Source organism: Cognaticolwellia aestuarii, assembly GCF_002000025.1.
Taxonomy (GTDB): domain Bacteria; phylum Pseudomonadota; class Gammaproteobacteria; order Enterobacterales; family Alteromonadaceae; genus Cognaticolwellia; species Cognaticolwellia aestuarii.
The window spans coordinates 115344-173014 of sequence record NZ_MUZV01000002.1; the positions used below are offsets into that span (position 1 = coordinate 115344).

Here is a 57671-nt window from a genome sequence, read left to right on the forward strand (position 1 = left end):
AACTGCACTTGGCTTATCTGAGTGTGGTTATAGCGTACAGCTAGTTAGCGATTGCGTATCTTCGCGCACCTTGGCTAACAAGCAACTTGGCATAAGTCGATTGATGAATAAAAATATTGATATTACTGGCTTAGAAATGTGCCTGTATGAGTTAGTGGCAGATTGCAGAGCTGCTGAATTTAAAGCAATACTGCGTTTAATTCGCTAGTTCAGGCTTTTAACTCTTCGCCTGAAAATGCTCAATATGTTGGATAATTTCGCTCTGCTTTAGTTCTTTATTTAGCATAGACAAATGAACCTAGTGATGAAAAAAGTCATTATTTCCCTTCAAGTGCGCTGAGTCTTATTTTAGATCATTTTGTTTAAGTGCTGATTATTGGTGATATTGATGTTTTTCTATCAAGCGTTAAGGCATGTGGCATTAGCAGGGTTTGTTTTAATTATTAGCGGTAAGTGAAAGCTTAGAATCTTTAGAACAGTAAAAGGTATTGTTCAAAGCACAAAGATGATCTGCTTGCTAAGTTAGCGCTGTCGGTTATTGTAATTAACAGCGCTTTTTTACTTTAATATTACTTTATAGTGACATAACAAAAGCCACCAGTGATGCACGTTCTGTTTTAGTCAAGGCCATAAAACCTTCTTTGCTGTTTTGTGCTTCACCACCGTGCCATAAAATAGCTTCTTCAATATTATCAGCCCTACCATCGTGTAAGAAACCAGCCGCAGGGTTGACTGTTTTAGTTAACCCTATACCCCATAATGGCCGGGTTTTCCATTCATTACCTGTGGCCATAAAATCACGTCGATTGTCGGCTAGTCCTTCGCCCATATCATGGAGTAACATGTCGGTGAATGGGTAAATTTTTTGTCCTTTTATTGCCTCTGGCGCTGCTCTTCCACCAATAAGAATATCACCTGTTTGGGTGGTAAATTGAGGGGTGTGACAGCCTGTACAATTGACTTGCTGAAATAACAATGCACCTTTGAGCACGTCCTCATTATCAATATTACGTCGTGCAGGTACAGCTAAGGTTTCAGCGTAAAATACCACATCATCTGAAAAGCTTGCCGAAGCTTCTGTTTGGCCCGATTCATCAACCCCAGTATCAATAAAGCCCGTACGTGTTAAGTAGCTTTCATGCATTGCCGTATTGGCGATGCTTTCTTGAGGAAATAATGGATTAGTTATTCCCATGTCGCCACGTAATGCAGCAAGTGACTGAACGCGAACGCTCGGTGTACTGGCTTTCCAACCAAATCGTCCTAAGGAGACTGGCGGTTGTTCGCCGGCTTGAGCTTTAACCGCATCAAAAACCCAGTTGGCTCGGCCAGAAATACCATCTTGATCAGTGTCATTTTCATCTGCTAGCGCTAATATATCGTCTTCTGCGATCATTTCTAGTAAGCCTAAACCAAAAATGGGCATTCCGTTTCTTGGGCTATAACGAACATTACTTTGTAGCAAACTGCTGTTTAAGCTATTTTCTATGCTGACGTCATAAGGTGCTTCAATATCAAATACTGGCTTTTTTAAGGTAACTGTTTCGCCATCCACATAGGTCTCTATTTTATAGTCGTACGATATGAAAACATTAGCTTGGCCGATAAAAGGGTTTATTTGCCAATCATCACGTGCTTTAAGTACACCACGGTGAAATAACTGCGTGCCAAAGCCATCAACAGGCGTATTTTGACAATAATTATTTTCTGCTGAAGGTGTTTCACACTGACCATCTTCAAGACTGATGCGGAGAAATATTCCTGCATTAGCGCCTAAAAGTAGTCTTTCCTCTTGGTCTGGCACTGATAGTGTGGCCGGACGTCCATCACGCTGATGACATGAATTACAGTCTTGATTGTTGAATACCGGCCCTAAACCGTCAAGTTCAGGGTGAGCATCATTAGGAGCGGTGGTAAATGACGTTTCAAAGTGGGTATCGCCAGTAAGATGACGAGTTAGTTCTTCTTCGGTCAAAGTGGGAATTGGTGTTGAAAAACCATGACCAGAATCACTGGCATTTTCAGCGGTAGCATTACCACCTAATAAAAGCGCTCGAGCATAATCAGGGTAAACCGTTTCAGGCGGAGGTGCTGGTGTTTCAGTACTTTTTCTACTGTCGCCGCCACAAGCTGTCAGTGAAATACTTAATAATAGTGCACAATGCCTAAGTAAAAATCTTGGCTGTTTCGTTGTTATTGCTGTTATATGATTAGTCTGTATCATTTTTGTTAACTTTTATTGAGTGCATAAACCAATGAATAAGTACGTCCATGTACTTGAGTTTTACTGAAGTTATAGGGAGGATAAACCTCAGTAAAAATCACAATAAGTTATTGAACTACGTTTACTTAACTTGATTTCCACTTTGATAGTAATGGAAGAACATCAGTTTAGAATGAAGCTTGAACGAGTGTTAATGAGTCAATAGCAGTTTGCACTCTGATACGTGCGTCTACGTCATTAATGGCTTGTCTAAAAGGCAGGCTATTGTCACCAGCAATTGCTTTGATCGCTGTGATAGCATCACTGATTTGACCATCAATTTTACTTGCTAACTCCGGATCTGCCGCGTTTACAAAGTCGATAATACCTTGTTTATCTGCGCCGTTTACAAATTCGCCACGATAAACGTTTTGTACGCCTTGAATATTATCAGAAAAGTCAGCTAACGAATTCCAGCTATATTGTGACTCAACTAGTGAAGTATCTGTTGTGGCTAGGCTTGTACCAAAAGGTTCAGCTATTTTGCCATTACCTACTTCATCAATTATGCCGATCATACCGTTAATTAGCTCTTCAACCACACCTAGCTCAGATGAATAAACATCGTTGTTTGGCGTTAAAAGTAAATCTTTGTAAGCAGGTGAATTACTATCGCTTGGGTCATACGATACGGTCCAAGCATCGGCTAATGATTTAGCGTATTCAGTAAAAACTTCAGCAGTAGCGCCTAGGTATTCACGTTCCAATGCCGTCATTTCGCTAATACTCTTTACATTGTCCGCTACGCCATCACCAAATAATAAAAACTCCATCGTGTGAAAGCCCTGAACATCGTCATTGAATAATTTAACTTGCTCAGCGGTAAAACCTGATTGAGATGCCAATAGTGCTTGTAAATCACTGGTATTTAAAGGCCAAGTATCTAAATGAGGATCGATTGACAGTGCATCAACAGGACCAAAAATATGCGCTTCACCTTGTTCCCAAGGAATTCGAACATCACGCCAGGCTTGTTGTGCCGCGGCTAAATTTTCTTCTGTAGGAGTATTAATTAAGGTTAACGTTGCTAAATGGAAAACGTCAGCCTTGGTACTTAATGATAAGTAACCGTTAACTATCACGTCATTGGTTAGGTTAGTTATCATTTCAGTTGCGGTAAATGAAAACCCTGTATCAACTACTGGTGTTTCTGTAACTGCATCCGGTGATGATGAGCTACCGCCACAGGCTGATAAAATGATTGCCGATAGGGTTACTGCGATGAGAGATTTTTTTAAGTACATGGTTAAATCCTGTCTAAATGTTTAAAATTAATGTGTATTATTTTTGTTTAATGCTAGTGATATGACTGTATTTAAATGCTAAAGAAATATCCTAATGACATTGCCACCGAGCGAGTGTTGTCAAGGTTGTCTTGAGCATATTTCTGTTCCCCAACTTGCACCTTTAACACTAACTCAGGAATAGGGAAGTAGTTGATGCCGAATGAGAGTTCTTGTTTATCAAAACGCGGTGTAGCGATGCCATTAGCTACTTCTTTGATCGGGTTCGCATAGTCAAAAGCACCAAAAATACGCAGTGGTGACGACAAGCCAAATAACCCTTGTGCGTTGTAGCCTAATTCAACGAATGCTGACTCTGATTCACTACCCACTTGTGCGAAGTTACCTGGTTTTAAACCTGGTGTGGTTTTGTTGGCAAGGGTGATTGCTTCACTGTCGTCCAATTGACCAAATAAGTATTGGCCTCTTGCTACCCAGTTGCCTAGACTCCACGCCCCATGAAGACCAAAAATTTGTAAATTGCCATCGCCGGTAATATTGTTTTGGTTATTACGGTTTTCTGTGGTGTTACTGGTGTAATAGCTCACACCTATGCCTTTATCATTTTTTACATCACCGTAATCAAGGCGAAAAGTAAATGCTAAGTCATTTGAGTTCACTTGTTCAAAACGTTTTTGGTGGCCAGTAGCAACCCATTGATAGGTGCGAAAATATTCAGAGTTTAACCCGGTTGTCAGCAATGCTTGTGCGGTAAAGTTCTGCCAATTAGCGATAAGGTTAACACCCGTTTCATTCCAGGTTTGAGGGATCATGCTTGCCTCACTCCAATGACGTTCAGCGGTCATATACTGATGAGGTTGATGTAAGTCGGTCCCTAAGCCGACAGGAACAAAAATTCGTCCCATTTTTACAGCTAAGTGTTTGTTTGCTTGATAACGAACTTGTAGCTTTTCAACGACTACTTCACCACCGGCTTCAATTTCACTTTCGAACTCACCAAACTCTTCGAAGCCATCATATTCGAGTGTGACACCCGTACCACCATGTTCATACTCAAGCTCTAACTCAACTTGCCATTGTGGTGTGAAATCGTAACTCAATTCAAGTACGACTCTTTCAAGATCGGTACTAGCACGACGAGTAGGGTCAACATCTTGTGTATTTCTAAATATTTCCTCGCTTTTATAGCGAACACTACCGTATGACTTTATTTGCCAATTTTTATTTGCTTGTAATGACTGGTTTTTCAGAACTTCTTTGCCCGCTGATTCAGCTTTAGCGGATTTTTGTGCTGCTAGCATTTTTGCAGATTGCGATTTTAAAACCATTAATTGCTGTTCAATTTCAGCAATCTTTTGTTGTTGTAATAAATAATCTTCTGCGCTGGGGGCGACGTTTTCTTTGTTGTCTGCTAGTGCGGTAGCGCTAGCTAAAAATAGCGTCATCATAGTAATATTTTTCATATCATGCCTGAGTTGTAATGAGAATGAATTGCATTTACATTTCGAGTGTAACTATGGTTAAGTGCTTATGCAAATGATAATTATAATTATTTGCATTACATGGCTGTGTAGGGCTTTTATCATATAGCTAATAAGATAGCCAAAGTTTGAGTTGGGCAGTTACTTGTGGCTTTTTATGAACTATTTGAAGTGACTGTCGTCAGTTTTTGTTGCGGTGTTTGTTGTTTGTTTTCGCTTGATGTAACGCTCAAGCGTTTTTTATTGAGCGTTAATGTTGCTCGGCAGAGGAGAGACTCTTGAATTGCAGCAATATTATTGCGCAAACAAGAGTCCATTGTTAACTTCAATCAAGTAGCTTAAATACTGCTTTAGCTAGATTGTTTGATGAGCTTTGTGATTCGATATTTGATTCGATAATGATGAAAGCAAGTCGACTACTTTGAAACTGGCATTTTCCATTAAGGCTAATTTTTTAACTGCCGTTTCACTATCACCCTCTGCATGTGCCAGCAAGGCAGCAAGACCATTAGAGTGAACATCTGCATGTGGAGCTTCCATCTTTTTGAAGGCATCAAATTCTGAATATTTAGTTTGCCCTTCACCTTGATAATACCATTTACCGAGTCTACACATGGTATGATCTGCTAAATCACTAGCAGATTTTTCTGACATTCCAAGCATCACTTGGTAGACATCAAGTTTCCAAACAACATGATCCATTTTTACCGTTTGAATAAAAGCATCAGCCGTAGAGTCAGTGATCACCGAATACATATGCTGAGATAGTTTTACAATTTCAGTGGCAGTCTCTTCAATCGATGAAGTGCTTGTGGTGATTTCATTACTCTTGTCACCAACACCACAAATACCATTAACTACATCAGCCATCTGATTATTTACTTGTTCAATCAATGCCGATATTTCGTTAGATGCCTCAGCTGAACGTTGCGCTAATGTTCTTACTTCATCAGCAACAACAGCAAAGCCTCGCCCTTGTTCACCGGCACGAGCCGCTTCAATTGCCGCATTTAAAGCGAGTAGGTTGGTTTGGTCAGATATACCTTTGATGATATTAACAAAGTCATTTATTCCGGTGATCACGGTTTTTAATTGATCGACTGATGTTGACGCCGTTTGAGTATCGCTAGATATTTCTGCTGTAGATTTCACCGTCAGTGCCAGCATATCCATGATTTGACTAAATAACTCTTGTGAAGATTGGAAGCTGTCTCTATGAGTAAGGAGCTCTGTTGATGAGTTGGCTAAACTTTCTCTTATTTGATTAACTAAAGTAGAAGATTGTAACCATAATTTATTGAGCTCTTCTTGGTTATTATATCTTACGGCGGCTTTTGACATATCGTCTGAAAGCGCTAGGTTAGATTGGCTGAATTGTTTTAACTCTTCTTCAAGTAATAAGTTTTTTTGTTTTAGCTGTTCATTTTCAGCTTGTAATTGCTGCATTGCTTTTTTGTTATTGAAATTAAATACCATATATTTACTCAGTCAATGTGAACTCCATTTGTCATTATCATAAAAGATAGCACTTAAATAAAATTAGTTTAAGGCATTAAGCGTAAAAGTTAGCCTGTTTAGCTGTAAGTTAAGAAGTAAATCAATTAAACAATAAACTTGTATAAAATATTGTGTCATTTCTATCGTCATTAGTGAGGAGTTGGCTTTATGCTTCAGATGTTCATCACTTCGCTGGTCTCTTGGTTCGATTTTAACACGTTATATTTCTAAGCTTTCTGAACTGTCTAGTAGTAAGCTCAGCAGAGAATCGGTAGAATAATTACTTTGATTTTTATGAACTTGGCGTGCACGTAAATTATGCGAATTATTCACACATCTGACTGGCATTTAGGCCAACATTTCTATGGCAAAAGTCGAGCACGTGAACATCAGCACTTTTTGAATTGGTTAATTGAGCAATCTCAAGTACAACAGATTGATGCCATTATTGTTGCTGGCGATATTTTTGATACTGGCACGCCGCCAAGTTATGCCCGCGAAATGTACTTTGATTTTATTGCCAAGCTCCATCAAACGCGCTGTCAATTAGTGGTACTAGCCGGCAATCATGATTCAGTGGCTATGCTGGGCGAGTCACAAAACTTATTACATCAATTATCCACAAGGGTTATTTCTGCGGTTAGCGATAATATTGCTGAGCAAGTGTTTGTACTTAATAGCTTGAAAAATGAGCAGCAAGCGGTGATCTGTGCCATTCCCTTTATTCGCGCCCGTGATATTGTTAAAAGTTATGCAGGGCAATCGGCTGATGAAAAACAACGCTCGTTACAACAAGCAATTACCGGTCATTATCAGCGTTTATTTAGTGAAGCACAGGCCTTAGCCGCAGCTGAAAAAAACGGTGAAGGTCGGTTACCGATAATCGCAACCGGACACTTAACTACGATTGGTGCATCAACGAGCGAGTCAGTTCGTGATATCTATATTGGTACTTTAGAAGCTTTTCCGGCTAGTGAATTTCCTGATGCAGATTATATCGCTTTAGGTCATATTCACCGACCTCAAAAAGTGACTAAAAGTGAGCATATTCGCTATAGCGGTTCGCCTATTGCTTTAAGCTTTGACGAGGCTAATACACAAAAAAGTATTGTTATTGCCGAATTTAAAGAGGCTGAGCTCAGTCATGTCGAATTAACCCCGGTGCCATGCTTTCAACCTTTAACCATGGTAAAAACTCAGCTTGATTCCTTGTCTGAAGATATTGCTAATGTTGTGAACACAATAAGCACTAAAACGGCAACTGCGCAGAGCGTAAATGAGCATAGAAATGTCACAGAAAAAATTTGGCTAGATATCGAGATTGAAAGCGCAGAGTACTTACAAGACTTAAGCGCTCGCATTGAGCATATAGTGGCTGAACTCCCGGTAGAAGTACTGCTTGTTAGGCGCAGTAAAAAATCACGTCAACAAATGCCCAGCCATGAAAAAAAAATCACCTTGAGTGAACTGAGTGTGCAAGATGTTTTTGATGCACGCATGGAGCTAGAAACCTGGCAAAGTGATGAACAACAAGCGCGTAAAGCACGTTTAAATAGTTTGTATCTCGAAATTGCCGAGCAAACAGAGCTTGCTAGTGCCACTGAAAAAGTGGAGTCAAAATAATGAAAATTTTATCGCTGCGTTTTGAAAATATTAATTCGTTAAAAGGTCATTGGAAAATTGATTTTACCCAATCGCCATTTGACACGAGTGCCTTATTCGCGATTGTTGGGCCAACCGGTGCCGGTAAAACAACGATACTCGACGCTATGTGTTTAGCGCTATATCATCAAACACCTCGCTTAACGATATCAGATAAGCAAAATCAATTAATGACCCGCCACACGGCTAATTGTATGGCTGAGGTTGAATTTGAAGTAAAAGGTCAAGCCTATCGCGCTTTTTGGAGTCAACGTCGAGCAAAAAACAGTGTTGAAGGTAACTTACAAAAGCCGACGGCTGAATTAGCAAAAATAATTTTTACAGAGCAAAGTCTGACAGAAAGTGAAGACCTTAAACAGGGCGAAGCAGAAGTTATTGCTAGCAAAGTCTCAGATATTCGCAGTGAAATAGCACGTATCACCGGATTAGACTTTTCTCGTTTTAGAAAGTCGATGATGTTGTCGCAAGGGGAGTTTGCCGCTTTTTTAAATGCTCCAGCTAACGAGCGTGCAGATTTACTTGAAGAATTAACCGGCAGTGAAATTTATGGCGATATATCTAAGGCAGTATTTGAGCAACATAAAGAAGCTAGTCATGAATTAAAGTTATTGCAGGCGAAAAGCGCGGGTATGCAACTATTAACCCCTGAGCAACAGCAGCAAATTAGTGCAGAGCTTACTAACGTTACAGCGCAGCAAGAGCCATTATCACTTCAATTAGCTCATTGGCAACAGGTACGACACTGGTTAACAAACTTACAAAGCGCTGATAAACAAAAGCAACTTGCAGAGCAGGCGAAAAATTCAGCACAACAAGCACATCACGAGCATGCTGAGCAATTACAAGCGTTAGCTTTATCAGAGCCCGCAGAAAATTTACGTGCTCACTACCAACAATTAAATAATATTAATCAGCAAGTTAATGAACTGAAGCAGCAATCAACACAGCTTGAGCTTGAATTAAAAAACAGTGCCGGTTTGGTCAGTAGTGCCGAGCAAACATTAACTGAATTCCTTGTAGAGCATGAAACGTGCATTGCCCAGCAGCAAGCTACCGAACAGTTAATGGTTGAGCAAGTTTTACCCCTTGATAATAAAATAGTGCACCAAATAACGCGCCAAAATCAGCAAATAAATCGACTTAATAATGCCAGTACTGAAGTAAAAGAACTTAGAAAAGCCTTAGATGCATTAGAGGGTAGCAAACAATTACAGCAAGAAAAATTGACCAAAGCACAAGACTTTATTGCTCAGCAAAAGCACTTAGCAGCACTGCCTGAACATTTACCTTTGTGGCGCAATATGTTGGCGCAGCTAGTCTGCGAAACACAACTAAGTTTTGACTTGCAAGCACAAGACGTAAACATGCAGCAGCAGGTCGATAATTTAAGCCTTGAACTGGTAGGGCAAGAGAAAAAACTGCTTGAGCTTGAAGCCGAATTTCAGCAGCAAAAGCTTTTGCTTAGTCATAAAGAGCATGAAATTAGTGAGCTTTTATCTCAGCATCATTGTCAACATGAGCAAGCACTTAATCAGCAACTTCATGGGCTGCAAGCAACAATGGCAGAGCAGGCACAAGTGTTACTTAATGCGCAACGTTTTCAAACGTTAACCGTAGAGCTGCAAGACATTGAAAAAACTCTGCATCATGATAAACAACAAAGTAGCAACCTAGCGGAACAACTAACGGCTTTACGCGCACAATACAAACAACAAAAGCTTGCAATGACCGATGTGCAACTTATTGTTGAACAACAAAAAAACATTATGTCGCTCAGTGAGCATAGAGCAAATTTAGCGCCAGATGAAGCTTGTCCATTATGTGGCTCAGAGCAGCATCCTGCGGTTGCTGACTATCAAGCGCTTTCAAATGCTGGGGCTGTTGAAACTGAACATCAACGGCGCTTGAAACAACTGACTAGTGAGCTTGAACAACTTGAATTACAAGGTAAAGGCTTGTCATCGGAGCAAGAGCGTTTAACCGAACGCCTTAATTTTATTACTGAAAATAAGGTAATAAAACAACAAGAGCAAGATAACTTAAGTTTGCAATGGTTAACTCAACGTGAATTACTGAAGCTTGATTTTGACTTATCAGCGTTTGAGCAAATTAAAGCCAGTATCGAAGCGCGCCAACAACACTTTACTCAACTTAATAATGCTAATAGTCAGTTACAGCAATTAAAACAAGCGCAGCAGCAACAAGTTGATTTGATAGCAAAACAAGAAAAACAATTATTCACTTTGTCGAATCAGAGACAAAACCAAACCACGCAACACAGTCAGTTGCAGCAGCAAATAGAACAAAACAAGCAAAATTTGCTTGATAAACAAGCTTATGTAACACAAGAATGGCAAAAGCTTGCTACTTTAATGCAAGCTAATGAACTGCATATTGCTGATTGTTTTGCTGTTTTTTCACCTAAAGAAAAGGGCCTTAATGCAAGCCCTGATGACTTTAACACTGCCGTGTCATTGCAACAGCGATGGCTGGCAGATATTGAACAACAAAGCCGCGATTACCAAACAGCGCTTGGTGCCTTAACCGCTGACCAGGAGCAGCTTCAGCATGTGCAGCAACAATTTGCGATAATGCAAAGTAAATTTGAGCAACTGCTGATTTCTGAGCAAGCCTTGAAAACTGAATTAGCGGAAATAGAACAACAGCTTAATGAAGATAAAGCTAAGCGACATGATTTATTTGCTGAGCAAGATATTCAGCAAATGCGTCAGCAGCTGAAACAGCAACAACAAGCGCAAGCCCAAATATTGCAAAGCCATCAGCAAGCGCTCAATGATCAGAAAATACAACAACAGAATATTACCGGCAAGTTAAATGGTACTGTTGAAGCACTCAATCGTTTATTACCGCAACAGCAGGCAGCCGCCGAAGCTTGGCAAGCACAGTTAGTGGCAAGTGAGTTTAATGATGAAGAAGACTTTACAGCCGCACTTTTAACTGCAGAGCAGCGCAAGACACTGAAAGAAATACAGTTAACAATTGAGCAACAAACTCAACAAGCAAACGCGCAATATCAACAAGCACAGCAACAGTTGCAGGCGCTAGCTCAAGTAAAAGTGCAACTTCAAAACGAAACCGAGCAATTACTTGCCGCAGATAGCGATAACCTTAGTGCCTCGCAGAATGGTGTTGAAGCAGAAGAGGCGTTATTTAATAACGACTTTGTCATTGAACAGCAGATTGACATTACTGATTTTGATGAAAAAGCCAGTGTTTGCGCCGAAAAGTTAAAGCAACTACAAATTCGCCAAGGTCAGTTGAGTCAGCAAGTTACGCAAGATCAACAGCAGCGAGCAGAGCAGCAAAGTTTATTAGCAGATATTGCTAAACAACAAGCCGAACTGGATGATCTTTCGCATCTCAACGGTTTAATTGGCTCAGCAGATGGGGCTAAATTCAGACGTTTTGCCCAAGGCTTAACGTTGTCGCATTTAGTTTATCTGGCGAATCAGCAACTAAATCGTTTGCATGGGCGTTATCAATTGCAACGTCAGCAAAGTGATAGTTTAGCATTGGAAGTTTTAGATACTTGGCAAGCCGATAGTGTGCGAGACACTAAAACCTTGTCAGGCGGCGAAAGTTTCCTGGTTAGTTTAGCACTCGCGTTAGCACTGTCAGATTTAGTCAGTGCAAAAACCAGTATTGATTCACTTTTTCTTGATGAAGGTTTTGGCACCTTAGACAACGATACTTTAGAAATTGCGTTGTCAGCGCTTGATTCTCTCAATGCTAGCGGCAAAATGATTGGGGTGATCAGCCATGTTGATGCTTTGAAAAAACGCATAGATGTACAAATAGAAGTGAAGAAACACAGCGGTTTAGGGGTCAGTGAATTGGCTGACTGTTATCGTTATCATACAGTTAACTGAAAAGAATTGTATCAAGTTGATTAATTAACCTCTCATTTTTACTCATAAAATAGTAGTTGGTTTACTTAATCAAATTAGTATCAGAGGCTGAAAGTGGATTTTAAACAGTGCTAATTATCGCCGTGACAATGAAGGTTTGGGTATAAATGAGGTGCGAGCAATTTGGTTGATTTCTAGCATATTGCTCTAGTTCGCTCTATGGCCGATGTAAACTAAAGGCTATTATTAAATACCATTTTGAATCAATTAAATGATGCTTCGTTAAAAATCAGTAAAATTACTTTCATTAACGCTATAGAGTCTTTGTATTAACTGTACATTAACATTGGTTTTATTTTGAACAGCTAACTATATGTGTATATAATCTTTAATTGATAAATTAGTATGTTTGTAAGCTAATTCAATTTATAAAGTAAAAGGATTTATTTATGTTTAATAGCTTTTTTCATCGCAGTATCACTATTCTTACAGTATTTATTTTGATTGGTTGTGGAGGCGGTGGCGATACTTCAACATCGACTTCTCCAACCTCTCCACCACAATCAAGCAACTTAATTAAACCATCATACACTGGCGAAAGAAATACTAAATTGATTACATCAAAGAATGCGAATCAACTGGCATTTGATTTAACACTAGGTTTTGATATCTTGCAAGCCATGTCGTTTAGTGATGTTTATGAACAATTTTTTATCTATTCGGATGAAGATCCAGTAAGCAGTGACTCAAGTGATATAAACTGCATGAGTGGCAGTGCTTCAATAAAAAAAGTTTCCTCAAAACATTTATCAGTGAAGTATGACCGATGTGCTCAAGGAGGTGTTGTCGCTAATGGTATACTTGATATATATGTAGTTCGTGCCTACCCAAGTGATTTAATGGACATGGATATTGTTCCAAGTCTTAGCATGGTTGATAAAGCAAGTGGTGAATCAATCAATATAAGTGGTTATATCAAAGTTAGGGAATCAACGGCCTCAAGTTTTCAACATAAGGCAAGCTACCAAATATTATTAACCAATGAAGAAAAGGAACAACTTTATTTTAATGATTTTACTGCCCAAGTTAGTTTATGGCGAGAGCGCTATGGAATTGATTATTCAGGCGAAATATTATCATCAGAGTATGGTAAGTTATCTCTTGAAACCACAAAATTATATGACGCTAAAAGCCTTGGCTTTGATTTAACTGTTTTAGCAGAAAATACAATGCTAATTTCAGTATTATTAAGGCAACAACTAATCGTCAATATAGACTCGAACACAATCCCATTAATAGTAGATTTAAATAATATACCGCAAAGCTTTTTTGATGACATAAATGAAGAGCCACAAGCTGTGTTGAGCGCTTCTGTAACGTCAACTAGCCGTGCGAATGACGTTGTTATTAGCGCAACTAATTCTTCAGATCCTGATTTAGACTTACTCGAATACTATTGGACTGTCATAAATGCCCCAGCAAATGCAGTATGGAATATTGGCGATGGTGCAGCACCAAATTTTTCTGCCAATGTGCCAGGCAATTACACCATTCAGTTAACAGTCGTTGATGCCCAAGGGGCAACAAGCATCGCCACTGTTGTGATAACGCTAGAAAAGTTAGCGCCAGAGTTTACAATAGAAATGGATACACCCACTAGCGCTATTAATACAATAGCGCACGGTCAAGCCGTATTGAGTAGCGATGCGCTTGATGGGCCATTCAAATATCATATAGTGTATGGCCCTTACGGTATGACTATTGATGAAAATGGACAAATTCAGTGGCCTGCTCATATTCTAGATTTTGGTGTTTCAACGGATGTGAATTTCTCTGTCGCTGTTAGTAACGATGATAAAACAACGAGTGTTGCTTCAACAATATCTGTTACAAGCGATCCAAACTTAGTTGAGAGTCGAGTTTATAAAGATATTGATAACATTTTACCGTCTGTTTTGTCTAATTATGAAGGTGTTATTACTCATCAATCCAAAGAACACTTTATTAGTAGCCTTAGCTACCCTGAAACATTTTCAAGCCGAATATTTCTAAATGAAAACAATGATGTTGATATCGAACTAGCAACAAAATCATTACCACATGGATATGGATATTTTACATCGTATGATGTCAATAGTGACGGCGTTTTAGATCACTTTTTGGTCAGTGAAGATTACACTGGTATTGATCCTCTCTGGCATTTGTGGCTTGAAGATGGAGTAACAGGAAATCGAAATAAAGTTATTACAATGAATGGGCATCGGGGTAGTTTTACGGGCTTAGGGCATTTTTATATCAATGATATTGATAACGATGGGGAAGTTGAATTAACTATATCAACAACCTTAGCTCAAAGTTCTTTGCGAAAAATACGCAGTTATAATCTTAGAACTTTTGAATTAGAGAATACCATTGAGGCCATCGATGGTAAATATGTTGGATATTGTGATATAGATCAGGATGGTTTTAGCGATGCCGTTACAAATAAGGAAATATATTCTTTAAGAACGGGTGAGCTAATTGATACGATTAGCGATAATTATCAAAGTATAAAGTTATTGGAAACGGGCGATAGTTGCTTATTGTTATCATATTACAATATGTATAAATTTGAAAATGGTAGCCTAAAAAAATTACGTGATGGACTAAATCCAAGTTATTTTATTGGTAATTTTGACTCGGATATTGATCAAGAAATAATACTATTTAAAGATAATTCAAATGAAGCTGACCAATGGTTTTTGCTAAATATCGATAGTGATGGTAATACTTCTAAAAGTGAATTGTCAGTACCTGATAACATGCATATAGTCCCCGTGCGCAATAGTTTTAGCAAGACGACGGTATTTGCTGCATTTGATATTGATGGTAATGATGTTGATGAACTAGTTGCCTATGTTTTATATGAAGGTGATGAAAATCAAACTGACGAAAAAGGCTTAACTGCCTTATCTGTGCAAGGTAATCGACTAATTGAAAAATACTCTGGTGCTAAAGTTGGTAGTCGTTATAGCGGTTTCTCGCGTATCGCCCAGTATCATGATGATAATACGGTGACTGCTAGCACCAGTGATGGTGCCATAAAATTAGATGATGATCCGCAATGGGTAGATTTTGATAATTCTACAGGTTGGACTGCAGGTAAAATTGTAGCAACAGAAGTTGTTGATAATGAAGTTTTTTATTATGCATCTTTACCAGTACCCTATACAAATGGCATAGCTAAATACGATAACACTGGCGCTATGTTGTGGCGTAACCAAGTAAAAGATCTATCCGTCTATACAGAGGTAGAGTTAACTGACGATAATTTACTCGTTAAAAACACCGGTAGCAGTTACATTGTAAATAAGAATGATGGTGAGTTTATAGATACCACTTTTGGTCATTTAGTTGCTTCCCCTAGGCACCTATCAACTCAAAAATTCTTAGATAAAGATGCTCATTTATTTTACCAGTTAGATAATGGGCAACTATTAACTATATTCGACCATGAAAATTATGATTTTTGGGGCAATGGCTTAAATATTCCAACCAATGCCGAAGTGCAATTTATCCAGTATGATCAAGATGAGCAAGTGGAAGTAGTCTTTGATTATTACATTCGAAATGATGAGGGCACTAGTATTCGCAAGTATGAAATAGTTGATAGTTTATCCTGGACAAAAGAAGTGCTTAAGCCGGGATTAACAGGTCAACAATCAGGATACTATATAGGGCAAGAATTGATGTCATGTATTATTGCCGATCCTCACTGTAGAAATAGAATTGTTTCATTGGACGGCCACATTGAAATTAGAGATAAGCTCACCCGTGAAATAATTTATCAAAGCCCAACTTTTCCGGCTGGAATTCAAGATTTAGCTATAAGGCATAATATAAATGGCCGTATAAGCTATAGTTTGCTGTTGCTTAATGGTGTTACTGTTTACCATTAATTATTGTTTGGGCAGCCTGTTGTAACAGGCTGCCTAGATGAAAGCAAAGCAGTGACTGGTATTCCTTCAAACCCACTAAATATACCAATAAGTAAACTGATAACCGCTAGCCAACAATTAAAGCTGAAGGCCTGCATAATAAATACTTTAACGTTTAAGTTAAAAAGTGTTTACTTATCGAATAATTAACTCTATAGTAGCGACGTTAATTATTCCCATCTAGTTTATTTAGCCGATTATTTATAAAATCGTGTTTGCCTTTCCCTTTCACAGTTAGTCATCACTTAATTTATTAAGCTTAAATTATTGTCTGATTTTTCGAGTATTGCCTCGTTAAACGTTGTTATTTTTCTAACTTGTTTTCAAGAAATATAAAAGTTCCACACCACAATAATATAGCTTTTGTTATTGCGTATTTACGCACATTAAAAGAGTTTATTATGTCATATACATATCAAGGTACGATCTATTCGATCGCATCGCCAGTTCAATCAATTTCTGTTAACAAAAACAATGTTTCAGTAACTGATAGAAACGGCACAAAATTAATTTCATTTACCAGTGTAAATGATTCAAAATCATTTTTAGCTTGGGTTTACCAAAGTTAAAAATTAAAACTTTAACTATTCATTGCTAACGAGATAAGCTTAGCGATTCAATAGTACCCGTTTGAGTTTTGTTTTTACTGAACGCCAATGCGTAACCGGTTTAGTTGGCGCTAGTGTTATCAGCTGTTGCCATTGCTGTTCAGTTAACTCAACTTTGGCGCCATGCGCTAAAAGTATCGACTCTACATTAAGTGCCTTCACTTTTTTTAACGATTCAAGGTAGCGCTTAGGGTAAAAAACGGGGTAGGGCGGAATAAACGCACCGCGCACTTTCACCATCAAATCTGCAACATAAATTTGCTTTGTATTGCTATGATATAAGGATATATCTCTGTCGGTATGGCCTTGCGTAAAATGCGCCTGCCAGTCTTCAAAACCAGGTAAACGCTGTAGATCGCTGAGATAATAATCAGGTGTTAATGTGCTTGCGTAGTAAATAAATTTTTTAGCTTTTTTCTGACGACCTGCCACCCACAGGGTTAACAACAAGTCTGTCAAATGCATAAGTTTACCGTCAATACCGCTATACCACTGTCCTGCGACATTAGCCGCGGCTATTTTACAGCCATATTTTTTACGTAATGTGTTAGCGGCACCGGCGTGATCTGGATGCATATGAGTCACGGTTATTAATTTAATATCCGTCATGGCGCGCTTAAGATCATCAAGAACAAAAGCTTCTAGTACTGAAATATCAGCTCGGCAGCAGCCATCAAGTAATAAAAGTTTGTCGCTATATTCGGCTAAATAAATGTTCTGAATATAACCAGGTAAACAATGTAATTTGAGCATAAAAAATACGTAGATAATTATCTGACCTTTACGCTAGCTTTTTATGGCCTTAAATACAACAGGTTTGACCAGTTATTGTTTTGAAGTTGCTGACAGCACGAAAACATCCATAACCGCTCTCTATGATAAATGATGACAGGTTCAGCTAAATTAAAAATTATATGTAAAAACCTAAAAACCTAAAAACCACTGTTACTTGGCCTAATTAAGGTTTTGTTTGCCATGCTGGGAAACTTATTTATACCTATCCTTTGTATAAATACGTATTAAACAGGGTATCTTTTACTTTATTTACGATTAAATTGATGGGGTAGCACTGACCCCATCAATTTTTTAATTATTGACTTCCTAATGAGTTGCTCTGTCACCCCAAATATCTTGTAGGCGACTATCGCGACCACAACGCCAACGATAAGCGTTATAACGTATAGGGTTATTTTTATAATAATCTTGATGGTAGCTTTCTTTACCTTTAATAGGATAAAAGGTACTGGTATTTAATATCGGTGTTATCACTGTTTGATCAGGGAATTCGTTAATAACAGCTTGTTTTGTTTGCTCTGCTATTTTTCGCTCTTGCTTGTTAGCTACAAATATGGCGCTTAAATAGCTTGGGCCCTTATCACAAAACTGGCCTCTTGCATCAAAGGGATCAATATTAACCCAGTAATGATCTAAGATACCTTTGTAACTTATAACATCAGGGTCATAGGTGATTTCTACGGCTTCATAATGACCTTTATGGTTACCATTATAAGTGGGGTTTTTAAGTTTGCCGCCGGTAAAGCCCGACACGACATCCTTTACGCCTTCGAGCTTTTCAAAATCGCTCTCCATGCACCAAAAACAACCGCCTGCTAATATGGCTTTTTTAGATTCTGCTGCGTGAGTAAATGAGGCATGTAAAAGAGTACTGAATGATAAAACTAAGGCTAGTATTTTTTTCATAAAAATCTCGCATGGAATTGGTTAATACGCTTCTAAAGTAAAAGACCAGAGATGAGACAAAGCTATTTCATTAAATTAGTTAACGTTAGAACCTGTTGATGTTCCATTATTGAAATGTGTTCAATCTAGGGGCAATTTAATAGCAGCGGCAGGTTTGTAACCTAGTGAGCTAAGTAAAAACCAGTAACAAAGAGTAAATCCCCCTAGGATGAACTCTTTGGCTGCCGTATGTATGCTGCAATATCGCCTATTTATCTGGAATACCCACACTACACGGGCTCTGCCTTGTTCAAATTCACATCGATAGAGTGTTCGGTAATAGTAAGCAACAATAACAAGTATAAAGAACGGCTCAATATCTCCCATTGGCGCGCCGGGCTGCTTTTAGTTGCTAACCCCATGTCTGTGATACTTGTGAATGGGGCTAATGTGCAGGAACAGCTGAGGTATTTAAGGAAGACTTGCTAGATAACCACGTTTAAATTAAATCAGTATTTAAAGGGGGAGCTTTGTTTTCTACTTTGGTACTTGGTGCGCCACACCTTAGTGTTGCGCAAGTGTAAGCCCTATACGTTAATTATAGATAAAACTCCCACTAGGTTTTATTCATCTGGTGTTTCTAAGGTAAATACTAAATGTTTACGCATATTTTTTAACACTACGCCTTTTTTAAGCATTGCTCCGCTTAAGCGTTTTTGCCATTTCAATAAATCAGGCTTTGCAGCGTCTAAGTTTTTTTCGTTTTCGAACTGAAAACACAGTAGTAGTGAGCTTGGAAATAAGTGATATTCAACGTCAAACCAGCACTGCAGCATGCCTGGGAGTTCAGCGCGACCTTGCTCTTCTAATTTGTTAGCAATATCAAGTACCAGCGCTTGCTGCTTTATTTGCACAGCGGAGAGTTTTTTCATGGTTATAATCCAAGTTAGCGGCTAAAAAATGTAGCCAGAATAGGGGGATTATACGCAAGCTTGTTGGTTGGCAACAACTGCCAAAGGAAGTTAATGTTTAGCTTTGTGTTACAGAGGATTAATCGCCGGTTTTATTTGAGTTTCCTAGGATAAATTAAGTATGCCCAATAGCTGCTTATTTATCTTTGACTGTTTTCTAACCTGGGCAAAGGCAAAAACACGGGGGCATGATTAAGTCATTCATTATCGGCACTAGGTTCATACCGGTTCAATCCAATTGCTTAGTGTATACCGTCAATGATAACTATATTATTATATCTTGGCGCTATCATGATTAATAATATGACTTTTTTACTAGCATATTACTATTTTGTAACAGCTTAATTATCAATGTATTGAACTCAGGATATTACTTGGATATTTGGATTTATTTCACCTTACTCGCAGCCTTGATGCAAGCTATACGCACCGCGGGGCAAAAGCAACTTACACAACATTTAAATGCCATGGCAACAACGGCTGTTCGCTATATTTATGCACTGCCTTTTGCGTGGTTATACTTGTGGTGGGTATTAGATTACCGCCAACTGACTATGCCTGAGCTAAATAGCACATTTTTACAATACGCATTAATTGCCTGTGTAATGCAAATACTGGGCACAGTATGCTTGGTGGCGGCTTTTAACTATCGAAATTTTGCCGTTGCCACCAGCTTGGCTAAAACGGAGGCGATTCAAGTGGCCGTTCTAGGCGTGGTACTTTTTTCTGCAAGCTTAACGGCCTTAGGTTGGCTATCAGTGGTTATTGGTGTTGTTGGTGTGTTGCTAGTATCAAAGGTGAGATTTACCTACAAAGATGTTTTTCAAAATCCTGGCGCCGGCTTTGGTTTAGCCGCTGGTTTAGGTTTAGCGCTTACTACCTTGCTTATTCGTCAGTCGAGCTTAGCATTGAATAGCGATTTATTGCTCAGCGCTGCGGTTACCTTAACTTTTATGATCACTGTGCAAACACTGTTTTCGCTTGTGTATGTGTATTGGCAAGATAAACAGCAAGTTCAGTTTATGATACGACAATGGCGCTTATGCTTATTTGTTGGTGTTACTAGTGTTATAGGGTCTATTGGCTGGTTTACTGCGACTAGTTTTCAAAACGCGGCTTATGTTAAGGCGTTAGGGCAAGTTGAATTCTTTATTACGCTGTTTATTACTTACCGTATTTTTAAAGAGAAAATATCATTGATAGAGTACTTAGGTATGGGGTTGATTATTGCCAGTGTTGTCATTTTATTAGTCTGGGCTTAGTTTTAGTCTGGGCTTAGCTTTAGTCTAACTTTGGTTTTGCTATGGTCTAACTTTTTTAATTTGAACTTAGCGCAAAAGTTTAAAAGTGTGATATTGGTGATATACCTTAAGTAGAACTTACCCTATGAGCCAATTGCCTGTGGTAGCGGTATTAGTATTTTGCTAAACTCCGAAAAAATATATTCGCCATTTTATGGTGAGTAACTAAATACAGTATGGAAATAAAATGAAAATTACCGATAAAACCGTTGTACAGTTTCACTACACACTAAAAGATGAAGCGGGTGTTGAATTAGAAAACTCACATGCTGGTGACCCACTAGCTTACCTACACGGTTATAAAAATATGTTAGTTGGTTTGGAAAATGCTCTAGCTGATAAAGAAGCCGGTGATAAATTTTCGGTTACACTGCAGCCTGAAGACGCTTACGGCGAGCGCCAAGAAGACGCGATTCAACGTGTGCCAGTAAAGCATTTACAAGGTTTACCAACGCCAAGTGCTAAATGGAAAGCCGGTATGACAGCAGTCGTTAATACTGAAGCTGGTCAACGTCAAGTTACTGTAGTTAAAGCGGGTAAATTCATGATCACCGTTGATATTAACCCACCATTGGCGGGTAAAGTTTTAACTTTTGATATTGAAGTGACTGATGTTCGTGCTGCTACGGCTGAAGAAGTTGAGCATGGTCACGCCCATGGTGTTGGTGGTCATCACCACTAAGCAAGTTATTACACTATTGCTATTAAACCGGCGCTATGCCGGTTTTTTTGTCTCCAAAAGTCGTGTTTTTGTTCAATCATGCTGCTTAATTGATTTTTTTTATGGTTGTTTAGCTGAATAAACTTTCGCTTTATCGCATTCACTTTCTTATTCCTTTGTCGTATTGTTATGGTGAGTTATACATTTAGGTCATTAAAATAATAATAAGGTCGATAATATGTTCACATCATTAAAGTCATCTGTCACCACCGTAGCGTTAGTTGTAAGTTCAATCTTATCTCAATCAGCATGGGCTGAAACCTCAGTGATACATGCCGGAGAGTTATTAGTTATTGCTGGTCAGGCGCCGCTTAAAAACCAAACCTTAGTGATCACTGACGGTAAAGTTTCAGCAGTTAAGTCTGGCTTTATTGCAGCAAATAAATTCTCTAATGATGCAAAGTTAATTGATTTGTCGTCGAGCTTTGTTATGCCTGGGCTTATGGATATGCATGTGCATTTACAAGGCGAGTTAGGCCCAAATAATGACAGTGAAATGGTTAACTTATCTGATGCCGATACCCTAATGAAAAGTGCTTACTTTGCGAAAAAAACCTTAATGGCTGGATTTACTACTGTACGTGATTTAGGCAGCAGTGCTGAGCAAATGTTTGCCTTACGTGATGGTGTTAAACGTGGCTGGGTAACAGGGCCGACAATTATTGCTGCTGGTTCAAGTGTTGCTGTTACTGGCGGTCATGGTGATGTTGATGGTATGGCACCCGATTTAATGACCTTACATACGGCTGAAACAGTGTGTGATGGTCCCTATGATTGTCGACGAGCAACACGACACGCCATTAAGTTTGGTGCTGATGTGATTAAAATCACTTCTACTGGCGGTGTATTGTCAGATACTGATACGGGCACCGGCCAACAAATGGCAGATGATGAAATTAAGGAAGTTGTCGATACTGCCCATGCGCTTGGTCGCAAAGTCGCGAGTCATGCCCATGCAGCCGCTGGTATTAATGCAGCATTACGTGCCGGTGTTGATAGCATTGAACATGGCAGCTATGCCGATAAAGAAAGTATTAAATTATTTAAAAAAGGTGGCGCATATTTAGTACCAACACTTATGGCGGGTGATACTGTGGTTAATATGGCAAAGACCTCTGACTTTATGTCGCCAGCTATTCGCGCTAAAGCTATCCGCGTAGGCGGTGATATGATCAAAAACTTTAAACGTGCTTACCAAGCCGGAGTCAAAATAGCTTACGGAACTGACAGTGGTGTTTCAAAGCATGGCTATAATGCCCGAGAAGCACAACTGATGTTAGCTGCCGGTATGTCGCCACAAGATATTCTAGTTTCAGCCACTATCAATGGTGCTGACTTAATTGGCAGATCAAAAAGTGTTGGTACTTTAGAAGTGGGCAAAGTAGCTGATGTTATTGCTATGCACGGTAGTCCGTTAAACGATATTAATGAATTGCTTGATGTTGATTTTGTCATGAAATCAGGTGAGGTTGTTAAGCAAAAATAGTTAACGTAAGTAAAGTTGGCTTGATTAGTGTAAATTAAGGCTGTTGATAACAGCCTTAATTTTTTGTCGGCTAATACTGACTTTACATCTGGGGGGAAATATAGGGCTTTTTACTTTAATTTTCTGGCATTGATTTTCTGCCTAATAGGCCTGTGGCTAAGGCGACACCAAGTAAGATAACAGCACCGCCGAACAACATCATTAAACTGTTCGTTTCATCTAGCAATAACGCTCCCCATAAAATGCCAAATGCGGGTATTCAATTACTGCTCTGATATTGATGAGTTTTTAGCGGTTAGTTTATCGCTTAACTTTATTTTTACTGGCGATAATCAGACGGCTGATATAAATAATCTCAGTGCTTAACGAATAAGTTAACTGTTGCTTGCTTCAACAGAAATAACCTTAATGGTATCGCTATCATCAAATTGCCACTGAATATTAAACTCGTATAGGCTCATGCCGTAGACTTTATTATCAGTCTGCTTTTGTTTATAAGCAGGGCGAGGGTCTTGGCTTAAGACCTGCTTAATCAGTTGGCGTAATTTAGGGGTTGATGCTGAATGTTTTTCAATTACCGTTAGTGCCAATGCTGTAAAAATGATTTGAATATTACTCGTTGGTTGTTGATGAGCATATCCGCCTTGGGCATCAGCAATAATATCGGCATAAGGAACATAAGGCTTAATATCTACAATTGGCGTGCCATTAAGTAAGTCAAATTCACTGATATGCAAAATTACTTGTGAGCCTTGGTGTTCAGTTTTTTGTAACTCTATTCGGTCAAGCTTGACCACTGACATGCCTATAGGGTTTGGCCTAAATGTTGAGCGTGTTGCCAGTACGCCGAGCTTTTTATTACCCCCTAAGCGTGGTGGGCGAACTAAAGGTTTCCAGCCTTGTGCTTGGGTACCATGAAAAACAAATATCAACCAAATATGGCTAAACTGGGATAAACCTCGAACTAAATCAGCATTATTGGCCGAGCCTGTTAAACGTATTTGCCCTTGTGCTGCGGTGACAATGCCAGGCTGACGGGGAATAGCAAACTTTTCTTTGTAAGGTGATTCGACAGTTCCAATGACATTGAAGTGAAAACTGTCGGTCATTTTTTCTCTTGCTCAACTTTAAAGGCACGGCCATAGCAAACCGTTGATGCTTGACAATATTTTGCCGCTTTATCGTCGGTTATCATTACACATTGGCTAAAAATAATGGCATTTGCGCCAAGTTGATAAGCTTTGCGCCTTGCTTCTGTGCGGGCGTCAATTTCATTCGGTGCAGCGTGATAGGCTTTTTCTTGGCAAGACTCGCCCTCAACTAAACCGATAAATTTAAACTTACCTGCTAGGTCTTGTTCTTTTTCAACTATTTTTACTTTTGTCGGCGAAAAGTAATGCTTGAAATTATCACGATCTAGATTAGTTGATACATCATTTATTTTTGCGCAACCGGTAATTGCCAGTGCCATAAGTACCACAACGTGAGTGAGGTACTTATTGTTCAGCGGCGCTGTTTTAGTCGTTTTATACATTGTTTTTATTACCATTACTGTTAATTTAGCTTGTTAAAAGCTCGCTAATACTATGCACGTTGCACAATTAGTTTGTTGGTTTTGTGTTACCCTTAATCCAATAGTCAAATAGCTGATCAATAGTTTTGCTTTGTTGTTTCATTGTTAACCAATTACGCATAAACAGTTCAAAAGCATGATCATTTTTATTAATTGGAAAAGCCATATAAAGTGGTGCTAATTCAGGCTTAGGCACTACAACCGTATAGCTTGGGTTGAGTAAAGTCCAAGCTGATGATGCTGCTGCACCAAAAACCATGGCATCAATATGAGCAAATTCTGCTTTAAAAAATAAGCGTGGTGTTGATATTTCCCAAGCCTTGCCGTGCGTAAAGGTTTTAGCAATGGCTTTTTTATAATAGAAGCTCTCAGGTATACCCAAAATAAGATCGTCACGTTGCAGGATATTATCCCATTGAGTAAACTCAGCGCGACGTTCGTCTTTTACTATGATTGCAATACTCTGTGTACTGTATGGCATGGTTAACGTGAACTGCGCCATATTATCAGGAATAACCGGTACACCTGTTGTAATATCAAGGTAACCTGAAGCTAGTAATGACTTAGCTTGACGACGAAATATTTTTACAAATTCAATATCAACATTGAGATCAATCGCCAGTTGGTTCATTATTTCAATATCAAAACCGACCAACTTACCGTTGTTATTGTGAAATGAATAAGGCAAGTCATCACGAAAATACCCAACACGAATAAACCCTCGTTGTTTAATGCGCGTAAGCACGCCAACAAAAGGCTGAGCGGTTTCGCTACTTTGCGCTGCTTTATCTAAATAACGACTTTTAACATCGTCCATGAGAAAGTCTCGCTCAATAAATTTAGCATAGCCTTGATATTGATAACTGATCGCGCTAAATCCAAACTTCAAGCCCATAAAGGCAAGTATGGATAATGTTGGAATGATAAGCAGATATTTTATCAGTGCTTTTTTCTTTAGGCGAAATGATTTAGCCATACTCGTGGCAACAAGTAACGGCAAGCAACTGGCAAAAGTTACGGAGAGTAATGCCGATAAACGGCCCACAACCAAGTTTTCAGAGACAATAAAAAAATCAAACATCGAATGTGAAACATTAAATAACTCTAATAGATTTTGCATTGCCAAAGTACTGGTGCCAAATAACTGTGGAATACCAATAACGATAAGCTTCACGTAATCTTCAAAACTGATATAGGCGCCAGAGAACCAAGCAGCAAATAAAACAAATAGCAGCGATAATAACTTACCACCCACAGGTAAGCTGTAGCTGATAGGTACAATTACCTCAGAAACTTTGTCTGCATTGTCGATATGTGCATATTGTGTGGCAATGAGCTGTTTTGCTTTTTCAACAATAATTGGTATAACGACAAAAAAGCTGCCGGTGGCAAATGCAGTGATCATTGCTTCGCGCGACGCTTTTAATATCGCACGGTAACCAAAAGGGGTTATGGTCGCTAACAGGGCAGGGAAGACGACAAAAGATAACAAAGCCACTAACACAAGTGAGCTAGCAACATAGATCATTAAGCCGTCTAATTGTGAAGCATCAAGTGTTGATGCAGCTCGCCAGCCGATACAAAATATGCCAATAGGGGCAAAGCGCATAACTAAGCTGCTTATATTGCTCACAGATTGTTTTAAATTACTTAATACAGCCAAAGACTGACGTTTATTTTTAATTGGCATTAAGCCAATACCGATAAAAACACTAAAAAATACCACTGAAGGGATGATAGCGTTAGCAAAAGCATTGAACGGATTCGATGGAATAAATAATTCAACTAAGTTAAATTCTTGGCTAACTTTTACGGTGTTAGCACTATAAAACTCGGCACTTTGCCAGTTGGGAAATGATAGCGGTGCCATTAAAATAAAGCAGAGCATTAACGTCATCAGCAAAATAATCAGCACTAAAGTACTTTTAAGTGCCAGTTTGGCTTTACTGGCCGACAAACCACCAATACCAACAATAAGCGATAATGAAATATAAGGCAGTGCCGTCATTTGTAACAACATAACAAAGGCGTCAGCCAGATGACTAACCATTGAATATAGCGGTACGTTAATACTACCGACAATAAGCCCAAAGGCCATAGCGATAAGAATGCGGGTCGATAATGGGATTTGACTAAGTTTCAATATTGTCATAGCTGATAAGCGTATTATGGGTTGTTACTACTTTTCACATTATAGTAAAGTGGATGAAAGATACTTGCTGTAAATTGTTGCTATTTTAGTTTCATGTGACTGTAACATAGCGCATTTGCTGTAAATAGCTGCTTTTTCACATCCATGTGAACGCAGCATACCTTACATCCTGTATATCGCTACTCTTTCACATCCATGTGATCGCAGCATACCTTACATCCTGTATATCGCTGCTTTTTCACATCCATGTGATCGCAGCATACCTTACATCTTGTATATCGCTGCTCTTTCACATCCATGTGATCGCAGCATACCTTACATCCTGTATATAAAGGCACAACCTGCTTAATGTCGAGGTTTACCTTGTTAATTATGCGTTAACAAAAGTCAATGTTTGTTATTTAACACGCATACCGGGTTGAGCACCGTCATCCGGATTAAGTATCCATAAGTCTTTTCCACCAGGACCTGCAGCCAATACCATGCCTTCTGACATACCAAAGCGCATTTTACGTGGTGCTAAATTAGCGACCATTACGGTGTGCTTGCCAATAAGATCTTCAGGTTGATAAGCTGATTTAATGCCGGCGAAGACTTGACGAGTTTCACCGTTTTCTTTGCTATCAAGTGCTAAAGTTAACTTCAGCAACTTATCTGCTTTTTCAACATGTTCAGCGTTGATGATCTTAGCAATACGTAAATCAATTTTGGCAAAATCGTCAAATTGAATTTCTTCGCTAATAGGGTCGCTACCCAATGGATCGTTTAATGCTGCGCTGTTATCAACCACTTTTTCCTGCTTAGCTTTCTTTTTCGCTTTTGCGGGCTTCTCGTCTTCAGCTTTAACCAGTAAGTTTTCTTTTGAAGCGTCTGTCATCGCGTTGACTTTATCCATATCAACACGTTGTAGTAAGGCTTTAAATTTATTGATTTTATGATCAGTTAATAAAGTTTTGTGACCTTCCCAGATTAAATCATCATTTAAAAACTCAGCCGTGCTATCAGCTAATACAGGCAGTACAGGTTTTAAGTAAATCATTAACGTGCGGAACATGTTAATACCCAATGAACAGATATCTTGGACTTCCTGTTGCTTTGTTTCGTCTTTAACTAATTGCCAAGGTTCTTTAATGGCAATATATTCGTTAACTTTGTCAGCAAGCGCCATTATTTCACGCATACCGCGACCAAAATCACGCGATTCGTAATGTGCGGCAATACTATCGCCGGCGGCCATTACTTCATCAGCTAAGGCTTGATTGTCAATGTTAGTTGAAAGCATGCCGTCAAAACGTTTAGTAATAAAGCTGGCGCAACGAGAAGCGATATTTACTACTTTACCAACCAGATCAGAGTTTACGCGTTGGGCAAAATCTTCAAGGTTTAAATCTAAATCGTCAATACGACTAGTTAATTTAGCGGCGTAGTAATAACGTAAGTATTCTGGATTTAAATGCTCTAAATAAGTGCGGCCTTTAATAAAGGTACCTTTCGATTTAGACATTTTAGCGCCATTAACGGTTACAAAACCGTGCGCGTATACTGATGTTGGCTTTCTGTAACCGGCACCTTCAAGCATGGCTGGCCAAAAGAGGCTATGGAAATAGATAATATCTTTACCGATAAAGTGATAAAGCTCAGCTTCTGAGTCTAGTTGCCAAAACGCGTCAAAATCGATACCGGTTTTATCACATAAGTTTTTAAAGCTGCCCATGTAGCCAATTGGCGCATCTAGCCAAACGTAGAAATACTTACCTGGTGCGTTAGGTATTTCAAAGCCAAAGTAAGGTGCGTCGCGACTGATGTCCCATTGCTGTAAGCCTGACTCAAACCATTCAGCTAGTTTGTTAGCCATTTCTTCTTGTAATGAACCACTGCGAGTCCACTCTTGCAACATATCGCCAAAAGCGGGTAGGTCGAAGAAATAATGTTCTGAGTCACGTAAAACAGGTGTTGCGCCTGAAACTACAGAACGTGGGTTTAGCACTTCAGTTGGTGAATAGGTTTCACCACAGTTATCACAGCTATCGCCATTTTGGTCTTCGCTTTTACACTTAGGGCAAGTGCCTTTAACAAAACGATCAGGTAAGAACATGCCTTTTTCCGGATCGTACAACTGTGATATTGTGCGAGTTTTTATATGACCTTTCGCGTGTAAGCGATTATAAATTTCTTCAGCAAAAGCTTTGTTCTCATCACTGTGTGTTGAATGGTAATTATCAAAGCTAATATGAAAGTCAGCGAAATCAGCCATATGTTCTTCACGAACGCCGGCGATCATTTGCTCTGGTGTTACGCCAAGCTCTTGTGCTTTAAGCATGATAGGCGTGCCATGTGCATCGTCAGCACAAACAAAATAAGTTTCATGGCCACGCATACGTTGGAAACGAACCCAAATATCGGTTTGAATATGCTCTAATAAATGACCTAAATGAATAGAGCCGTTGGCATAAGGAAGAGCACAAGTAACTAAAATTTTACGCTTATCTGTAGATGGTACAGATGACTTTGATAAAGACATATAAAGTTTACATATTATTGGTGGTAATTATGCAGGGAATGGTACAGAATTTGTCATTACTTTTCATTAAGAATTATCGTCTTTATGACATAAAGACCAGATAAAAGCGCGTTTTAAAAATGTTATCAAATTTCTTATCTAAAAATCTATTTTCTAAAAATGAAGTGAGTGCTGAAAGCCAACAAGCTATCAAAGGTTTTCTTGATGCTTATCGTTCTGATATTTTTCCCCAAGGCATACTCTCGATTGCCCAAGCTGTGTCGATGGAAATGGCTAAAAAAAGCCTTGTTATTAAGTTATCGTTACCTTTTCCTTGTGATGGCGAACTGTACGATATTGCTGAGCAATTGACTGAATTAGTTCAACAAGCAATTAGCCTTGATGCTGAATATCATATTGCCGCCGTGAGGCAACATAAAATTCAAGGTATAAAAAATATTATAGCGGTATCTTCCGGCAAGGGGGGGGTTGGCAAGTCAACAACTGCCGTTAACTTAGCATACGGCCTTATTGCTGAAGGCTGCCATGTTGGGATTTTAGATGCTGATATTTATGGCCCGTCGATTCCCACGATGTTGGGTTTAAAAGGTGCTAAGCCTACATCTAGTGATGGTAAGTTGATCACACCACTTGACGTTAATCATCTTAGCGCGATGTCAATTGGCTTTTTAGTTGATGATGCTAATGCCACCGTATGGCGCGGTCCTATGGCAAGTCGTGCCTTTTCGCAATTACTGAACGAAACCGATTGGCCTGAGCTTGATTACCTTATTGTTGATATGCCGCCAGGCACTGGCGATATTCAACTTACGTTAGCACAGCAAGTGCCTGTTGCTGGTGCCGTTGTGATCACCACGCCGCAAGATATTGCTTTAGCCGATGCCATCAAGGGCATGGCGATGTTTGAGCAAGTAAAACTGCCGGTACTGGGCATTATTGAAAACATGAGCTATCACCAGTGTGAAAATTGTGGTCATCATTCACACTTATTCGGAGATGGTGGCGGTAAGCGTATTGCCCATGAAGCTAATACCCAGTTACTTGGCCAATTACCACTCGATATCCGTATACGAGAAGATGCAGATACCGGTCGTTGTATAATAAATGAAAATAGCACTGGAGAAATAGCCCAGCTGTATCGTAATATAGCGCGAAAAGTCGCTGCGCAATTGTATTATCAATTAGATATGCGTAGCCCAACCACAGCAAATATTGTGGTTGAGTGATAAGACCTAAAATAATTTACCGATGAGCGGCAACGACTAGGCTGTTCATCGAGATAATGTTAAACGAAGCATCAAAGTATTCGTTTGATATAACAACTAAGCCTAAGAAGAATAATCATGAGATTGTGTGACAAAGATATAGAAGAAAGCATTCGCCAAGGGCAGATTGAAATCTCGCCAACACCTGATAGCAGTATGATCTCAGGTGTCAGTGTTGATATCCGTCTAGGTAATGAATTTAGAGTATTTCAAGATCATACCGCGCCTTACATTGATTTAAGTGGCCCGAAAGAAGAAATGCAAAAAGCCATGAACTCTGTCATGAGTGATGAAATTTATATTCCGGATGGCGAAGCGTTTTTTCTTCACCCTGGTGAATTAGCTTTAGCTGTAACCTATGAGTCTGTTACCTTGCCAGATAATATTGTCGGTTGGTTAGATGGTCGCTCATCATTGGCCCGCTTAGGACTAATGGTGCATGTTACTGCACACCGAATTGATCCAGGCTGGTCAGGACAAATTGTTTTAGAGTTTTATAATAGCGGTAAATTACCCTTAGCATTAAGACCTAAAATGACGATTGCGGCACTTAACTTTGAAACTATGTCATCAAGTGCGGTAAGGCCATACAACAAGCGTGATAATGCGAAGTATAAAGGTCAAATGGGCGCTGTTGCTAGCCGGATAAGCCAAGATGAAAATCATAAGTAGTGTTAAGAGCTAATATAAATTATAACAAAGCCAACAAGAACATTGTTGGCTTTGTTATTTTTAAAGGGGTTTAATTTTATGTAGCTTAGGAGAGTTTAATTAGAATTGACCGCAGTAGGCAGAGAGTCATCGAGACTATTGTTAGCTTTAGAGATACACATATTTAACGCGGCAATTAACTTATCACGACTGTGGTAATGGCTGACGGTATCGCTACTGAGTTCATGATGACAAACACTGATGCGTTTTGATGTTACATTGCTGTCGTGGCATATTGCGCTATCAATCGGTAAACAGCCAATATTCTCTTCAATCCAAGCCAGCTTTTCATCTAATGACAGGGCAGCAGCAGGGCTGTTTTCAGCGGCAATATTATCAATGAATACTCTATGTGCGTTTGTTTGCTCTAGGGCATTACTGATATCACGCACCAGTAATGGTGGGATCACGCTTGTTAGGAAGCTACCTGGGCCTAGAATCACTAAATCAGCATTTAAAATGGCATCGATACTGCTGGGTAATGCTTTCACTAATGGCGCTAACATTAAGCTTTTTGGCATCATCGACATTTCATCAACCGATATCTCACCAACTCGACAACGTCCTTCTGGATAAAAAGCCATAAGATCTGTTGGAGTTTCCGACATCGGTAGAACGGGGGTTTTCACTCTTAATAATCGCCTAACTAACTTTATTGAGTCAAGAGGGCGGGAATGTATTTCACCTAAACCATATAAGATTAAGTTACCAAGGTTATGACCACCTAATTCATCATTACCATCGAAACGAAAATCGAATAATTGGCTGCCAACTGATTTTTCATCAACCAGTTGAGTTAAACAATTGCGTAAATCACCCCAAGCGATAGAACTACTACGCTTTCTTAAACGACCAGTCGAGCCGCCGTTATCTGTAGTAGTGACAATGCCAGTAAGTTGGTTTCCTAAAAAGGACAGGGTAGAAAGTACACGGCCAAGACCATGTCCACCACCAATGGCAACAACGTTGAGCTTTTTTAGCTGCATATAAAAATTATTTTTTTCAATTGAATGTTAACCATAACGCTAATTATACGATAAATAAAGTCGTAGGGTAGAGTTTTACATTGAATCGCTTAGATAAACAGGAGATTAAATGATGTTTATAAAATCAAGTTCTGTATTATCGCTATTGGCTTATCGTTATATTAGCTTTTATTCAGTTATAAACAATTGATAAGACAAAAAATAGCCAACTTGTTCTTTAAGTAATCAGTTAAGCTAAATCTTTTAAAAAAATGCACTATTATCTAAAATAAGGGTTGACAGTATCATGGTCGCTGCTTAGAATGCGCCTCGCTTTCAACGAGTAACTCGATTACTTGTTAGGAGGAGAATTAAGATAAGTATTAGGCCACTTGTTTTATTTCTATGTGGGGCTATAGCTCAGCTGGGAGAGCGCTTCGCTGGCAGCGAAGAGGTCTGCGGTTCGATCCCGCATAGCTCCACCAATATTATTTAATAGTGTTTACATTATTAAAAGATAGTTAAAAAGATAACTATAATTGGATAACTGCTTAAGTTGTCGAGTTATAAAAACAAAAGTTATATACTTTGTTTTATCGTTTTAGTGTCCCTATCGTCTAGAGGCCTAGGACACCGCCCTTTCACGGCGGTAACAGGGGTTCGAATCCCCTTAGGGATGCCACTTCTTCGGAAGACTTCTACGGAAGTAAAAAAGAAAATGAGTTCGTGTTTTAGACACAAACAAGAAATATATATGTAAATCATAAGTTCACTAGGCTAGAGCTTTATACGGTTTTATTATACTAAAGTGTTTCGAGTTTATATGTGTCCCTATCGTCTAGAGGCCTAGGACACCGCCCTTTCACGGCGGTAACAGGGGTTCGAATCCCCTTAGGGATGCCACTCATTTTTAGTTAAAAAGAGTTAGATAAGTTAATGGTAAGTGTTTTTGACGCATACTATGAAATATATAAAATTATCATAAGTTCACTAGGCTAGAGCTTTTTACGGTAAGTTTATAACTAAGTATTTCATTTGGTATTAATGTGTCCCTATCGTCTAGAGGCCTAGGACACCGCCCTTTCACGGCGGTAACAGGGGTTCGAATCCCCTTAGGGATGCCACCATTACCTTAGATTGATAAGTGTTTTTAACATTTAACAATCAGATACAAAACGTGAGATAGTTAAATTAACTATTATCATTTTGTTTTAGTGTCCCTATCGTCTAGAGGCCTAGGACACCGCCCTTTCACGGCGGTAACAGGGGTTCGAATCCCCTTAGGGATGCCACTAATTATTTTACTTTTAGTAAATAAGCAGTGCTTAAAAGTGAAATAAAAAAACCGACTTCTGTCGGTTTTTTTATGCCTAAATTTTATAAAAACTATACTTGGCACCACACTTGACACAATGCTGAAAGCAGTTTGATTAGCGAATACTTACTTAAAGCTATCCTTGTTCAGGTGTTAGTTTACTCATGACTATTTCATCAAAAAAACATCGTTAAATAATGCGAGGTTAACACTGCCTGCAGCACCATGCTCACCGGCAATGAATACGGGCAAATAGTGTTCTGGAACAACTTAAGCAGGGGAGAGTGAACGGTTCGCTTTTAGCCTTTTGGAGTGATTCGTTACGCGATTTGACGTTGAGCATCTATCGATTCGACTTTTTTCAATGCCCACCAACCAATAGCAATACTCATTAATATTCTAACGGGAAAATAAATCAAAGCCGGAACACCAAATAGCCATACTGCTATGCTTTTTGGCATAACTAAAAATGCCACTTGCTTAACCCAATATATAAACTCTACGTATTGCTTTAGAAAAGCATCTAATGAAAGATAAAAATTAATTATATCTGAGCTACTAATAACCCATAAAGCATAAAAGCGCAGCGCTCCATCGACAAAACTGCTAAAAAATGATGACCAACCAATAAAAAGAAGAAAAGCACGCATTGAGAACACTCTTATAAACCGTATAACACTATTTTAAGCAAGCCACTGTAAATTGTCGCGCTTGCACCGTTGTTATCTGTTAACTCACCTCACTAGCGCTAATACTTCTTCGCCTTGATAGCCAACACTTAGCTGATCACAGCTGTTTGAAGTTATTTGAACAGCGACAAATGCATCTTCGGCTGCACTGTACATTTTTGCATGCCAAGAAGCTTTCGGTGCGCCTATTTGGAGGCTTTTTAATACCACTAAGCCAATAGCGTCTGGGTTTAAATCGTGAGAATAAACCCAGACTCCACCTTTAGATACATCAACAAAAAGTTTTGCAGGTTTAGCTGAGTGTGTCCAAATACCTGTAAAATTACATTCATCACTTTGCGCTTTAGTGGAAAAAATTGCGGCTATAAACATTGAGCTTAACGCTATTCGCTTGAGCATAATTATCCTTTACATAGAACGCCTACTGGCGGCGACAAGTTGGTGGCTGAAATGGTGAACAACGAACGCTAGCCAATTGTTTAGCACTCGTTGGTGCAAATTTATAGGGGTAAGTTTTTAAGCATGAGTTTTAGGTTTAAATTCTTAGGTTTAAACTCTTAGCTTTAAATTATGACAAGCCAAATGACTTTTTAGCTATATCCAACAACTGACTAGATATTAAATCACCTTTGTTTATACGATAATGATTCATCGTAGTCATTTCTTTCATAAGGTTTGGATCAACAGAGTAGGTTTGTCCATCAAATGATATTTGATCTTTTGTAAAGTAAACAACCAACCATTTTTTGGCAGCAGGTAACATTAATAACAGTTGCTCTGCCTGTTTATGATTAAATTTACTACCTGTATTTTCAAGTGGTTTGGGTATAACTTGGTTGCTTGTAAGGAGGGCAGTATCAATAAAGTTTCTTAACTGAACAAAGCCATGATGTTTTGCATAGACAATTGCGCCGTCTGTATTTTTGTTCAGCCAATAAATTGATTGAATGTCGTTAGCAACATCTGAGCTGTAGTCATTGTTGGCGAAAACATTTGAGGTAAATAATGTCAAAAATATAAATAGTAGTTTAATCATTTTATAATCCTTTATTGGTGACAAGTGCCCCATATCGCAGTAAGCATAACACCATTTTAAGATTTTAAGCGACCAATTGTTTTCCATTGATTATATTTACAATTTAATCAACGCTTCTTGCTCACCTTGATATAAATATACGGGAACAATTTCATTTTTTCCGTTATTTTCCCTAAGCTGAAAATAGTTTTCAGTACATTGATAAGAATACGAGTTGTTTTCTCGTGCGATGAGTTTTCGTTTATTCTCACCTTTATATTGAGAATAAAGAGTGTCATCTTCGAATAAAATATTTAAAATCTTAGCGTCGGGAGAGCGATAACTGCCCACTAACCTTGCGGCCATATGCTTAATTTTTTCTCTATCTAGTACTGGTTTAGGGGATAGATTTAACTGCAGCGCAATCATATCCAACAAAGCGGGACCTGGATGCTTACTATCGATGTTAGTAAATGCTGTAGCAGTTAAGCCTTCATTTGGAAAATAAACATGCCAAGCAAAAAATCCAGGAACCTGTCCTTGATGGCTAACGCTGTCTAATCCAGTTATTGGGTATATATCTAAGCCATATCCATAGTTTATCGACTCTTTATTGTTCAATTTAGCGCTGGTAGTCATTAGCTTGTAGCTTTCTTTTGAAATAATATTGCCTGATTTTAATGCGTTTTGCCAAAGGCTCATATCAGCAAGCGTAGAAGCAATAGCGCCCGCAGAATAGATCCAACTACGATCAACATTCCACTGTCGTTGAGTTGACTCTGCAGCAGGCAGGTACTTTTGAGGTTCATTACGGCTACTCGTGTAGCCGTTGACTTCTCCAGCAGATGTTCCAGCTGTTATTACAAAGGTATTAGCCATGTTTAACGGTTTAAAAAATGTATTAAGCATGAACTGGTCATAAGGAACACCAGAAGAAACTTCAATAATTTTACCTAATAAAACGTAGCCCAAGTTTGAGTAACTATATTTCTTGCCGGGCTTAGAGTTAAGAGGCTGCTTACTAATGCTTTGAATAACTTGATCAATCGAAGCATATTTATCATAAATTTTACTTACTGCAGGGTCTCCTAAGTAATCAGGTAGACCAGAGGTATGGCTTAAAACTCTATCAATCGTTAAGTATTTATATTCTGGGTTAATATCAGGAATAAACTTACCTAACGTGTCTTGTAGCGATAGTTTGTTTTTTTCTGATAGTTTCAAGATAGCGGCAGCTGTAAACGTTTTCGTAACAGAGCCTATTTGAAAGATATCGTCGACATGAAGAGCTTTCATTGTTTCGATATTCGCTACACCAATAGCCCCACTGTAAATGTGTTTACCTGACTGCTCTAATCTGACAGCCATCCCTGGAGCTTTAGCGTTATTGTGACACTGTAAAATTTCATCAAAATCAATTTTTTGCGTTGTAGCACTACATACACACACGCCAAAATACAAACTAACGAATAACTTTTTAATCACCACAGAGACACTCCATTGTATGATAAAAATATTGCTGACCATAAATGGCAAGCGACTAGCCCACGCTTTTTGGGTGGGCAACTTTTAATGGTTTCACTTGATATATTTAGTGATGCATGAATACAGTTCGTTTCATGATTGGCCATTGTTTAAAGGACAATAATCGCCCACGGCTCATCAAGCTGTTTAATTGGTTTCTAGTACTTGTACCGGCTTAATTAAGCCAAGACTTTCTTCTGCAAAACCAACACCAGCTTCGTTGTAAAAGTTGAATACTTTGTCGACACCAAATTCCTCTAACGCTATCCGTTCATCATCGTATCTCGCTATGGCAGCAATTTTTCCACGGTAATTAGTGCGCTTAATTTGTGCAGTGATATTCATAATATCTTGAACCGAAGGCAAAGCTAAAAGTGTTAGTTCAATTTTGCTCAGGTCAATACTTTCCCAAAAATCAGCGTCTTCAGCATCTCCCAAATAGGCTTGAATGCCTTTTTCGTTCAACCATTGGACTTTGTCTTTGTCAGTATCTAGCCCCCAAACTTGATTGCCAATTTGAGCATTTAACGCTTTATAAGCACCCATGCCGACTCGACCCATACCAATAATGGCAATGGGGGCTTCACAAGGCTGAACAAAGTTGTCTTCTTGTAAGCGTTTGTTACTTTCAAAGCGTTTGAATTTATCTTTGTTTCTAGCAAAGTAATCATGAGCAAAGTTATACAAAATATTTGTTAATATAAATGATAATGAAACGGCTAATGACAGTATGACTAGCCACTCTGGAGACAACCAACCTGATTTGTTACTGAGAGCGGCTACTATCAGGCCAAACTCACTAAAATTACTTAACGCTAAAGCAGACAAAAATGCTGTTCTACCACGTAGTTTCAACTTGACTAAAATAAAGAAAAACAGCAAAAATTTAACCGGCAACAAGAGTGTTAGTACGGATGCTATGGCTAGCATTTCCATCGTTGGTAGCGCAGTAAAACCTATTGAGAGAAAAAAGCCAATTAAGAACAAGTCTTTGAAGCTGAGTAATGATTTTGTTATTTCACTGGCTTTAAGGTGCGATGCTAAGTACATACCGGCTAAAAGGGCACCAAAGTCACCTTTAATTTTCATAAGTTCAAATAACTCATAAGCACCAAAAGCAATAAAAAAGCCCATTAATGGTATTAATTCACCATGCCCGGCTTTATCAATGCCTTTATTAATATAAGGTTTTAGTGGAATGAAAAGTAACAACAATGCCGCCCATGGGCTTGGCACTTTACCAGTGGCTAATACTAAAAATACCACGGCAATAATATCTTGCATTACCAGTATTCCTATTGCTAACTTACCGTGGCGAGTGCGCATTTCTCCATGATCTTCCATCAATTTGACCACGCATACTGTGCTGCTGAAGCTTAAAGCAAAAACAATTAAAGCAGAGGTGACGATGTCGAGATCACTGAAAAGTGGAATAGCAGCCAGTGCAATGGCCTTTACTATGATTAAGCCAAACAAAAGCCAGAAAATAGTATGGCTTAAACTACCAAACCAAACTTCAGGTTTAATTAAGTCTTTAACATTGAGTTTTAAGCCAATGGTAAATAGCATTAATGTAATGCCAATATCAGCTAGCACTGTGATCATGCTATCAGCTTGGTAACCCAAAAAATTTAATATAAACCCTGCGGCCAAGTAGCCAATTGAAGGTGGTAAAGAAATAAGCTTAGTTAATAAACCACATATAAAAGCAAAGCCAATCCAAGTAAATTCCATGTTACGTTAATGCTCCGTTGTCATGAGTGTTTTGAGCTGTTGCTCAACATAGTCAGCTATTATTGGTTGTGCTTGTGCATTTGGATGAATGCCGTCTGCTTGCATCAGGTTTTTATCCATCGCAACCGCTTCCATAAAAAAAGGTAATAATTTGATATTGCTAGATTTTGCTACATCTTCGAATACTTGTTCAAACATTTTATTATATCTAGGGCCATAGTTTGGCGTTATTTTGATTTTAATCATTGAAACGTTGATGTTTTTACTTTGTGCTAACTGCACCATTTGTAACAAATTATTTTTGATAAGCTTGGGTGAGTAGCCCCGCAAACCGTCATTTCCACCTAGCTCTATCAGTAAATGATCAACATTCTCATTCGCTAAAATGCCTGACAGGCGAGATAATCCGCCACTCGTGGTTTCACCACTAACGCTAGCATTTATTATTGTGTATGGTTGCTGTTGTTCGATAAGCTTTTGATTGAGCAAATGAACCCAGCCTTGTTTGGGTTTCATCCCATAACTTGCGCTGATACTATCACCTAACAGTAAAATTTTGGTGACTGAGTTGATACTAATGTCGTTATCAACCGTATTGGTTTTTGTATCTTTCGCAGCTGCGTTAGCTGCAGTGACAAAAAATAAGCTAATAAATAATATTAAAAGTGGATAATTTTTCATGCATGTAACTTCCGAGAGTATTTTAAGCGTAAATAACCTAACAAAATCAGTGCAAGTTGAAGATAAAACCCTCGCTTTACTTCAGCCACTTAATTTAACGGTAACTGCGGGGGAATCACTTGCTATTGTGGGTTCGTCTGGTTCAGGTAAAACAACGTTATTATCAATTTTAGCTGGCTTGGATTTACCAAGCTCTGGACAAGTGTATCTTAAAAACAAGCCATTACACCAGTTTAATGAAGAGCAACGTAGCCAAGTAAGGGCACAACATGTTGGTTTTATTTTTCAGCAGTTTTTATTAATTAACAGTTTAACCGCACTTGAAAATGTGATGTTGCCCGCAGAGTTGGCTAACTTGCCTGATGCGCAAGCACGCGGAGAAGCTTTACTTGCTCAAGTGGGGTTAGCTGATCGCTTGGATCATTACCCCTCTCAGCTTTCTGGCGGTGAGCAGCAGCGTGTGGCAATAGCACGGGCATTTATCTCTAAACCAGATATTTTATTTGCTGATGAGCCAACAGGAAACCTAGATAGTAAGACCGGACAGCATATTACAGACTTAATTTTTGACTTAAATGCTAAAGAAGGCACAACCTTAGTGCTAGTTACTCATGATGCTAAGTTAGCTGCTCGTTGTCAGCGACAAGTTGAAATGGACAGCGGGGTGCTGACCGAGAAGCTCGAGTTTTCCACTCCTGAGCATGACAATAAAACTGAAATGTCAGCGCCACAAGTAGGATAATTTATGAGTAACCTTACCCCTAAAGCATCATCTATGTGGTTTGTTCAGTCATTACGTTTATTGCATCATGAACTTCGTCGTGGCGAATTAACAATTATTTTTCTGGCTATTGTACTTGCTGTTGCCACGGTATTTTCACTAACGGGTTTTTCTGGGCAAATTAAACACGCCATTGTTGCCAATAGCACTAACACCATTGGTGCCGATCGCGTCTTAAGAATGTCGTCAGAAGTCGATCCAAGCATTATTGAGAAAAGTCAGTCATTAGCGCTGAAGTCTGCAAAAAAAATAGAAACAGAGTCAATGGCATTCGCCGGCGATAATATGCTACTGAGTGAACTTGATGCGGTGTCGGATAGTTATCCATTACGTGGCGAGTTAAGAGTAAAAACCTCATCAACACAAGCTGAAAGCGTTATTGCAAGTGCACCCCAAGTAGGCACAGTGTGGGTTGAGCCAAGTGTGTTAAGTCGTTTAGATGTCAAAATTGGTGACAGCATTGAAATTGGCTTAGCGCCATTAACCATTGCGGGTATTGTTACTGATATTCCTGATCGTTCATATCGTGCCTTTATCGCAGGTCCAACGGTGATTTTAAATATTGCCGATATGCCAAAAACCGAGCTAATTCAGCCCGGTAGTCGTATTACCTATAAATATTTATTTGCCGGTGAAAACCAAGCTATTGAAACCTTTGAAGCATGGATAAAACCGCAAATTAATGAATCGCAACGCTGGTATGATGCCAAAGCCGCACAAAATAGATTATCGAGAATATTAGACACAGCCGAAAAGTTTTTATCGTTAGCCAGTATGTTGGGTATTGTTTTAGCGGCCGTTGCTGTGGCAGTTGCCAGTCGTCGTTATGGGCAGCGACATCAGTCTACGGTGTCGATATTTAAAGCATTGGGTGCGTCAATTTCGCATGTTAGAAAGCTCTATTGTTTACATTGGACCTTACTGAGTTGTTTAAGTATTGCTACCGGCTTATTGGTTGGCTATGGCTTGTTATTATTAGGAGTTAATGCCATTGCAAGTTATTTGTCATTAGCTGATGCGCCTTTGACCTTTGTGCCATTCTTAACCGCGATATTTACTGGTTTATTATGTGCAATTGCCTTTGCCATTCATCCTATTATGAGCTTAGTGCAAAGCTCGCCATTAAATGTCATTCGTGGTTTTAGCCAAAATAAAGTGGCACGATTTGGCTGGCATCAATTACCGCCTTTGCTTGCGTTATTTTTACTGTTATATATTTTTAGCCAAGATCTGGTGATGAGCGCAGCATTGCTACTTGGCGGTGTTGTGGTGTCGTTTATTTTGTTGATGTTTGGTCGCGGCTTAATGAGCGCAGGGAGAAGTGTGGGTACTAAAGCAGGTAAGTCATGGCATTTAGCCTTGGCTAACTTAAAGCGACGTGCCAGTGAAAACAGTGTGCAATTAGTCAGTTTTACGATTGCTATTAAATTATTGCTACTTATTACCGTGATGAAAAGCTCAATTTTGTCAGAATGGGAGCAGCAATTTCCTGAAGGCACGCCAAACCATTATTTAATTAACATCAGTGAAGCGCAAATAGACCCATTAAAACAATTTGTTGCAGAGCACGATATTGCTAATCAAGGTTTTTATCATGTTTACCGTGGTCGCTTATCTGCAATAAACGGTATTAAGACGGTTGATGAAGATAAGCCAGATGAGCAAGCAGCAAATGACGCCACACCTGCCGACAAGGAAAAACAAGCGGCTAAGAAAACTGAGCAACAAAAAAGTAGGCAAGGTATGGGCCGCGAGCTTGGTTTAACTTGGCGTACTGAATTACCTGAAGAAAATGAAATTATTGCCGGGCAGTGGTGGCAAGTTGGTGATGATAAACCACAAGTATCGATTGAAAGTAATATCGCTGAACGTTTAGAGATAAAGTTAGGAGATAACTTAACCTTTACCTTAGGCTCTGACGAATTTACGGTGCCAGTAACCAGTATCCGAGAAGTAAACTGGCAAAGCCGACAATTAAATTTCATTATGGTATTTAATCAAAGTGTACTTGATAAATTTCCGACAACTTCAATTTCAGCTTGGTCAATATCGGCGCAAGACCGAGATATGGTTTATCGCTTTATGGCTGATTTTCCTACCATTACCTTAATGGATTTTGCCGCTATTATGGCGCAGCTCAATAATATCATTGAGCAAGTTTCTGTCGCTATTCAGCTAATTCTTATCTTAGTAGTGCTTGCCGGAAGTTTGGTGTTAATTGCTCAAGTACAAGCCAGTATGGAAGAAAGAGAGCGAGAACTTGCCATTTTAAGAACCTTAGGCGCTAGTGGGAAATTACTGCGTAATAGTGTGTTATATGAGTTTGTTGCCTTAGGGGCTATCGCGGGCTTAATGGCCAGTGTCGGTATGGAAATAGCGGTATATATTTTACAAAGCCAAGTTTTTAATATGCCAGGCAGTTTCCATTTTCAATATTGGCTTGTTGGCATTGGAGCTGGAGCGTTTTTTGTTGGTAGTATTGGTATGCTGAGTTGTTGGCGCTTACTTAATTTATCGAGCGTGACCTTGATCAGACGAACAATGTAATTGTCAATTAACAAGAAATAACGATACGCGGTTGAATAAATACTGGCTTGATGGTCACATAATCGCGTATAGTTTTAATAACTTACTATCAAATTAAACAACATGCAGGGTTTATTAAATGGCTTTACAAGGAAAGGCTGGCGGCGCGGTTAAATTTTTATTGGTTACCGCGGCATTATTTGTCGTATTGGCAGGTATTAAGGTTGCAGCAACATTATTAGTGCCATTTTTATTATCGGCATTTATCGCCATTATTTGTAACCCTTTGGTGACAAAAGCTGCTGACTACAAAATTCCAAAACCGATAGCGGTTATATTTGTTATTGTTCTTTTTGTCTCTATTGCCTTGTCACTTGCAGGTCTTGTTGGTAATTCATTAAATGAGTTGTCGGAATTAATTCCCGCCTATCGAGAGCAACTGCAAGAGCAATTTATTTGGCTGACTCAGCAGCTTGATCGCTATAATATTGTTATTTCGCATGAGTTACTTATTGAGTATTTTGATCCCGGCGCGGCAATGGGCTTAGCTGCTAATATGCTCAGTGGCTTGGGCGGTGTAATGGCAAATTTATTTTTAATTATTATTACTGTAATTTTTATGTTGTTTGAAGCATCAACAGTGTCGCATAAATTGCATTTAGCCTTGGACGATCCGCAAGCTCGTATTAAACAGATTGATGAGTTTTTAGCGTCAGTTAATAATTACCTTGCGATTAAAACCCTTGTTAGTATTGCCACCGGTGTTTGTGTATCGGTAATGCTGTGGGCTTTTGGCTTAGATTTTTATCTTTTATGGGGCGTACTCGCTTTTTTACTTAATTATATTCCAAATATCGGTTCGATAATTGCTGCTGTACCGGCAATGTCGTTAGCTGTTTTACAATTAGGGCCTGCGGCAGCAGGTTTTATTGGCTTAGGTTATTTAACGATAAATACGGTTATGGGTAATGTGGTTGAACCGCGTTATTTAGGACGCGGCCTCGGGCTTTCAACATTAGTGGTGTTTATTTCATTAATCTTTTGGGGATGGCTGCTGGGAACTGTTGGTATGTTATTGTCAGTACCACTTACCATGATCATTAAAATTGCTTTAGAAAGCTCTGCAGAAGGCCGATGGTTTGCGGTGTTATTATCCAGTGAAGAGTCGAGTGAAGGCTCGAGAGAAGGTGCGACTGAATAACCGGGTGCGCAGCCAAATATTGAAGCAATTAAAATACCTAGCGCCGAAGCGATTAAAGAACAAGCTTAAGCCTTAATCAACAGCTTTATTGATTGATGTGTAACTTGTCAGCCTACAGAGCCATTACACTGTTATTTTGGGGGATTGTAGGCTATTTAATACTACGCATTTATGAATGACTTTTCACCTTACATAACAGCTGTATAAGCTGATAAGTATTGGACTTATACAGGATAGCGAAAATATATTGATACTTGTTTGGCTTTTTAGACGTTATCTTCAATGGCAGACTGTTCGTATTACTTTTCGCTATAACGCTGGTTACACAGTACAAGTTCAATGTAGTGGTATGTGCATCATGGTTATTCCTGCTATATAACACTTACTATACAATGCTGATTTGCTATATTACTTCTTACATTTTCTGACACTTATTATGCTTTAACTGACAGTTTGGCTACTGAATTAAACAGCTATTTTACTTAAGCTTACGGCATTGATAATGTTCAGGAAATAGCACTAAAATGTCGATATTAACGCAAAATTACTGTCAGCAGAGCACAACAAGAAGCAAAGAGAGGTTTGCTTTATTATTTATTGCGTTTTTTATACTGCAATTTCTTTCCATATTTAATGCTAATGCATACGAAAGCCCTAGGTTTGGTTTTTTCATTAAAAATGAAGTCAATGACGGTAATAACATTTCCGGTATTGGTGCTGAAATGTGGTTTACTCATCGTAATTCTAACTTTGGTGCTTCAGTGTTAACTTCTATTGGACATGGCGATGTTACAGACCGAGATAACGTTAAACATGATTATTTTGCTTGGGAGGCAGGCTTGAAACTAGGCTACTTTTCAGATGTGTTCGCTTATGCAGAAGTTGGCTTTGATTTAGGCGAGTTAGCGCTTAATGATCGCAATGAAGATGATGAATACCGTATTTATTCGTCGGATCAAAAAAATGATTTTGTTGTTAGTAATAGACGTCGATATGACGAAGCTAATAATATTGATGGCTATGTTGGTATCGGTGCCGGCGTTAAGTTTGATCATCTACAAATTGAAGCGTTTACTCGTTTAAGGCAAATTGATGGTGAATATTGGAAAGCTGAGAATCAAGCTTTTACTGGTGCCAAATTGTCGGTGGTGTTTTAGGGCTAGTGAGCTTTGCTGGGGCGCTCTTCACCCTTCAATAAAAAAGAAGGGCGTTTGAGTAAGGTATGCGTTAGTTGTATTTATTGAACACTATAATACTCGCTAAAACCTAGCAAAATATTTGTGGTTGCAACAGAGGCAAGTATTAACCCCATTACTCGGCTGATGACACTTGCGCCACTGCTACCTATAATTTTATTAATGGCGCCGGCTAACAGCATTAAGAGATACGTTATGACTAATACTGACAGCATGACGGTGGCTGTTTGTATTTGCTCCCAAACGCTGTATACCGAATTTTTAGTTAATAATACTGCTGCTAACATCGCACCAGGGCTTGCAATTGATGGCACCGCCAGTGGAAAAACCGCAGTATCTTTATGTGATTGATCTAATAATCTTATTTCTTCTTCAGGTTTACTGTCACCAAAGATCATATTTAATGCAAAAAGAAATAATATGATGCCACCTGATATTTGAAAGGCAGGCAACGGAATTGACAGCGCTTTGAGGACGAACTCCCCAACCACAACAAAAAATAATAATACGCACATAGAAATAATGGTGGAGAGCAACGCAATACGGCGTTTTGTTTTTTGGTCATATTGGTCGGTCACCGCGATGAATACTGGCACAGTGCCTATTGGGTCTATAACGGCAAAAAAAGTAATAAAAACAGCCAAAACATCTATCATTTAATAATTACTCCATTAAGCTCAAAGTTAAAAGCTTATGTCTAAAAGTTCAAAAATAGCTTACTTGAATGTGCTGCAAGCGCTTGCTTGTCAGGTTGGGTTGATTGGTTATCGTCAGAAAAATTGATAGCTAAAGCATATAACCATAATGCGTTAGATACGAGTCAGTGACACTGAGTATACTACTATCCTCAAGGTACGATGAGTGATGAACGACTGCTCTGCGAGATAACTAACTTAATCATTACTCACTATCAAATACTGACGCTATGACTATGGTTGCAGGTAAATTGTCAAAGCGAGTCGCTGGTAACTATTTAGTTAATTATGTCATGCTACAATTGATAGGCTAATTCATCACATTTTGCTGATTTTTCGCAGCTAATGCCATTTTAGCTTGGTGTTTTTTCTTAAAATATCGATATAAAAAAACAGCAATAATGATATTTAATACGCAACGTAAAAACTCAACTAATTCTACATCTGCGCTGACTAAAGCATAAGCTAAATCAACAGTTGAACCTAAGCCTAGGATAATGGCCATAACAATAAATATTTTTTCTAATGGCATAGAGTTAGACATATCTGACCTTTTTACGAACGTGGTGTATATCACGTGCCACTGTTATTGAGTTTTCAATAAAGCTGTCGCTATCAAGCTTTATACTGAACTATAAGGGTTTGTAACCGACCTTAAAATAACCAGTTGAAAGAAATTGTGCGGTCTCTTTGCGTTTTTTAGCAATCAAGATGGCACCGTCATCCATAAATAAAAAGTTTTTCCAGCAACGTTTAAACACTGCCCATGTTGTTTCGATAACGTTATCACGGGCACTACAATAATAGACCACAGTGTTATTGTCCCACGTTAAATGGCTTAATATTTGCTCAGGCAACGCGCTTTCTTCACTATCCCAAATGCTTTCCCATTTGCCATTGTCGATCCAGTTTTTACCATTTTCTGGCCAGTCACCTTTTTTAAAGAAATCAGGGTGATCAACCTGTTTACTAATATTGGCATCCCAAAGCATTTTTGCGCGATTAGCCGTCATAGGCTTTATCATGTGCTTATCGCCGACCTTAACCGGTAGGCTTTTATGCTTGAATATCCAAGCGTTTTTTAATTCGTCAATTGAGATGTAGTTCATAGTGTCTTCTATAAAATTTGCGTCATGGCATTATAACAAGCGTTGATGATAACTCATTAGTAATTTCGATATTAACCTTGTTAAATTAGCCATACCGACGAGTTCACAAGGCTGTTGTGTGATTTATTCTGCATTGTCGCTACTAATTTTTTGTTTAATGGCTTTAAACATTGGACTTTGTTTATCCTGGTGATGGCAAATGCTTAATAAGTCTTCAATAAAGTAATTTAATGCTCTACGCTCAATATTTTTAATTAACGTTTGTTGGCCGCTATCTAGCATGTGGTACATAGTTGCCGCACCAAAGTCGCCAAAGATGATATTAGCATTGTTATCAAACAACGTGTTATGTGCGTATAAGTCGCCATGACATACTTGGTTGGCATGTAAGTGCTCGAATACATCTTGCATTTGCGTGATTATTTTATCAATGTCGACAATGCTTAAGGTTAATTCTGTCGGGAAAGTATCACGTGTACAAGTGGCGAAAGTTGGTGGTAAACCTAAGTTTTTAAAGTGCTCAGGTATTAAAGACATAATTAAGGCTAGATAACCGTTGTCATTAACTTGTGCTAAAGAATTGACGATATTCTTATGTCTACCGGCCTTTAAACATGCTTGTAACTCGTCTTTTGGGTAACCGTCACTGGTTACTGAACCCTTAAAAACCTTTACGGCCACTTCATTGGGGAATACTGCTTGGTTTTCAGTCCAAGTTGCCTTTGAAATAATGCCAGAAGCACCTTGTCCTAACACTTCGTGTAATGTAAAACTTGATGCCGGTAATGTTGGCACTGATGCGATGTTAAGTTCAGTGTGGCTGAATGGGTTGCCGGAAAAAGCAAACCAAGCAAGTTTAGGTAAGTTAAGTAACTGGCTTGGACATTGGGTTAACTTGTTTGCTGAAATACGAACGAGTTCAAGGTTATGTGACTGCGCTAAAGTTAACGGTAATTTCGTTAATCTGTTACCCGCTAATGCCAGCTTTTGTAGCCTTGGGCGCTCACCTAAACTGTCAGGCAAGGTTTCAATACAGTTATCAGTTAATATCAACCAGCGTAGCTTAGCGGGTAGCGAACGAGCAGAAACCTGATGAATTTGGTTGGATTTAAAGCCGATCATTTCTAAACTTTCACAACCACCTAATGCTTCTGGCAGGGCAGTAAAAAGGTTATTTGAGGCGAAAATTATTTTCAGCTTTTTTAGCTTAACAAGTTCGTTTGGTAGCGCGGTTAATTGGTTATCTGATAAGTCTAGAATTTCTAAGCTATCAGCTAATGACAAAATCTCTACCGGGAAGCAGGTTAAATTTTCAGATATCTTTAAACGTGTGATACCTGCTAGTTCTCCAGACTTTAACTGAGATAATGTATGCATTTATTAACCTACTGTTATTAAAATTTTAATTGGGAATACTAGCAAGTGATTAAACACTTTTAAGATAAATTTCAGACGTAAAAAAACCCGAGAAACTTTTAATAAAGGCTTTTCGGGTTTTTTTTGGGTTATTAAACCCGAATATGGTGCTCGCTACTGGACTCGAACCAGTGACACCTTGCATGTCATGCAAGTACTCTAACCAACTGAGCTAAGCGAGCATTTTTACTACAAACGTTGAGCAACTCAACGAGGCGCTATGTTAGCGATCTGTTTTATTAAGTGCAAGCGATTTTATTTAAAATTAGATGCAACTGCTGATTAATTCAGCAGTTGTCGTGGCGGTTGTTCATTTAAACTGCGAATAGGCTAATAAATATTATCAATTCAGGCTGAATACATCAGTTATTGCGTGGTGTGCTCCAAGGCAACTTGTTGATCGAGGCGCTGTTGTACTATTTTTAAACGCCAAGCTAATAATACCGCTGCCACGGTTAAGCCTGATATAAAACCAACCCAAAAACCATAAGGACCCGTTGCTGGTACTATCCAGTCTGTAAGTCCTAATATCAACCCAAATGACAAACCGACAATCCAATACGAGAAAAAGGTAATATATAAAATTGATTTTGTGTCTTTATAACCACGTAATGCGCCAGCTGAAATAACTTGTATTGCATCTGAAAATTGAAATAGGGCGGCTAAAAACATCAGGCTAGCAGCAAGCTCAAGTACTTCAATGTCCGTGGTGTAAATAGCGGCGATTTGTGTACTAAACAATAATGTTAGCGCAGCTGTTGCAACAGCAATAATTAATCCTAATATGACTGAATAGCGACAAAGCTCTTTGGCATTTTCTAAATTTTTATTACCAACTTCAAAGCCCACTTTAATAGTGACTGCCATCGCTAAACTTAATGGCACCATGAACACGAGCCCAGAGAAGTTAATCGCTATTTGATGGCTTGCTACTACATTCGCACCAAATGGCGCTAATATTATTGCCACTACGGCAAATAAGCTGACTTCAAACAGTAATGAAAATGCGATTGGCATACCCAGTGCCATGATAACTTTCATTTCAGACCAGTCAGGCCAATAGAACTTTTTAAATAGTGGTGCATGTTTTAAATGTTTTGAATAATAAGCATAAGCCAACATGCCAAAAAACATTACCCAATAAACAATGGCTGTGGCAATACCACAACCGGCACCACCCAGGGCAGGCATACCAAATTCACCATAAATAAATATATAGTTGGCAGGGATGTTAATCAGTAAACCTAAAATACTGATGATCATGGTAGGGCGGGTAAAAGATAAACCCTCAGAGTAATTACGTAATACTAAATAAAGACAATATCCCGGGCCACCCCAAACAATGTAGCCTAAGTAATCGAACATTAACTGTTTTAATGCTGGCTCTAATGAGATTGAGTTGATTAATAATGGTGTAGCAATGTAATAGGCTATGATAACAATGATAGAAAAAAATACTGCTATCCAAGCGGTTTGGTAGCTGCTTTTTGCCACGTCATCAAATTGTTTAGCGCCAGATAATTGTGAAATAATACTTGCCAATGCCATGACCAAACCAGAAATAGTTAAAATCAGCGGCAACCAAACACTACTCGCCACCGCAACGGCTGCCATATCAGTAGCGCTAACTCGGCCAGCCATAACGGTATCGGCAAAGCCCATTAAGTTTTGGATCAATTGAGCAATTAAAATTGGATAAGCCAATTTCATCAGGTTTTTACTATTGGAAAAAAAGCGGTTAATGTTCATCAAGGCAATTATATCATTAGGTTTTTCTTGCTAAGATAGCAAAAAATAAAGTTATTTATCTGGATGATATATGTTTACAGGTATAGTGCAATCACAAGCTGAAGTAATTGCGATAATTAGTAAAAATAATGCGATAAGGTTAAAGGTTTCTTTGGAAAATCGTTTGATTGAACATCTTGAAATAGGGGCTAGCGTTGCTATTAATGGTGTTTGCTTAACCGCGGTAGAATTTGGTCATTTGACTGCAGATAAAAGCTACATAAGTTTTGATGTTATCGATGAAACATTACGGGTATCTAATTTGGCAGATATTACCTTAGGTACGCAAGTTAATGTTGAACGGTCGCTGAAAATTGGCGATGAAATTGGTGGGCATATGCTCAGCGGTCATGTTCATACTCAAGCTGTTGTTATCAATAGAATTGATAGCAAGGACAACTGCACACTGAGCTTTAGTTTAGCGCCGGAATATCAAAAATATATTTTTGCTAAAGGTTTTATCAGCATCAATGGTATTAGTTTAACCCTTGGCGTAGATGTTGATGGGGGTTTTTCGGTACATTTGATCCCTGAGACCTTATCTCGCACCAATTTACAACATGTGCTTGTTGGCGATAAAGTTAATATCGAATTTGATCAGCAAACCATGACTATAGTTCAAACTCTTGAGCGAATGAATTTACGCTAACATGAACAATTTTTGCTACAGGTTAATATCAATGCGCTATTAAATGGTGAGGCAAGTAAGCTAGTTAAAAAACTTGCTCATCATCACTGGCAACCGCCAGCTGAATTTTTTGATTGTATTCATCAACATGTAAATTCAAATGTATTTCCATACAGCAGGCTGGACATTCATCATAGTAATCTTGATCGCCTTCGCTAGGGTCTAAACTGACACGAATATGGTGACCGCAATTGGGACATTCAATACGTTGCTCTTTAAGTTTATGGGGCATGTTGCCTCCTAATACTCACTCGATGAATCGTACTTTTAGTATGAACATTTTTAAAGAAAGTGCGAATTTTAGCCAATAAAGCTTGGTGAGAAGCACAGCTGTTTTGCTGAATAAAGCAATTAACTTAGCTAGAGAGTTTTTATTGTTGTACTTTTACTTGCGGGCTAAAATTAATCGAGATCAGTGATCAGGTGGTTAATTTTATTTGCTACTCCATCCCATTGTTCGGCATCTGCTGGCGCAGGAATAACGTCGGTGATCACAGGCCATACTTTCGCCAATTCAGCGTTAAGCTCGATAAAGTCTTTTTGGTTTTCTGGCACTTCATCTTCTTGATAAATAGCTTCAGCAGGGCATTCAACCGGGCATAGGTCGCAATCAATGCATGACTCAGGATTAATAACTAAAAAGTTTGGTCCTTGATGAAAAGCATCCGCTGGGCAAACCGCGACACAATCCGTGTACTTGCATTGAATACAGTTATCAGTAACTACAAAGGCCATTATATTTTGCTCGTTTTATCTTGTTGGTATGTTAAATCGATTCGCACTGCTGCGATAAAAGCGCCGATCATACCTAGCTTGCTAGCAAATTCAATTATTGTTTTTCTATTGTGTCGGTTTAGTATTTGGTATCGCTAGTACTATCAGGTAAAATGGCGCAAATTTTTACCCTAGTCTCGCTTTGGATACATTATATGTTGCGTTTAACTAACGTCAAATTACCACTAAATCATCAACCTGAAGAATTAGAGCAAGCTATTCTTGCAACATTAAACATCACGGCTGAGCAGCTAACGAGTTTTTCAATCTTTAAGCGTGGTTATGATGCCCGCAAAAAAAGCAATATTATTTTGATGTATACCCTTGATGTGGATACAACAAAAAATGCTGAACTGATTGCTGAGCATGCTAAAAATCAAAATATTAAAGCCAGTCCCGATACTCGCTATAAATTTGTTGCACAAGCCCCCGAGACGTTAACTGAGCGCCCAGTAGTTATTGGTATGGGGCCTTGTGGTTTATTTGCTGGCTTGTTACTAGCGCAAATGGGCTTCAAACCGATCATTTTAGAGCGTGGTAAAGAAGTACGTCAACGCACCAAAGACACTTTCGGTTTTTGGCGTAAAAAAGTCCTTAATACTGAATCAAATGTACAGTTTGGTGAAGGCGGAGCAGGTACTTTTTCTGACGGTAAACTTTATAGTCAGGTAAAAGATCCTAAACATTACAGCCGTAAAGTATTGCATGAGTTTGTTGATGCTGGTGCGCCAGCTGAAATTTTGTATGTCAGTAAACCACATATTGGTACCTTTAAATTGGTTACCATGGTTGAGCAAATGCGTGCTGAAATTAACCGCCTTGGCGGCGAAGTTCGTTTTGAGCAGCGCGTGGATGACATTCATTTTGAAAAAGTCGACGATGATAGCGATAACATGCAAGTGACAGGTTTAACCTTAGCGACAGGTGAAGTTATTAAAACTAAACATATTGCTTTAGCTATCGGCCATAGTGCGCGTGATACTTTTGCGATGTTGCATGAAAAAGGTGTATTTATTAAAGCTAAGCCGTTTTCTGTTGGCTTTAGAATTGAACACGAACAATCGGTGATTGATGAGGCTCGATTTGGTGAAAATGCCGGTCACCCAATTTTAGGCGCTGCGGATTATAAGTTGGTACATCATTGTACTAATGGGCGTTCTGTTTATAGCTTCTGTATGTGCCCAGGTGGCACGGTGGTTGCGGCAGCATCTGAAGAAGGACGCTTAGTTACCAATGGTATGAGCCAGTATTCACGCCATGAGCGTAATGCTAATAGCGCTATTGTTGTTGGCATATCGCCGGAAGATTATGACGAAAATGGCAGTAAAGATAATGTGCTTGCCGGTATTGAGTTTCAACGTCGTTTAGAAGAAACGGCTTTCAAACTCGGTGGTGAAAACTATGATGCGCCAGTACAACTTGTCGGTGATTTTCTTGCGGGGCGCAAAAGTGGTGAGCATGGCGCTGTTGAGCCTTCTTACAAGCCGGGCGTTAAGTATTGTGATTTAAGTGAAACGTTACCTGATTATGCCATTGAAGCAATTCGTGAGGCACTGCCGGCATTCGAGCGTAAAATAAAAGGCTTTTCTATGGCTGACGCGACATTAACGGCGGTTGAAACCCGTACCTCATCACCCATCAACATCACCCGTGATAAAGAAAGTTTCGAAAGCGTTAACACAAAAGGCTTATATCCAGCTGGAGAGGGTGCAGGTTACGCCGGAGGTATATTGTCTGCCGGTATCGACGGTATTAAAGTGGCCGAGGCGATGGCGCTTTCGATGCTGAAAAGTTCTCAATAGTTATTGCACGTAGCGCGGTGTGAGTTTGTCACGAGGGTTTTAGTTGAAGCTAGTACAAACTCCACACCCGAATTAACTCATCTTAAATAAAAAGTTAATTCAAACTATTGAAAAGCTAATAAAGTGCCTTATATCTTTGTTTATCTAAAAGGAGTGTTCTTTGTTCATGTGGCGTAAATTAACAGTCATGTTATTTTTATTGATACTAGCTAAAACAGCTGGTGCTTTGCCGATCGTAGAACTTTCTAATGATAACTCTTCAAGCCATGAAGTTGCGTCACAAATAGCGCAAAAAACCGATTCCTTAGACACTGATGAGCCTGAAGTTTTATATAACTTACCCAGAAGCAACACCTTTAACGCGTCATTGTTTAACACGGAAATACAAAGTAGCCCTGAATACTATTTAGTTGTTGAGTTTTTTAAAATTAAGCTCACGGCAGGGCTATTTAAAAATTTAGCTAATCCGCCATTAATCACACCTTGGTACGAACAATTAAGCCATAGCAGCCATTTGTCTCGACTTTCCGGCTGGAAAGACGGCAATTTGCTGTATTCATCACGTAAAACCTACCACAGTTAATTCATCCACTCTTGTGCCATGGAAATACCAAGCTGTATTTTCTGAGCATTAAAAATCAATTAGTTATGTTTTAACACTGATAATTATTTATCAGTCACTTGCTGTGCTTGCTGTTAATTTCGTTATAGCAATTTACAGCCGATTTTTATGTAGAGATTTTATGATGAATTCACGTTATACCAAACCTGTTAACAAGGTGAAATGGCAAAATATTGTCATTATATTCGTATTGCTGTTTATGCTAATCAGCGCCTTACCTAATTTATATTCAGATAAGCTAACCGTTCACTTGACCAGCAAGAACGCGCAAAGCGAGCCAATAGCAGCTCAAGATATTAACCGTTTGTTAGTTAAGCACAAACTCGCTATCGATGAGATCAGAGCATCAGCAGCAGGCACCGCGATTACATTAGCCAATAGCGCGGATCAAGCGGCTATTGAGAAGTTATTAACAGAGCAATTTTCTGCAAATTATACCATTGATAGTTCGATAGAAAACAACGCACCGGCTTGGTTGAAGGTGTTTCATGGTGAGCCAATAAAATTAGGCTTAGATTTAAGTGGCGGGGTGTTATTTGTTCTTGATGTTGATACCGAGCGAGCATTGTTTGATAAATTGCAAGGTATTGCCTTGGACATTAAGTCTCTAGCAATAGCTGATCGTATTCGCTTGAGTAACGTATCACAGCCGAATAACCACTCAATTACCTTGAGCTTCTCTGCTACTAAGTACAACACGGTTGCGCAACTATTAACAAAAATTACTCAAAGCTACCCCGAATTAACACAAAGTAAAATTAGCAATAGCCAAGTAACCTTAGCTTATTCAGCAGCCGAGCAAGCGAAATTTCGTCAAGAAACCATGAGCCAAACGCTGAAAACTATGCGTGGTCGTATCGAAGAGCTTGGTATTACCGAAGCGGTAACCCAAAAGCAGGGTAAAAACAGGATCCGTATTGAGCTTCCGGGTGTTCATGATCCAGAAGAAGCGAAAAGAATTATTGGTGCTACAGCGTCGTTAGATTTTTATCAACTAGCACAACACTCGAATGCTGTTGGTATATTGCAAATGCGTGATAAATCGGGTCGTCAACTTAGAATGAATAGCCAAGTGGTGTTTTCTGGTAGCCACATTAAAAATGCTCGCTCAGGTCAAGATGAAATGGGTATGCCTTTAGTTAATCTCACTTTAGATGCTGTGGGTGGTAAGAAAATGTCGATGTTTTCTAAGCAAAATATTGGCAAACCTATGGTAACGGTATTTTCCGAGTTTTATCGAAATGCGAACGATGAGATGGTGAAAAAGAGCAAAGTGATTAATGTTGCCACTATTCAGCAACATTTGGGCTCGCAATTTAGCATCACCAATATGTCGAGCCCACAAGAGGCGCAAGAGTTAGCCTTATTGTTACGAGCAGGTTCATTAACTGCACCGGTAACCATAGTGCAACAACGCAGTATTGAAGCAACTTTAGGTGTTGATAATATTGATAACGGTATTAAGGCATTAACTATAGGTATTGGTATTACTTTAGTCTTTATGTTTATTTGGTATCGCAGTTTGGGACTTATCGCCAATGCTGCCTTGGGATTAAACTTGATTAGCTTACTAGGGTTAATGTCGTTGCTACCTGGTACTGTATTAACCTTACCCGGTATTGCGGGCTTAGTGCTTACCGTCGGTATGGCGGTTGATACTAACGTACTTATATTTGAAAGGATAAAAGAAGAATTAAAACGCGGGCGTAAAGTGCTTTTTGCCATCGAAAGTGGCTATAAAAATGCTTTTTCTACGATTTTAGACGCTAACATTACCACGATGATCACCGGAATTATTTTATATGCTATTGGCTATGGGGCAGTAAAAGGCTTCGCCATCATTCTATGTTTGGGTATTTTAACTAGCATGTTTACCGGTGTTTTTGTCTCAAAAGCTTTAACTAATTTAGTGATCCGTGAAAACAAGTCTCAGTTACTTGGAGTAAAATTATGAACAACCTGCTTTTAAAACAACATGAAACCTTAAGTAAATTTCGTATTATCAGTTTGTATTTCGCAACGGCGCTGGTCATTTTTTCTCTGCTGGGCATATTCAGTAAGGGGCTTAATTTAGGCTTAGATTTTACCGGTGGCTACTTAACGGAATTCACCACAGAAGAATCACTTACCCAACAGAATATGGAAGCGCTGTTAAGTTCATATTTACCTGATAGTTTTAGTTTAAAATCTGCTGAAAATGGTCGTCACTGGAGCGTTCAACAAGCCGATAACGAGCTAAGCTTGAAAGGCAAAGTATGGCTAAGCGATTTTTCTGAACAAAGCGCCTTAACCATTATACCATTGGATTCAATTTATATTGGTAGTCAAGTTGGTGATGAGTTAATTAATCAAGGTGGCTTAGCACTTATTACCTCGGTGATCATGATATTGCTTTATCTCTCATTTAGATTTGAATGGCGTTTAGCGGCAGGTTCAGTTATTGCGCTTTGTCATGACGTTATTATTGTGCTGGGAATTTTTGCTTGGTTTGATATACCTTTTGATTTAACCATAGTGGCCAGTTTACTCGCTATTATTGGTTACTCATTAAATGACTCTATTATTGTCGGCGATAAAATACGTGAAATGATGAAAAGGAATAATCAGCAAAGTGTTGAGAGCATGGTTAACTTGGCAATAAAAGCGACCATAGTGCGAACCTTGATCACCTCAGGAACCACACTAGCAACAATATTAGCGGTATGGATATTTGCTGGTGAATCATTAGCGGGTTTTGCTATGGCGCTTTTTTCAGGGGTTTTAGTAGGGACGTTTTCATCGATTATCATTTCAGCCACCGTGCCGCAGTTACTTGGCTTGTCAGTTGAACATTACAATCCAGCAGAGCAAGAGCTTTGCTCGTTGCCATAAACGGCTCTGTCGTTAATGTGAGTGTACCTATAACTAAATAGGTACACTCCGTTTGTCAGTAGCCTGAACTCTGGATAAGCTATTAGTGATGTTCGCCTTGCTATAATATTTACTTTGCCACCTAAGCTTTTGCTTGATTTGGATATCAAGCACTCATTATCCAGAGCTCAGCTTAAGTATTTAAAGCATTTAAAATAGCGGTAAGGCTTATTGCCATTCTTGGATATCTGCGCGACTTTTTTGTTGCCAAGGGCTGTTTGGTAGCTGCTCTCGTATATTGTTGAGTGTGGTCCATATACCATTGAGGGTCATAGGTTTGGTGAGCCATTGTGGAATATTCCCTTTAGGGTCAACAATGAATTGGTAACTTATTGCTATTTGGCTGTTTTTTGTTGGCACGACCAACCAATGTGCTTTCAGTACTTGCATGCGAATAGTGTTTTTAGTGGCAATAATGCTATCACTGGCATCTTTTACGGCAATTTCAACTGATAGATTATCGTTTTGCCAGTAATGGGAATGTACCACCATTTCGCGGGCAGAAACGGGCCATAACCCTTTGAAGCGGGTAATGAAAATATTTTCGTTAGCGGTTATTTGATTAATGATTTTCGCCGATTCAGCATTATCTAGCCAAACAGGCAGCAAGGCTAAGTCTTCAAGAAAATACATAAAGCCAGCCAAACTTGAGGCAACTTGTGCTTGAGCTTTTATTTCAAGTAAGTCGTTATACTGACTCGTACGATAACTGACCTTGAGTTCAGCATCTTGACGCCATACTTGCCAAGACTCATTTTTGCTCTTATCTTTGCTTTGAGAGTTGTTCTCTGCAGCCAAGCTCGACAATGAAAATAAGCCGAAAAGAACAGTTAAAAGCCATAAGGTAGTTGCAGCAGATGTTTTTTTAGTTTGCTTGTTCAATATACGCGCCTTGTCGTTGCAAATTAAGGTAAATTACCCTATATTCCGTGCTCGGTTTAACACATTGAATAAGCTTTATAAGTGAGTGTGTTAGTTGCCAGACGATATTGTATCGAATTTAGCTTTATATAGTGCCATTAATTGTCTAATAATCAAAATGTTACTATAAAAATTATTATAATAATCAAGCGGCACTTAGTGTGTGTCGCCACTGAACAAAGGAAATATACATGCCTGTAATTACGCTTCCCGATGGTAGTCAACGCTCTTTTGAACAAGCTGTTTCTGTAATGGATGTAGCCCTTGATATCGGCCCAGGTCTGGCTAAAGCCACCATTGCTGGTCGCATCAACGGTGAATTAGTCGATGCTTGTGA

The 57671-nt window shown here is 39.0% G+C and carries 47 protein-coding genes, 6 tRNA genes and 1 pseudogene (2 of these 54 cut by a window edge); 25 read left to right on the forward strand and 29 right to left on the reverse strand.

The window, feature by feature from the left end:
• On the forward strand, positions 1–208 hold the end of the coding sequence (locus tag B0169_RS03765) for an isochorismatase family protein (protein ID WP_077284633.1). Its footprint begins 332 nt before the window's first position; only the last 208 of its 540 coding nucleotides appear in the window; its start codon lies beyond the left edge, outside the window; the stop codon is at positions 206–208.
• Between the two features lie 366 nt (positions 209–574).
• Here B0169_RS03765 and B0169_RS03770 read toward each other — a convergent pair whose 3' ends face one another.
• The 6 genes and pseudogenes from B0169_RS03770 to B0169_RS19720 all read right to left on the reverse strand — a co-directional run.
• Complete coding sequence (locus B0169_RS03770) at positions 575–2224, reverse strand: di-heme oxidoredictase family protein (protein ID WP_077284634.1); 1650 nt, start codon at positions 2222–2224, stop codon at positions 575–577.
• 167 nt (positions 2225–2391) lie between these two features.
• Positions 2392–3507: an imelysin family protein gene (locus B0169_RS03775; RefSeq protein WP_077284635.1), complete on the reverse strand. Its 1116-nt coding sequence runs from the start codon at positions 3505–3507 to the stop codon at positions 2392–2394.
• Positions 3508–3578: 71 nt separating this feature from the next.
• The gene (locus B0169_RS03780) at positions 3579–4970 is read right to left on the reverse strand and encodes an alginate export family protein (protein WP_077284636.1); all 1392 of its coding nucleotides are present in this window, start codon (positions 4968–4970) and stop codon (positions 3579–3581) included.
• Between the two features lie 173 nt (positions 4971–5143).
• Positions 5144–5293, reverse strand: a complete 150-nt coding sequence (locus tag B0169_RS19215; protein WP_158077045.1) for a hypothetical protein — start codon at positions 5291–5293, stop codon at positions 5144–5146.
• Positions 5294–5342: 49 nt separating this feature from the next.
• Positions 5343–5744 carry a CZB domain-containing protein gene (locus tag B0169_RS19715; protein WP_412842112.1) on the reverse strand — a complete coding sequence of 134 codons (402 nt, stop codon included), beginning with the start codon at positions 5742–5744 and terminating at the stop codon, positions 5343–5345.
• Positions 5745–5783: 39 nt separating this feature from the next.
• Positions 5784–6029, reverse strand: a pseudogene (locus B0169_RS19720) (methyl-accepting chemotaxis protein); the annotation flags it as partial.
• A 774-nt stretch (positions 6030–6803) separates the two neighbouring features.
• On the opposite strand from B0169_RS19720, the gene sbcD reads away from it, so the two are divergent.
• The 4 genes from sbcD (at position 6804) to B0169_RS19345 (ending at position 16562) form a co-directional block, all read left to right on the forward strand.
• Positions 6804–8108 carry an exonuclease subunit SbcD gene (gene sbcD, locus B0169_RS03790; protein WP_077284638.1) on the forward strand — a complete coding sequence of 435 codons (1305 nt, stop codon included), beginning with the start codon at positions 6804–6806 and terminating at the stop codon, positions 8106–8108.
• Positions 8108–12037 carry an AAA family ATPase gene (locus tag B0169_RS03795; RefSeq protein WP_077284639.1) on the forward strand — a complete coding sequence of 1310 codons (3930 nt, stop codon included), beginning with the start codon at positions 8108–8110 and terminating at the stop codon, positions 12035–12037. The genes sbcD and B0169_RS03795 overlap by 1 nt, the downstream gene beginning before the upstream one ends.
• Before the next feature lie 428 nt (positions 12038–12465).
• Complete coding sequence (locus tag B0169_RS03800) at positions 12466–15954, forward strand: PKD domain-containing protein (protein ID WP_077284640.1); 3489 nt, start codon at positions 12466–12468, stop codon at positions 15952–15954.
• 440 nt (positions 15955–16394) lie between these two features.
• Positions 16395–16562, forward strand: coding sequence for a hypothetical protein (locus B0169_RS19345; RefSeq protein ID WP_164474794.1), 168 nt, complete (start codon positions 16395–16397; stop codon positions 16560–16562).
• A 39-nt stretch (positions 16563–16601) separates the two neighbouring features.
• On the opposite strand, the gene B0169_RS03805 is transcribed toward B0169_RS19345, so the two are convergent.
• The 3 genes from B0169_RS03805 to B0169_RS03820 form a co-directional block, all read right to left on the reverse strand.
• The gene (locus B0169_RS03805; protein WP_077284641.1) at positions 16602–17354 is read right to left on the reverse strand and encodes an MBL fold metallo-hydrolase; all 753 of its coding nucleotides are present in this window, start codon (positions 17352–17354) and stop codon (positions 16602–16604) included.
• A gap of 348 nt (positions 17355–17702) precedes the next feature.
• The gene (msrA, locus tag B0169_RS03810) at positions 17703–18302 is read right to left on the reverse strand and encodes a peptide-methionine (S)-S-oxide reductase MsrA (protein ID WP_077284642.1); all 600 of its coding nucleotides are present in this window, start codon (positions 18300–18302) and stop codon (positions 17703–17705) included.
• Between the two features lie 602 nt (positions 18303–18904).
• Positions 18905–19213 carry a hypothetical protein gene (locus tag B0169_RS03820; RefSeq protein ID WP_077284644.1) on the reverse strand — a complete coding sequence of 103 codons (309 nt, stop codon included), beginning with the start codon at positions 19211–19213 and terminating at the stop codon, positions 18905–18907.
• A 413-nt stretch (positions 19214–19626) separates the two neighbouring features.
• Here B0169_RS03820 and B0169_RS03825 point away from each other — a divergent pair, with 413 nt between their 5' ends.
• The 3 genes from B0169_RS03825 to B0169_RS03835 all read left to right on the forward strand — a co-directional run bounded on the left by B0169_RS03825 (position 19627) and on the right by B0169_RS03835 (position 22760).
• The gene (locus B0169_RS03825) at positions 19627–20514 is read left to right on the forward strand and encodes an EamA family transporter (RefSeq protein WP_077284645.1); all 888 of its coding nucleotides are present in this window, start codon (positions 19627–19629) and stop codon (positions 20512–20514) included.
• 226 nt (positions 20515–20740) lie between these two features.
• On the forward strand, positions 20741–21235 hold the full coding sequence (locus tag B0169_RS03830) for an FKBP-type peptidyl-prolyl cis-trans isomerase (protein WP_077284646.1): 495 nt from the start codon (positions 20741–20743) through the stop codon (positions 21233–21235).
• 217 nt (positions 21236–21452) lie between these two features.
• Positions 21453–22760 carry a metal-dependent hydrolase family protein gene (locus B0169_RS03835; protein ID WP_077284647.1) on the forward strand — a complete coding sequence of 436 codons (1308 nt, stop codon included), beginning with the start codon at positions 21453–21455 and terminating at the stop codon, positions 22758–22760.
• A gap of 374 nt (positions 22761–23134) precedes the next feature.
• Here the strand turns inward: B0169_RS03835 and tsaA are convergent, their stop codons facing one another.
• The 4 genes from tsaA to metG form a co-directional block, all read right to left on the reverse strand.
• The gene (tsaA, locus tag B0169_RS03840) at positions 23135–23869 is read right to left on the reverse strand and encodes a tRNA (N6-threonylcarbamoyladenosine(37)-N6)-methyltransferase TrmO (RefSeq protein WP_077284648.1); all 735 of its coding nucleotides are present in this window, start codon (positions 23867–23869) and stop codon (positions 23135–23137) included.
• The gene (rcsF, locus tag B0169_RS03845; RefSeq protein ID WP_158077046.1) at positions 23866–24294 is read right to left on the reverse strand and encodes an Rcs stress response system protein RcsF; all 429 of its coding nucleotides are present in this window, start codon (positions 24292–24294) and stop codon (positions 23866–23868) included. Before rcsF ends, tsaA begins: the two co-directional genes overlap by 4 nt.
• A gap of 67 nt (positions 24295–24361) precedes the next feature.
• Positions 24362–26485 carry a cation:dicarboxylate symporter family transporter gene (locus B0169_RS03850; protein ID WP_077284650.1) on the reverse strand — a complete coding sequence of 708 codons (2124 nt, stop codon included), beginning with the start codon at positions 26483–26485 and terminating at the stop codon, positions 24362–24364.
• Positions 26486–26882: 397 nt separating this feature from the next.
• Complete coding sequence (gene metG / locus B0169_RS03855; RefSeq protein WP_077284651.1) at positions 26883–29006, reverse strand: methionine--tRNA ligase; 2124 nt, start codon at positions 29004–29006, stop codon at positions 26883–26885.
• A 119-nt stretch (positions 29007–29125) separates the two neighbouring features.
• Between metG and apbC the strand changes: the two genes are divergently transcribed.
• Positions 29126–30232, forward strand: a complete 1107-nt coding sequence (apbC, locus tag B0169_RS03860; protein ID WP_077284652.1) for an iron-sulfur cluster carrier protein ApbC — start codon at positions 29126–29128, stop codon at positions 30230–30232.
• 117 nt (positions 30233–30349) lie between these two features.
• The gene (dcd, locus tag B0169_RS03865) at positions 30350–30943 is read left to right on the forward strand and encodes a dCTP deaminase (protein ID WP_077284653.1); all 594 of its coding nucleotides are present in this window, start codon (positions 30350–30352) and stop codon (positions 30941–30943) included.
• A gap of 95 nt (positions 30944–31038) precedes the next feature.
• On the opposite strand, the gene B0169_RS03870 is transcribed toward dcd, so the two are convergent.
• The gene (locus B0169_RS03870) at positions 31039–31968 is read right to left on the reverse strand and encodes a gluconeogenesis factor YvcK family protein (protein ID WP_077284654.1); all 930 of its coding nucleotides are present in this window, start codon (positions 31966–31968) and stop codon (positions 31039–31041) included.
• A 388-nt stretch (positions 31969–32356) separates the two neighbouring features.
• Here B0169_RS03870 and B0169_RS03875 point away from each other — a divergent pair.
• From B0169_RS03875 to B0169_RS03895, 5 genes are all read left to right on the forward strand, one after another.
• Positions 32357–32432 (forward strand) — tRNA-Ala (locus tag B0169_RS03875).
• A gap of 121 nt (positions 32433–32553) precedes the next feature.
• Positions 32554–32629, forward strand: a tRNA-Glu gene (locus B0169_RS03880).
• A 145-nt stretch (positions 32630–32774) separates the two neighbouring features.
• A tRNA-Glu gene (locus B0169_RS03885) sits at positions 32775–32850 on the forward strand.
• A 145-nt stretch (positions 32851–32995) separates the two neighbouring features.
• Positions 32996–33071 (forward strand) — tRNA-Glu (locus tag B0169_RS03890).
• 92 nt (positions 33072–33163) lie between these two features.
• Positions 33164–33239 (forward strand) — tRNA-Glu (locus B0169_RS03895).
• A gap of 343 nt (positions 33240–33582) precedes the next feature.
• Here B0169_RS03895 and B0169_RS03900 read toward each other — a convergent pair.
• The 6 genes from B0169_RS03900 to B0169_RS03925 all read right to left on the reverse strand — a co-directional run bounded on the left by B0169_RS03900 (position 33583) and on the right by B0169_RS03925 (position 38905).
• Positions 33583–33912, reverse strand: coding sequence for a hypothetical protein (locus B0169_RS03900; RefSeq protein WP_077284655.1), 330 nt, complete (start codon positions 33910–33912; stop codon positions 33583–33585).
• 84 nt (positions 33913–33996) lie between these two features.
• Entirely contained in the window at positions 33997–34350 is a 354-nt protein-coding gene (locus tag B0169_RS03905; RefSeq protein ID WP_077284656.1) for a hypothetical protein, read from the reverse strand.
• Between the two features lie 169 nt (positions 34351–34519).
• Positions 34520–34987 (reverse strand): hypothetical protein, encoded by a 468-nt coding sequence (locus B0169_RS03910; protein ID WP_077284657.1) that lies wholly within the window; start codon positions 34985–34987, stop codon positions 34520–34522.
• Positions 34988–35083: 96 nt separating this feature from the next.
• Positions 35084–36454, reverse strand: a complete 1371-nt coding sequence (locus B0169_RS03915; protein ID WP_235838456.1) for a serine hydrolase domain-containing protein — start codon at positions 36452–36454, stop codon at positions 35084–35086.
• Between the two features lie 183 nt (positions 36455–36637).
• Positions 36638–38224: a cation:proton antiporter family protein gene (locus tag B0169_RS03920; protein ID WP_077284658.1), complete on the reverse strand. Its 1587-nt coding sequence runs from the start codon at positions 38222–38224 to the stop codon at positions 36638–36640.
• Between the two features lie 6 nt (positions 38225–38230).
• On the reverse strand, positions 38231–38905 hold the full coding sequence (locus B0169_RS03925; RefSeq protein WP_077284659.1) for an arylesterase: 675 nt from the start codon (positions 38903–38905) through the stop codon (positions 38231–38233).
• Between B0169_RS03925 and B0169_RS03930 the strand changes: the two genes are divergently transcribed.
• From B0169_RS03930 to B0169_RS03945, 4 genes are all read left to right on the forward strand, one after another.
• Positions 38904–39647 (forward strand): ABC transporter ATP-binding protein, encoded by a 744-nt coding sequence (locus tag B0169_RS03930; RefSeq protein WP_077284660.1) that lies wholly within the window; start codon positions 38904–38906, stop codon positions 39645–39647. The genes B0169_RS03925 and B0169_RS03930 overlap by 2 nt on opposite strands.
• A gap of 3 nt (positions 39648–39650) precedes the next feature.
• Positions 39651–42233: an ABC transporter permease gene (locus B0169_RS03935; RefSeq protein WP_077284661.1), complete on the forward strand. Its 2583-nt coding sequence runs from the start codon at positions 39651–39653 to the stop codon at positions 42231–42233.
• 118 nt (positions 42234–42351) lie between these two features.
• Entirely contained in the window at positions 42352–43413 is a 1062-nt protein-coding gene (locus B0169_RS03940) for an AI-2E family transporter (protein WP_077284662.1), read from the forward strand.
• 524 nt (positions 43414–43937) lie between these two features.
• Positions 43938–44570: a hypothetical protein gene (locus tag B0169_RS03945; protein WP_077284663.1), complete on the forward strand. Its 633-nt coding sequence runs from the start codon at positions 43938–43940 to the stop codon at positions 44568–44570.
• 80 nt (positions 44571–44650) lie between these two features.
• Here B0169_RS03945 and B0169_RS03950 read toward each other — a convergent pair whose 3' ends face one another.
• The 6 genes from B0169_RS03950 to B0169_RS03975 form a co-directional block, all read right to left on the reverse strand.
• Positions 44651–45265, reverse strand: coding sequence for a MarC family protein (locus B0169_RS03950; protein WP_077284664.1), 615 nt, complete (start codon positions 45263–45265; stop codon positions 44651–44653).
• A gap of 349 nt (positions 45266–45614) precedes the next feature.
• Positions 45615–45848: a hypothetical protein gene (locus B0169_RS03955; protein ID WP_077284665.1), complete on the reverse strand. Its 234-nt coding sequence runs from the start codon at positions 45846–45848 to the stop codon at positions 45615–45617.
• A gap of 88 nt (positions 45849–45936) precedes the next feature.
• Positions 45937–46413 carry a DUF2947 family protein gene (locus B0169_RS03960; RefSeq protein WP_077284666.1) on the reverse strand — a complete coding sequence of 159 codons (477 nt, stop codon included), beginning with the start codon at positions 46411–46413 and terminating at the stop codon, positions 45937–45939.
• Positions 46414–46536: 123 nt separating this feature from the next.
• Positions 46537–47790 (reverse strand): protein kinase domain-containing protein, encoded by a 1254-nt coding sequence (locus B0169_RS03965; protein WP_077284667.1) that lies wholly within the window; start codon positions 47788–47790, stop codon positions 46537–46539.
• 144 nt (positions 47791–47934) lie between these two features.
• Positions 47935–48011: transfer RNA gene (locus B0169_RS03970), tRNA-Val, on the reverse strand.
• A 184-nt stretch (positions 48012–48195) separates the two neighbouring features.
• Positions 48196–49539 (reverse strand): MATE family efflux transporter, encoded by a 1344-nt coding sequence (locus B0169_RS03975; protein ID WP_235838457.1) that lies wholly within the window; start codon positions 49537–49539, stop codon positions 48196–48198.
• A gap of 109 nt (positions 49540–49648) precedes the next feature.
• Between B0169_RS03975 and B0169_RS03980 the strand changes: the two genes are divergently transcribed.
• A complete protein-coding gene (locus B0169_RS03980; protein WP_077284669.1) occupies positions 49649–50266 on the forward strand; it encodes a riboflavin synthase subunit alpha in 618 nt (205 codons plus the stop codon).
• Between the two features lie 64 nt (positions 50267–50330).
• On the opposite strand, the gene B0169_RS03985 is transcribed toward B0169_RS03980, so the two are convergent.
• Positions 50331–50537: a CPXCG motif-containing cysteine-rich protein gene (locus tag B0169_RS03985; RefSeq protein WP_077284670.1), complete on the reverse strand. Its 207-nt coding sequence runs from the start codon at positions 50535–50537 to the stop codon at positions 50331–50333.
• 170 nt (positions 50538–50707) lie between these two features.
• Positions 50708–51040 (reverse strand): ferredoxin FdxA, encoded by a 333-nt coding sequence (gene fdxA, locus B0169_RS03990; protein WP_077284671.1) that lies wholly within the window; start codon positions 51038–51040, stop codon positions 50708–50710.
• A 194-nt stretch (positions 51041–51234) separates the two neighbouring features.
• Here fdxA and B0169_RS03995 point away from each other — a divergent pair, with 194 nt between their 5' ends.
• From B0169_RS03995 to secF, 4 genes are all read left to right on the forward strand, one after another.
• On the forward strand, positions 51235–52881 hold the full coding sequence (locus B0169_RS03995) for an NAD(P)/FAD-dependent oxidoreductase (RefSeq protein WP_077284881.1): 1647 nt from the start codon (positions 51235–51237) through the stop codon (positions 52879–52881).
• A 166-nt stretch (positions 52882–53047) separates the two neighbouring features.
• Positions 53048–53464: a hypothetical protein gene (locus B0169_RS04000; RefSeq protein WP_077284672.1), complete on the forward strand. Its 417-nt coding sequence runs from the start codon at positions 53048–53050 to the stop codon at positions 53462–53464.
• A 160-nt stretch (positions 53465–53624) separates the two neighbouring features.
• Positions 53625–55457: a protein translocase subunit SecD gene (secD, locus tag B0169_RS04005; protein ID WP_235838458.1), complete on the forward strand. Its 1833-nt coding sequence runs from the start codon at positions 53625–53627 to the stop codon at positions 55455–55457.
• Positions 55454–56374: a protein translocase subunit SecF gene (secF, locus tag B0169_RS04010; protein ID WP_077284674.1), complete on the forward strand. Its 921-nt coding sequence runs from the start codon at positions 55454–55456 to the stop codon at positions 56372–56374. The genes secD and secF overlap by 4 nt, the downstream gene beginning before the upstream one ends.
• A 207-nt stretch (positions 56375–56581) precedes the next feature.
• Here secF and B0169_RS04015 read toward each other — a convergent pair whose 3' ends face one another.
• Positions 56582–57295: an START domain-containing protein gene (locus tag B0169_RS04015; RefSeq protein ID WP_158077047.1), complete on the reverse strand. Its 714-nt coding sequence runs from the start codon at positions 57293–57295 to the stop codon at positions 56582–56584.
• Between the two features lie 230 nt (positions 57296–57525).
• Between B0169_RS04015 and thrS the strand changes: the two genes are divergently transcribed.
• Positions 57526–57671 carry the 5' end (the start) of a threonine--tRNA ligase gene (gene thrS / locus B0169_RS04020; protein ID WP_077284676.1) on the forward strand. The gene runs 1765 nt beyond the window's last position, so the window shows 146 of its 1911 coding nt (coding positions 1–146); its start codon is at positions 57526–57528; the stop codon falls past the right edge of the window.

Coding starts and splice junctions, on each gene's coding strand:
- B0169_RS03945 (WP_077284663.1), top strand. CDS start 43,938: ATGTCGATATTAACGCAAAATTACTGTCAGCAGAGCACAACAAGAAGC.
- B0169_RS03920 (WP_077284658.1), bottom strand. CDS start 38,224: ATGGAATTTACTTGGATTGGCTTTGCTTTTATATGTGGTTTATTAACT.
- metG (WP_077284651.1), bottom strand. CDS start 29,006: ATGTCTTTATCAAAGTCATCTGTACCATCTACAGATAAGCGTAAAATT.
- B0169_RS03925 (WP_077284659.1), bottom strand. CDS start 38,905: ATGAAAAATTATCCACTTTTAATATTATTTATTAGCTTATTTTTTGTC.
- B0169_RS03800 (WP_077284640.1), top strand. CDS start 12,466: ATGTTTAATAGCTTTTTTCATCGCAGTATCACTATTCTTACAGTATTT.
- sbcD (WP_077284638.1), top strand. CDS start 6,804: ATGCGAATTATTCACACATCTGACTGGCATTTAGGCCAACATTTCTAT.
- B0169_RS03805 (WP_077284641.1), bottom strand. CDS start 17,354: ATGCTCAAATTACATTGTTTACCTGGTTATATTCAGAACATTTATTTA.
- B0169_RS03935 (WP_077284661.1), top strand. CDS start 39,651: ATGAGTAACCTTACCCCTAAAGCATCATCTATGTGGTTTGTTCAGTCA.
- B0169_RS03930 (WP_077284660.1), top strand. CDS start 38,904: ATGCATGTAACTTCCGAGAGTATTTTAAGCGTAAATAACCTAACAAAA.
- B0169_RS03910 (WP_077284657.1), bottom strand. CDS start 34,987: ATGATTAAACTACTATTTATATTTTTGACATTATTTACCTCAAATGTT.
- B0169_RS03995 (WP_077284881.1), top strand. CDS start 51,235: ATGTTGCGTTTAACTAACGTCAAATTACCACTAAATCATCAACCTGAA.
- B0169_RS03905 (WP_077284656.1), bottom strand. CDS start 34,350: ATGCTCAAGCGAATAGCGTTAAGCTCAATGTTTATAGCCGCAATTTTT.
- B0169_RS03775 (WP_077284635.1), bottom strand. CDS start 3,507: ATGTACTTAAAAAAATCTCTCATCGCAGTAACCCTATCGGCAATCATT.
- B0169_RS03960 (WP_077284666.1), bottom strand. CDS start 46,413: ATGAACTACATCTCAATTGACGAATTAAAAAACGCTTGGATATTCAAG.
- B0169_RS19345 (WP_164474794.1), top strand. CDS start 16,395: ATGTCATATACATATCAAGGTACGATCTATTCGATCGCATCGCCAGTT.
- B0169_RS03950 (WP_077284664.1), bottom strand. CDS start 45,265: ATGATAGATGTTTTGGCTGTTTTTATTACTTTTTTTGCCGTTATAGAC.
- B0169_RS03780 (WP_077284636.1), bottom strand. CDS start 4,970: ATGAAAAATATTACTATGATGACGCTATTTTTAGCTAGCGCTACCGCA.
- B0169_RS03980 (WP_077284669.1), top strand. CDS start 49,649: ATGTTTACAGGTATAGTGCAATCACAAGCTGAAGTAATTGCGATAATT.
- B0169_RS03770 (WP_077284634.1), bottom strand. CDS start 2,224: ATGATACAGACTAATCATATAACAGCAATAACAACGAAACAGCCAAGA.
- B0169_RS03900 (WP_077284655.1), bottom strand. CDS start 33,912: ATGCGTGCTTTTCTTCTTTTTATTGGTTGGTCATCATTTTTTAGCAGT.
- tsaA (WP_077284648.1), bottom strand. CDS start 23,869: ATGACCGACAGTTTTCACTTCAATGTCATTGGAACTGTCGAATCACCT.
- secF (WP_077284674.1), top strand. CDS start 55,454: ATGAACAACCTGCTTTTAAAACAACATGAAACCTTAAGTAAATTTCGT.
- B0169_RS03835 (WP_077284647.1), top strand. CDS start 21,453: ATGTTCACATCATTAAAGTCATCTGTCACCACCGTAGCGTTAGTTGTA.
- fdxA (WP_077284671.1), bottom strand. CDS start 51,040: ATGGCCTTTGTAGTTACTGATAACTGTATTCAATGCAAGTACACGGAT.
- B0169_RS03985 (WP_077284670.1), bottom strand. CDS start 50,537: ATGCCCCATAAACTTAAAGAGCAACGTATTGAATGTCCCAATTGCGGT.
- msrA (WP_077284642.1), bottom strand. CDS start 18,302: ATGAAAAAAATACTAGCCTTAGTTTTATCATTCAGTACTCTTTTACAT.
- apbC (WP_077284652.1), top strand. CDS start 29,126: ATGTTATCAAATTTCTTATCTAAAAATCTATTTTCTAAAAATGAAGTG.
- B0169_RS03975 (WP_235838457.1), bottom strand. CDS start 49,539: ATGAAATTGGCTTATCCAATTTTAATTGCTCAATTGATCCAAAACTTA.
- B0169_RS03795 (WP_077284639.1), top strand. CDS start 8,108: ATGAAAATTTTATCGCTGCGTTTTGAAAATATTAATTCGTTAAAAGGT.
- dcd (WP_077284653.1), top strand. CDS start 30,350: ATGAGATTGTGTGACAAAGATATAGAAGAAAGCATTCGCCAAGGGCAG.
- B0169_RS03820 (WP_077284644.1), bottom strand. CDS start 19,213: ATGAAAAAACTCTCCGCTGTGCAAATAAAGCAGCAAGCGCTGGTACTT.
- B0169_RS04000 (WP_077284672.1), top strand. CDS start 53,048: ATGTGGCGTAAATTAACAGTCATGTTATTTTTATTGATACTAGCTAAA.
- B0169_RS03965 (WP_077284667.1), bottom strand. CDS start 47,790: ATGCATACATTATCTCAGTTAAAGTCTGGAGAACTAGCAGGTATCACA.
- B0169_RS03830 (WP_077284646.1), top strand. CDS start 20,741: ATGAAAATTACCGATAAAACCGTTGTACAGTTTCACTACACACTAAAA.
- B0169_RS19715 (WP_412842112.1), bottom strand. CDS start 5,744: ATGTATTCGGTGATCACTGACTCTACGGCTGATGCTTTTATTCAAACG.
- B0169_RS03850 (WP_077284650.1), bottom strand. CDS start 26,485: ATGACAATATTGAAACTTAGTCAAATCCCATTATCGACCCGCATTCTT.
- B0169_RS03955 (WP_077284665.1), bottom strand. CDS start 45,848: ATGTCTAACTCTATGCCATTAGAAAAAATATTTATTGTTATGGCCATT.
- rcsF (WP_158077046.1), bottom strand. CDS start 24,294: ATGTATAAAACGACTAAAACAGCGCCGCTGAACAATAAGTACCTCACT.
- B0169_RS03870 (WP_077284654.1), bottom strand. CDS start 31,968: ATGCAGCTAAAAAAGCTCAACGTTGTTGCCATTGGTGGTGGACATGGT.
- B0169_RS03940 (WP_077284662.1), top strand. CDS start 42,352: ATGGCTTTACAAGGAAAGGCTGGCGGCGCGGTTAAATTTTTATTGGTT.
- secD (WP_235838458.1), top strand. CDS start 53,625: ATGATGAATTCACGTTATACCAAACCTGTTAACAAGGTGAAATGGCAA.